Origin of the sequence: Yersinia rohdei ATCC 43380 (assembly GCF_000173775.1) — a bacterium.
GTDB lineage: Bacteria > Pseudomonadota > Gammaproteobacteria > Enterobacterales > Enterobacteriaceae > Yersinia > Yersinia rohdei.
Genome location: NZ_ACCD01000008.1, coordinates 1 through 57,671 on the forward strand (window position 1 = coordinate 1; position 57,671 = coordinate 57,671).

Below are 57,671 nucleotides of genomic sequence, written 5' to 3' on the forward strand. Positions count from 1 at the left end.
GGCAACAGGATATGGCAAATAGTACAGCCCGTTTTCAGGCGGCTGGCCCATGTTGGTTCGAGGCGAAATGCCCCGAAAGAGCCTCTGTTGGTTTAAAATAATGAGTGGCGTAAGCCGTCAGAGTACCGATCGGCCAATCAGCCCCGGCTGACTCGGCGTTGATAATGTCGGTTTATCATCACACTCAAATTGCACAATTAGCACTGAAAAATGTGTCAATCTATAGAAAAGTTAGTCATTAGAAGACGAAGTTTGAAGCCAACTAGCAATGAATCCTGCAATTTGTTCTGGCTGATTAATGTCTAATTGCTTTATTGCACTATTTATTGGTTTATCGCTTGCTAAAGCAATAACATATTCATCAATCAAGCCAGCGAAAGGTTTGCCCACAGCCTCTCTATAGAGCGCTATCTTATTGATTGGCTCATGTTTAAAACCCTCAACCAAGATTAAATCGATAGTGGAGGCATCTAACCTGCTAGCAAGATACTGGAGATCCAAAGGCTTTTGTTCTGGAGTCTCGGTCATTAGTGCCCAACGACAATCACTGGCAACCAGGGTTTGATATGCGCCAGCTTTGCGTAATTCATAACTGTCTTTGCCAGGTGTATCAATTTCCATATTGTGATGCGTATGTTTGATTAAACCTACCCGGATTTGGCGCTGTTGTAGCAATGGAATCAGGCTTTTTAGTAATGTTGTTTTTCCTGTGCCACTGTATGCAGCTATGCCTAATAATGGTGGTACTTTTTGGTTCATAACTCCCCCTTTTCAGTCTGTTCCCATAAATCGCAATCTGCTGGGGTATTGAGGTTGCTGAATTTGTCACTTTGCCCACTGAATACCACTGACTTCGCGTGGATACTTTCCATAAATATCATAAGTTTGCGATCGCCATTTTTCAGGTATTCAGCAAGTAGCGGTTTCAAACTAACATGCATTAGAGCTAATGTTGGATGCGCTCGCTCACCATCGTGAACATAAGCCGCCAACCCTTGTTGCTTACCTTGCCAAAGTTGAGAAACTAAATTGGCTGGTAGCATTGGAACATCGCAAGGAGCAAATACAACCCATTCTGTAGCTGAATAGCTTAATCCTGCATGCATACCCGCCAGCGGGCCTACAAAGCCGCTAATGATATCGTTAATGACAGCAATGCCACTTTCTTGATAGATATCCTGATTACGATTAGCATTAATAAGGATATCGCTAACCTGGGGTTTTAATTTATCAATTACATATTGAAACAACGGTTTATCATGAAGAAGAATAAGTCCTTTATCGTTTCCCCCCATTCGGGAAGAACGGCCTCCTGCAAGAATAACGCCTGTTATATTGGGCTGCATTTTTATCACTCTGTTGTATTCAACTAGCGGATCGATTGTATCTTTAAATAGGGGAATGGGTCAGGATTTACTTTTATTGACAATAGGCTCTCTTTCCCTGTGTGATTATCCCTGTTACTTTGTCTGCATATTTTCGAATAGGATACATTTGCTATGAAATGCCATCGTGTTAATGAACTGATTGAGCTGTTACACCCGGCCTGGCAGCAAGAGCCGGATTTAAATCTGGTGCAGTTTTTACAAAAGTTGTCTGCTGAAGCCGGCTTTGAAGGTGATTTTTCAGAGCTAACCGACGATATTCTTATTTATCATCTAAAAATGCGCGGTTCAGCATCGACAGAAGTGATTCCTGGTTTGAAAAAAGATTATGAAGAAGACTTCAAAACAGCCATATTGCGTGCCCGTGGCATCATTAAAGATTAGTCATATTCCTGTCTGCGTATGATAAGGGCTTTGATGATACTATTTCTTATTCTCAGCGCGCCGCTGTCACTTATATAGACTGAGTGTTGTTATGAACAGCTCTGCTTTTAATTTTCAGACGTTGTCTCCTGACCTGATTATGGATGTCCTTGAAGGCGTCGGGTTACGAGTGGATTCAGGGTTAACCGCGTTAAATAGTTATGAGAACCGCGTTTATCAGTTTATGGATGAAGATCGTAAGCGGTACGTGGTGAAGTTTTATCGCCCTGAGCGCTGGAGCAGCGAGCAAATCATTGAGGAACATCAGTTTTCTATTGATTTGGCAGAGTCGGAAATCCCGGTTATTGCCCCATTGGCGTTTAACGGACATACCTTACATACTCAAGGTGGTTTTTTCTTTACTATTTTTCCGAGTGTTGGCGGGCGTCAGTATGAGATAGATAACCTCGACCAATTAGAATGGGTTGGCCGTTTTCTGGGGCGAATCCATCAGGTCGGTCGTGATAGCCTTTTTGTTGCCCGTCCAACCATAGGGATTGAGGAATACCTGACCGAACCGCGTCAGTTACTGGCAAGCAGTGAATTAGTGCCAGCAAAACAGCGGGATAAGTTTCTGGCTGCCACTGACCTGCTCATAAGTGCGATAAAGCAGTATTGGCATACCGATTGGCAACCATTACGGTTACATGGTGATTGTCACCCAGGTAATATTCTGTGGCGTGATGGGCCGATGTTTGTTGATTTGGATGATGCCAGAAACGGCCCTGCGGTTCAGGATCTTTGGATGTTGTTACATGGGGATCGCCGTGAGCAATTAATCCAGTTAGATATCTTGCTTGAGGCCTATGGTGAGTTTGCTGATTTTGATCAGCGGGAACTGGCACTGATTGAACCTTTACGCGCGATGCGGATGGTTTATTACCTTGCATGGGTCGCCAGACGTTGGCAAGACCCGGCATTTCCGAAAAGTTTTCCGTGGATGGCGGAGTCTGATTTTTGGTTACAGCAGACTGCATCATTTACAGAGCAGGTTAAGCTGTTGCAGGCACCCCCTTTGCAGCTGATGCCAATGTACTAAAGCTAATATAATGGAGATTGTTATAGTATGAAAAATGTATGGTTAGCACTTGTTGGCATGGTGATGGCATTCAGTGCATCGGCTGCACAATTTACCGATGGTACCCAATATCAGACGTTAAACAAACCAGTAACTGGCGAGCCTCAGGTATTAGAGTTTTTCTCTTTCTATTGCCCGCACTGCTACCAGTTTGAAGAAATTTATCATGTTCCTCAGGCAGTAAAAAAAGCGCTGCCAGAAGGGGTCAAAATGACCCGTTACCATGTTGAATTCCTTGGCCCATTGGGCAAGCAATTGACTCAAGCATGGGCTGTGGCTATGGCGTTAGGGGTTGAGGAAAAAGTTACTCCACTGCTGTTTGAAGGTGTACAGAAAACACAAACAGTACAAACTCCTGATGATATCCGTAATGTATTTATCAAAGCCGGAATAAGTGGCGAAGATTATGATGCGGCATTAAATAGCTTTGTGGTTAAGTCATTGGTTGTGCAGCAACAAAAAGCAGCTGAAGATTTGCAATTACGTGGTGTGCCAGCCATGTTTGTTAATGGCAAATATATGATTAAAAACGACGGCATGGATACCAGTTCAATGGATAGCTATGTTAAAGAGTATGCGGACGTAGTTAAGTTCCTGCTAACTCAAAAGTAATAGTATAAAAGAGGGGCAGGATGTAGTTCGCCCCTCTTTTACTTATTCAATATCAGCATGGCTCCAACTCTATTTCTCTTCTTGCTATAAAATCATCATATTATCTAAGTCGTAGTCATATAGCTGAATACTTGATTTTTATTTATCACTCTGTTGTTTGTGATTTATTTATCTATTTCAGTGATGGGTAAGGGCACGATATTCATGATACAAAAAGAGGAGGTCAGGGGAGAATAAGTAATAAGAATTTGGGGGGTAAAAAATTTAGCATAAGTTAAGTTTACTGACCTTATGTCAGCAGCTGAATAAGTAATATCCACAATTTAGATAAATAAATCATGACAGAAAAATAGAAAATAAATAATTGTAACATGCTGATTAATATAACTTAAAATATTAACCATCTGTGAGACAGGCAACGAATATAAAAAACACACATTTTTACGCACAAACTTATCCACAGGTTAGATCTTGCGGATCCTAGACAAAAATGCTCTCTTTCGCACAAGAATTGACGCTAAGATTCGTCTCTTGCTGCCAGCTATGGCATTCTTAGTGTTAGACCTTGCTAAATAAAGATGAAGAAACTCTATGGCCCAGATTGCAGAAAACCCATTGATCCTCGTTGACGGTTCCTCTTACCTCTATCGTGCTTACCATGCCTTTCCGCCGCTAACCAATGGCAGCGGCGAACCAACCGGCGCGATGTATGGCGTGTTGAACATGTTGCGCAGTCTGTTGCTGCAATATCGTCCAAGCCATGTGGCCGTAGTTTTCGATGCTAAAGGCAAAACTTTTCGTGATGAAATTTTTGCCGAATATAAATCTCATCGTCCGCCAATGCCTGATGATTTACGTGCTCAAATTGAGCCACTTCACCAAATGGTTAAGGCGATGGGGCTGCCTTTATTAGCGGTTTCCGGGGTTGAGGCCGATGATGTTATTGGAACTCTGGCGCAAGAAGCTGAAAAAGCAGGTCATGCGGTATTAATCAGTACCGGCGATAAAGATATGGCGCAATTAGTTACGCCAAATATTACTCTTATTAATACAATGAATAACGCTATTTTAGGGCCACAGGAAGTTTGTGAAAAATATGGCGTTCCTCCTGAGTTAATTATCGATTTTCTGGCCTTAATGGGGGATTCCTCAGACAATATTCCGGGCGTACCGGGTGTGGGTGAGAAAACGGCTCAGGCTTTATTACAAGGATTGGGTGGGTTAGATGCGCTGTTCAATAATTTGGATAAAATAGCCACGCTGACATTCCGTGGTGCCAAAACTATGTCCGCCAAGTTAGAGCAGAATAAAGATGTTGCCTATCTCTCCTATAAATTAGCCACCATTAAAACTGATGTTGAATTGGATGTAACCTGTGATGAACTGACCGTCTCACCACCAGATGATGAGCAGCTGCATCAATTATTCAGCCGTTATGAATTTAAGCGCTGGCTTGCGGATGTTGAAGCCGGCAAATGGCTGGAAGGTAAAAAAGAGCGGCCAACAGCACAGGCTAATAACAAATATATTGTGGCGACAGAACCAGCCGCTGCGGCTGAAGTCACGGCTGTGCTATCACAAGACAATTATCAAACTATCCTCGATGAGCAGACTCTGGCTGATTGGATTGAGCGCCTTAAAAAAGCAGAAGTTTTTGCTTTTGATACTGAAACTGACGGGCTTGATACCCTCAGCAGTAATTTAATTGGCCTTTCCTTTGCTGTTGCGCCGGGTGAGGCAGCGTATTTACCCTTAGCTCATGATTATCTGGATGCGCCGGCACAACTTGATCGCCAATGGGTTCTCGATACACTGAAACCGCTGTTGGAAGACGAAAAAGCCCTTAAAGTGGGGCAGAACCTCAAGTTTGACCAAAGTATGTTAGCGCGTTATGGCATTGACCTGCGTGGTATTGCTTTCGATACCATGCTGGAATCTTATGTTTTAGACAGTGTCGCGGGCCGACATGACATGGACAGCTTGGCAGAGCGCTATCTCAACCATAAAACGATTACGTTTGAAGAGATAGCCGGTAAGGGTAAGAATCAACTGACCTTTAACCAAATTGCATTAGAGCAAGCCGGGCCTTATGCAGCAGAAGATGCTGATGTCACCTTGCAATTGCATTTGGTCTTGTGGCCGAAATTACAGCAGAGTGAAGGCCTGAAGCGGGTATTCCAGGACATTGAAATGCCACTGTTGCCGATTTTGTCTCGAATCGAGCGCACCGGTGTATTGATTGACCAAAACATCTTAGCGGCGCACTCGAAAGAGCTGGCTATTCGTCTTGATGAGCTGGAAAAACAAGCCCATGAATTAGCCGGAGAGCCGTTCAATCTTGCCTCGCCTAAGCAGTTACAGGTGATTTTGTATGAAAAGCAACAATTACCTATTCTGAAGAAAACTCCAGGTGGCGCGGCGTCTACCAATGAAGAAGTGCTGGCCGAGTTAGCGCTGGATTATCCTCTGCCGAAGGTCATTATTGAATATCGTGGTTTGGCGAAACTGAAAAGTACTTACACCGATAAGTTACCGCTGATGATTAATCCGGTTTCTGGCCGGGTACATACGTCTTATCATCAAGCCGTCACCGCGACTGGGCGCTTATCCTCTCGTGATCCTAACCTACAAAATATTCCAGTGAGAAATGAAGAAGGGCGGCGTATTCGTCAGGCTTTTATTGCGCCCAAAGGTTACCGCATCATGGCCGCCGACTACTCACAAATTGAGCTGCGCATCATGGCGCATCTATCGCAGGATAAAGGATTGCTGGCTGCATTTGCAGCTGGAAAAGATATTCACCGCGCGACAGCTGCTGAAGTTTTCGGTTTGCCACTGGAAGGGGTGACTACCGAACAACGCCGCAGCGCCAAGGCCATTAACTTTGGTTTGATTTATGGTATGAGTGCGTTTGGTTTGGCGCGCCAATTGAATATTCCCCGTGGGGAAGCGCAGCGCTATATGGATCTTTACTTTGAGCGCTATCCTGGTGTGTTGGAATATATGGAGCGCACGCGTAAGCAAGCGGCGGATCAAGGTTATGTCACCACGCTGGATGGGCGTCGTCTCTATCTACCGGATATCAATTCACGTAATGCCAATCGCCGTAAAGCTGCGGAACGTGAGGCTATCAATGCGCCAATGCAAGGGACTGCGGCCGATATTATTAAGCGCGCAATGATTGCTGTAGATGCTTGGTTACAGCAAGAATCAGCACCTTTGGTGCGGGTCATCATGCAGGTGCACGATGAATTGGTGTTTGAGGTGCATGAAACTGTGTTGGAAAGTGCTGAGCAGAAGATTCGTGAGTTGATGGAGCAAAGCATGCAACTGGCAGTGCCATTGAAGGTGGATGTCGGTGTTGGCGATAATTGGGAACAAGCCCACTAGTTGTGTGGGTAAGTGGTGGGAATTAAAGCATTTTATGTAATTAAGCTACATTTAGTGGCGATAATGCAGGAATGATGTGCGCTGAATCGTGACAATTTGTGTAACTATACAACAAAAAATTCTTTTGCCCCGCGAAAAAATGATGTAGAGTTACGCTCGTAGGGTACAGAGGTAAGATGTTCTATCTTTCAAACCTTTTACTTCACGTAATCGGATTTGGCTATATATTAGCCGCCCCAGTCATTTATTGACTGGGGCGTTTTTTATTGGGCTTTTGCTGGCAGGAAGGGCTTGATGTACCGAGATACAGCCCTTGCGGGCTGTTTTTAGTGGTTACTTATTCGCCTTCATCGTCATAATCATCAATCATGACTTCAGGTGGGATTTCGCTAAACCAGGTATCCAGTTTTTCCCGCAACTTATCGACACCAATCTTTTTCAATGATGAGAAAGCTTCTACCTGAATATCACCCATAAATGGAATGATAGCTTCCCGCACCATATTCAATTGAGCTTTGCGCGCGCCAGAAGCCAATTTATCGGCTTTAGTCAGTAATAAAAGCACTGGGGTGCCGACGGCAACAGCCCAAGTAATCATCTGCTGATCTAAATCTTTCAGTGGGTGGCGGATGTCCATCAACACAACTAATCCTTTCAGACAGTTACGTTTCTGCAAATATTCGCCCAGGGCGCGCTGCCACTTAAGTTTCATCTCTTCAGGGACTTCGGCATAACCATATCCTGGTAAGTCGACCAAGCGCACACCTTCAACCACTTCGAATAAGTTGATCAACTGAGTACGGCCCGGCGTTTTACTGGTTCTGGCCAGACCTTTCTGGTTGGTTAATGTATTAAGGGCACTCGATTTACCTGCATTTGAGCGGCCAGCAAATGCGACCTCAATACCTTCATCACGTGGCAGATGGCGAATATCCGGAGCACTGATGACGAAATGAGTCATGTGATAGTTATAGTTTCTGATAGTCAAAATTTGTCGTCTCCGTGAGAACTTACTTATATGGAGCGATTATAACTGCATCAGGGCGAAAAAAGGGGGTTTATCTTTTATCCTCTTTGGCAGGGATGGGTTTGTTGGCCGTTGTTGAGAGAATTAATGCAATCGCCCCGGCTGACACGAAACTGAAAATGTCGGTTGGTTATCAACCATCATTAATGGCTTATTATTTATGAACTGTTAAGAAAACCTTGATTAAAAATACGCTACTATTAGTAACGGTCAGTTTTCTTTATTTATTTTTCTAATAAAAACAAATAACTGATGGTGTTTTAACAGTGCGGGATGTGCTGGCAAGGAGCTTAATCACTCAGGAGGAGTGGAATATGCTTAAGGAATGTAATGGATATACTGTGAGCCAGGGATGAATAAGGACGAAGGTATAAAAGGATGTTGATGGAGTGCCGGGTGAGTCGCCTTTAGGATTGAAGGGATGGCAAGGATAGCGTGTTGCAGGAGGGAGAAACCAGGATGTTATGTAAGTGCAAGGATGCGCTGTAAGGATATCCTTCCGCAGAAGGTGCGAAAAAAGGCGACAGGTTAATCTGCCGCCTTTTTTCTTTCTCTGCTTTCTGCTAGATTCCGGCCCAATCCTATGCCCAATAGATTTCAAATTACAGTAAGGCGCAGTGAATGAATCCTTATTAGCTTACCTAAGTAAGTGATTTGGGTGATTGCACCTGGCTAACACTTCTGCAACTTGAAAGATGACGGGTATATACTCAATCCGATCCCATACTCATTTAAGAGCACAGGTTATGAAGCAACCAAATAAAGCACCACGCGCCAATACGGCAGGGCCGAAAGGCACCGCAACACCAAAGCGCCATAAAAAGACCCGTGTAGAGCTTGATATTGAAGCACGCGAGCGTAAACGTCAGAAGAGACACAGCGGCAATCGCTCAGGGGCGAGAACCAATGTAGAAGGCAGCAATAAAACCGGCCAGAGCCAAACCCAAGAGAAAGACCCACGTATTGGCAGTAAAGTGCCTGTGCCTCTGGTGGTGGAGAGCAAGGTAAAAGCTAAGCCAACCACTAAGCCGGTGGTAAAAGTCGAAGCCAAGCCACGTCTGACGCCGGAAGAAGAGCTGACTAAGCTGGAAAACGATGAGCGTCTGGATACATTACTGGATCGTTTAGATAACGACGAAGTATTGAGCAAAGAAGACCAAGCTTATGTTGATTTAACCTTAGACCGCATCGATGCCTTGATGGAGCAGTTGGGTATTGAATTGGGCGACGATGAAGACGACGCGGAAAAAGAAGAAAAGCAGGAAGATATTCTGCAATTACTGAAACGTACTGATTCAAAAGACACGTTTTAAACCATGAAGTGGGTGATCCCAATAATAGCCCTACTGTTAACATGTTATCTATTGTGGTTATTGGGTAAACTATGGCGGCTGTCGCAACGTAGGTCACGATTGCGCAGCGCTACTGCGGCCAGACAACGAAAACATCTGCCCCCTAACCGGCCCGGTAAGCGAAAATATCGGAAGGAATGAACATGTCTGAGCACGCTATAGTTTGGGATCTGTCCCTCATTCAAAAATATAATTATTCAGGGCCGCGCTATACCTCATACCCTACAGCCCTTGAATTTAGTGAAGATTATAATGAATCTGCTTTTCAGCAGGCGGTAAAACGTTACCCACAGCGCCCTTTGTCGCTGTATGTGCATATCCCGTTTTGCCATAAGCTTTGCTATTTCTGCGGCTGTAATAAGCTAGTGACGCGCCAGCAACATAAAGCTGATGAATATCTGGCGGTGTTGGAAAAAGAGATCCGTCAGCGCGCGGCCTTGTTTGCTGGGCGTCAGGTCAGTCAGATGCATTGGGGCGGCGGTACGCCAACCTATCTGAATAAAACGCAAATTACTCATCTGATGAATCTATTGCGTGAGAATTTCGATTTTCTGCCCGGTGCGGAGCAGTCAATTGAAGTTGACCCGCGGGAAATTGAACTGGATGTTATTGATCATCTGCGTGCGGAAGGCTTTAACCGCCTAAGCATGGGGGTGCAGGATTTCAATAAAGAAGTGCAGCGGCTGGTTAACCGTGAGCAAGATGAAGATTTTATCTTTGCACTCATTGCCCGTGCCAAGGCTCTTGGTTTTAATTCCACCAATATTGATTTGATTTATGGTTTGCCGAAACAGACCCCAGAAAGCTTTGCTTTCACCCTCAAGCGGGTTGCTGAACTCAACCCAGATCGCCTGAGTGTCTTCAATTACGCTCATTTACCCACTCTGTTTGCGGCACAGCGTAAAATTAAAGACGCTGATTTACCCAGTGCTGAACAGCGGCTGGATATTTTGCAGCACACCATCAGTTTCTTAACTGAATCCGGCTACCAGTTTATTGGTATGGATCATTTTGCCCGACCAGATGATGAGCTCGCGATTGCGCAGCGCGCAGGCAAATTACATCGTAATTTCCAAGGTTACACCACCCAAGGTGAGAGCGATTTACTCGGTTTGGGGGTTTCTGCCATCAGCATGTTAGGTGACAGCTATGCGCAGAACGAAAAAGATTTGAAGACGTATTATGCCGTGGTTGAACAACGTGGCAATGCACTGTGGCGTGGGCTGACCATGACCGAAGATGATTGTTTGCGTCGCGACGTGATTAAAACACTGATTTGTAATTTCCAAATCAGTTACCAGCCGATTGAACAGCATTATGGTATTCGTTTTGCAGATTACTTTGCCGAGGATTTTGAGCTGCTGGCGCCTTTTGAGCAAGATGGGCTGGTGGAGCGGGATGACCAAAGTATTCGTGTGACGCCACGCGGGCGTTTACTCATTCGTAATATCTGTATGTGTTTCGATATTTATTTACGTAAACAGGCGCGTCGGCAGCAATTTTCTCGTGTGATTTAATAAAAAACCCGGCTGGAATGAAAACCGTGGCCGGGTTTTTTGCTGTTTGCCGAGCAGGCGCTTATTCCATTCCTAACTCTTTCAACTTACGCGTTAGTGTATTACGGCCCCAGCCCAACAGACGTGCAGCTTCCTGTTTATGGCCTTGAGTGTGGCGTAATGCGGTGGTTAACAGCGTGCGTTCCATTTCGGGTTGTGCTTCTGACAACAAGTCCTGATGGCCAGAACGTAGGGCGCGATCAGCCCACTGCGCCAGCAATGTTGCCCAGCTATCAGGTGCCCGCTGGCCGGATGCATCCGGAATATTGGTTTCAAACAGCTCAGAAGGTAAATCCTGAATCAGCACTTCCTGCCCGGCGGCCATGACGGTCAGCCAGCGACAGGTGTTTTCCAGTTGGCGCACATTACCTTGCCAAGGCAGGCGAGTTAGCGCGACTTCCGTTTCAGGATGCAAATTCTTGGCTTCCACCCCCAACTCTTTAGCCGCCACTTGCAAGAAGTAGCGAGCTAAACGCGGAATATCTTCACGACGTTCGCGCAGCGGCGGTAAATGCACTCGAATCACATTCAGACGATGGAATAAATCCTCACGGAATTTGCCTTCCTGCACGCGCATTTCAAGATTCTGGTGGGTGGCGGCAATAATGCGCACGTCCACTTTTACCGGGGCATATCCGCCAACGCGATAAAACTGCCCATCAGCCAACACGCGTAGCAGACGGGTTTGCACATCCAGCGGCATATCACCGATTTCATCTAAAAACAGAGTGCCGCCATCCGCTTGTTCAAAGCGGCCCTGACGCACTTGATTGGCACCTGTAAAAGCCCCTTTTTCGTGGCCAAACAGCTCAGACTCAATTAAGTCTTTGGGAATGGCCGCCATATTCAGTGCGATAAAAGGCGCTTTGGCGCGAGGACTATGGCGATGCAGCGCATGGGCCACCAATTCCTTACCGGTGCCCGATTCCCCATTAATAAGCACACTGATTGAGGATCGCGACAATCGGCCAATAATGCGGAAAACATCCTGCATGGCTGGCGCTTCGCCGATGATATCTGCGACTGGGTCACTGGCCGGTTGGGTTCGAGCCGGTTGCTGTTGCTCCTGATAATGGCTGATAGCCCGCTCAACTAGCGCGACGGCTTCGTCAATATCAAAAGGTTTCGGCAGATAATCAAACGCCCCTTGCTGATAGGCGCTAACTGCCGCGTCTAAATCAGAATGCGCGGTCATTATGATGACCGGGAGCATGGGGTGGCGCTGTTTAATCTGTTTCAGCAGTGTTAATCCATCCATGCCAGGCATACGGATATCGGATAACAACACATCTGGAGTTTGCGTTGCCAATGCATCCAATACCTGATTGCCGCTGTCGAATGTGACACAGTTTAGGCCCGCTCCAGTCAGTGCGCGCTCAAGCACCCAGCGGATGGAGCTATCGTCATCGACGATCCAGACTATCCCTCGTTGCATAGAAACCTCACTGGCGAATAGGCAGGTAAACCGAGAATTCGGTATGTCCCGGCCAACTGTTAAATTCAATTTTACCCGAATGCTGGTCGATAAGGTTACGGGCAATAGATAAGCCCAGCCCAGTCCCCCCTTCGCGACCACTTACCATCGGGTAGAACACGGTATCTTGCAATTGCGTCGGCACGCCGGGGCCATCGTCTTCAATATCAATTCGAGCCGCCAGACGGTAGCGCATGCCATGCAGTGTTATCTGAAATGCTGTACGGGTACGCAGCGTAATGGTGCCGCCAGCTTCACCCAAAGCTTGTAATGCATTGCGGGTGATATTAAGCATCACTTGTTCAATTTGGTCAGGATCATGCGCCAGCTCGGGTAGGCTGGGATCATAGTCACGGATTAACGTCACATTATCCGGTTTTTCTAGCGAAACTAACTGGCAAACGCGTTCAGCAACCTGATGAATGCTTTGTGTAACATGTTGGCCGGGCCGCTGTGGGCCTAAAAGACGGTCAACCAAATTACGCAGACGGTCAGCTTGTTCGATAATTACTTTGGTATATTCCAGCAATGCTGGATCAGGCAGCGCTTTTGACAACAATTGTGCCGCGCCACGTAAACCGCCTAATGGGTTCTTAATTTCGTGTGCTAATCCCCGCACTAAATCACGGGCTGCAACTTGCTGTGCATGCTGTAATTGCTCTTGGCTTAACCGACGTTGATTATCCATCGGTGCCATTTCCAGCAAGATAAAACCGTCCGGCAATGATTGTGCGGTCAGCGATAAAATATGCGCCCGACCATCGACCACTAATGTAACTTCGTTATCGGTAAAACCTTGTCCAGACGCCAGGCTTTCTCTCATCAGAACAATATTTAGAGAAAAATAGCCTAATAAATCGGGCAGCGGTGTACCAAAAAGTTTACGAGAGCTTTGCGCCAGAAGTTGCTGAGCAGCGGGATTGGCGTAATGAATAGCCAGAGTGTCATCTAATAGCAAAATGCTATTAATGAGAGAGTTGAGGATCTGCCCAGCATCGGGCAGCGTGCCTGTTGCCATCATGCAGACTCCTGCACACTGTTGGTGCATTAATACCCTATCTAATTGAAATTACAGTGTATTGGTATCCTACCTGCAAATCCAGTGATGTTGGGTATATCCTAATGTGTTCAGCCGCAGCGAAATCAGAAGGAATTGTGGCAAAAATGAAAAGTGGAGAAAAAAGCCCATCGTGAGATGGGCCAAAAGTTTCCACGGCAACAAAAAAACGGCTAATTAAAATTAAACGCTGTAATACAGTTCAAACTCGACTGGGTGCGGAGTCATACGCACGCGGTCCATTTCTTCTTTACGCAGGTCGATGTAAGCATCGATAGCATCGTCAGTGAACACGCCACCACGGGTCAGGAACTCGCGGTCTTCGCTCAGAGCAACCAATGCTTCGTCCAGAGAACCTGCAACTTTTGGAATCTCTGCTTCTTCTTCCGGTGGCAAGTCATACAGGTTTTTGTCCATCGCATCACCTGGGTGAATCTTGTTGATAACGCCATCAAGGCCGGCCATCAGCAATGCTGCGAAGCACAGGTATGGGTTAGCCGCTGGATCCGGGAAGCGCGCTTCAATACGACGGGCTTTCGGGCTGGCAACTACTGGAATACGGATAGAAGCTGAACGGTTACGAGCAGAGTATGCCAGCATGACCGGTGCTTCGTAGCCTGGGACTAAACGCTTGTAGGAGTTAGTCGTTGGGTTTGCCAAGGCGTTAATCGCTTTTGCATGCTTGATGATGCCGCCAATGTAGAACAGCGCCATTTCAGACAGGCCAGCGTATTTGTCACCTGCGAACAGGTTAGTCCCGTTTTTGGACAAGGACATATGGCAGTGCATGCCAGAACCGTTATCACCAAACATAGGTTTTGGCATAAAGGTTGCGGTCTTACCGAAGGCGTGTGCCACGTTATGCACGACATATTTGTAAATCTGAATTTCGTCAGCTTTCTTGGTCATAGTATTGAAGCGGGTAGCCACTTCGTTCTGGCCTGCTGTTGCAACTTCATGGTGATGCGCTTCAACTACCAGGCCCATTTCTTCCATGGTCAAACACATGGTAGAACGCAGATCCTGTGAAGAGTCGACAGGAGGAACCGGGAAGTAACCGCCTTTTACTGCAGGGCGGTGGCCTTTGTTGCCGCCATCGTATTTGGTGCTGGAGTTCCAGGCGCCTTCGATATCATCGATAGAGACATGGGAGCCGCGGATGCTGCTACCAAAACGTACGTCGTCAAACAGGAAGAATTCTGGCTCAGGCCCGAACAGCACGGTATCTGCAATGCCAGAAGATCTCAGGAAGTCTTCAGCACGTTTAGAGATAGAACGTGGGTCGCGGTCATAACCTTGCATGGTGCCTGGCTCGAGGATGTCACAACGGATAATCAGTGTTGAGTCTTCGAAGAACGGATCCATAACAGCAGTGCTGGCGTCTGGCATCAGTACCATGTCGGATTCGTTAATGCCTTTCCAGCCACCAATCGAGGAGCCATCAAACATTTTGCCTTCTTCGAAGAAGTCAGCGTTGACCTGATGAGCAGGAATCGTGATGTGCTGTTCTTTTCCTTTAGTATCGGTGAAACGCAAATCAACGAATTTCACTTCGTGCTCATTCAGCATCGTCAAAACATGTTCAGCGGACATACTTATATCTCCCGGATTTGTCATAGTCGTCGTCGTGGAACGATTACCGTATATTACTGAGGTTTATGGTGTTCTGGCATTGTTGCCGGTAAAAATTTCTTATTTCAACAACCTGTGGCGTTAAAAACCTTTTTACCTGCAATAGTGCTCTACTCAAAACAGCAAACTTGTGACTTTTTATTTCGTACTGTTATTCGTGCTGGCGATTCATGCTAAAATACATTGCGAAATCTATGCCAACTTTCCAAACCCCCCATTTATGCCATATCATAGGGGTCTGCTGATATTCAGTATGCACCAGGATAGTTATATTGCACTATTTTGGTGCTTCATTTGCGCCGTTGAGCACTGTATTGGTGCAAAAAGGGGCCGAAAGGCTATTTTTGCACCGTGAATGGGATCACAAACTAGCCGCCGTTAGGTTGTTTATAAGAGAATTTTGTGATCTTGTTTAGTCCCTCGCTTATTACGTGTACAATAGCGCGCTATTTCTAAATGCCTGAGGCAAAAAAGCTGTGATCGAGAATCTGCGTAACATCGCCATTATTGCGCACGTTGACCATGGGAAAACTACCCTGGTTGATAAGTTGCTACAACAATCTGGTACTTTCGGTGAACGTACTGAAGCAACTGAACGTGTAATGGACTCCAACGATTTGGAGAAAGAGCGTGGGATAACCATCCTCGCGAAAAATACCGCCATTAATTGGAAAGACTACCGCATCAACATCGTGGATACCCCAGGACACGCCGATTTCGGCGGTGAGGTTGAGCGTGTAATGTCTATGGTTGACTCTGTGCTGCTGGTCGTCGACGCAATGGATGGCCCGATGCCGCAGACCCGTTTCGTGACCAAAAAAGCGTTTGCTCATGGTCTGAAACCAATCGTGGTTATCAACAAAGTTGACCGTCCTGGCGCACGCCCTGACTGGGTTGTTGATCAGGTATTCGACCTGTTCGTAAACCTGGATGCAACTGACGAACAACTGGACTTCCCTATCATTTATGCATCTGCATTGATGGGTATTGCCGGTGAAGACCACAATGATATGGCGGCAGACATGACCCCGCTGTATCAAGCAATTATTGACCATGTGCCTGCGCCAGACGTAGACAGCACTGGCCCGCTGCAGATGCAAATCTCCCAGCTGGATTACAACAACTATGTAGGTGTTATCGGTATCGGTCGCATCAAACGTGGTGTTGTTAAACCTAACCAGCAAGTGACTATCATCGACAGCGAAGGTAAGACCCGCAACGGTAAAGTCGGTAAAGTACTGGGCCATATGGGTCTGGAACGTATCGAAACTACACTGGCTGAAGCTGGCGACATCGTGGCTATCACTGGTCTGGGCGAGTTGAACATCTCTGACACTATCTGTGACGTAAATGCTGTTGAAGCATTGCCAGCACTGTCAGTTGATGAACCAACCGTTACCATGTATTTCTGCGTTAACACCTCTCCGTTCTGTGGTAAAGAAGGTAAGTATGTGACTTCACGTCAGATTCTTGACCGTCTGAACAAAGAACTGATTCATAACGTAGCACTGCGTGTTGAAGAAACTGAAGATGCTGATGCATTCCGCGTATCAGGCCGTGGTGAACTTCACCTGTCGGTTCTGATCGAAAACATGCGTCGCGAAGGTTTCGAACTGGCTGTATCTCGTCCTAAAGTTATCAACCGTATTATCGACGGTCGCAATCAAGAACCATTTGAAAGCGTAACTTTGGATATCGAAGAACAGCACCAGGGCGCAGTAATGCAAGCCATGGGTGAGCGTAAAGGCGACGTGAAGGACATGGTTCCAGACGGCAAAGGTCGTATTCGCCTGGATTATATGATCCCAAGCCGTGGTCTGATTGGCTTCCGTACAGAATTCATGACTATGACTTCTGGTACAGGCCTGCTGTACTCCACATTCAGTCACTATGATGATGTGCGTCCAGGTGAGATCGGCCAACGTCAAAATGGCGTATTGATCTCCAATGGTCAGGGTAAAGCTGTAGCGTTCGCCTTGTTCAAACTGCAAGACCGCGGCAAGTTGTTCATCGGTCATGGTACTGAAGTGTATGAAGGCCAGATTATCGGTATTCACTCACGTTCTAACGACCTGACTGTAAACTGCTTGACTGGTAAGCAATTGACCAACATGCGTGCATCAGGTACTGACGAAGCAACCACCCTGGTTCCTTTCCTGAAGAAAACTCTGGAACAGGCTCTGGAATTCATCGATGATGATGAATTGGTTGAAGTTACCCCGCAATCGATCCGTATCCGTAAACGTCATTTGACGGAAAACGATCGTAAGCGTGCAGGTCGTGGTCCTAAAGAAGGTTAATTCTTCTTTGTTCTGCTGATACTTAGGGCGCTCAAGGCGCCCTGAGTTCTTTATCCCCCCCAATCCTCTGCGTCCTTGAAGCTGCAACTGTGTTAGCTGCGCTCACTCACCCAAATCACTTACATGTGTAAGCTCATTGGGACTCATTCACTGGCTGCCTTGCTGCAACTCCAATGCCTTTGAGGATGATTTTTGCCAGATTGAAGCGGTTAAATTTCCCTCGGTAAAATTATTTTTTCTGACCAACCCCTCCTTTTGCTTCCTCTCGCTGTTCAGTTTTCTTTTTTCCCGTTACAGTAAAACTCACCATCTAATTGGGAGAGCGCTATGCTGTATATCTTTGATCTAGGGAATGTGATTGTTGATATCGACTTCAAACGAGTATTGGGTGTTTGGAGTAAATTAAGCAGTGTGCCTTTGGCAACATTGAGTGAGCGCTTTAGCATGGGAGAGGTCTTCCAGCAACATGAGCGCGGTGAAATCAGCGATGAAGACTTTGCGCATCAACTCAGTGATGAGATGGGGTTATCTTTGAGTTTTGAACAGTTTGCCGAAGGTTGGCAGGCGGTATTTGTTGCATTGCGCCCGGAAGTTATCACCATAATGAAACGGTTACGTGAGGAAGGCCATCGAGTCGTGGTACTCTCCAATACTAACCGGCTGCATTGTAATCACTGGCCACAACATTACCCAGAAGTTGCCGCTGCGGCTGACCATATGTATTTGTCCCAAGATTTGGGAATGCGCAAGCCGGAAGCCAGAATTTATCAACATGTACTGAGTGCGGAAAACATTCCGGCAGAACAGGCCGTGTTCTTTGATGACGTTGAAGCCAATATTGTTGCGGCCCGAATTGAGGGCATTACCGCCATTCATGTCACAGACCGAAAGGTTATTCCTGCTTATTTTTCCTGATTCTTTCTTGCTCAAATCATTAATGGGTTAGCCTTAGCGTTGCTAACCCTAATCACGCTGGCTTCGTGTTGACTGAGAGGCGAACATGGCGAGTTTTTTACGTTTTCATTTATCTCCACGGTTTAGGCCCTGTCTCACTTTTGGGCGCATGTTATATACCCGAATTGATAAAGACGGGTTAACAATGCTGGCTGGGCATTTAGCATATGTATCGTTGCTTTCTCTGGTGCCCTTGATAACTGTGATTTTTGCTCTGTTCGCGGCATTTCCAACCTTTTCTGATATCAGCATCAAATTAAAAGCCTTCATATTTGCCAATTTTATGCCAGCGACTGGCGATATTATCCAAAACTATCTCGAGCAGTTTGTCGAGAATTCCAATCGGATGACTGTGGTGGGCACCTGTGGTTTGATTGTCACCGCACTATTGCTGATTTACTCTGTGGACTCAGTTCTTAATATTATTTGGCGCAGTAAAACCCAGCGCTCACTGGTATTTTCATTTGCAGTCTATTGGATGGTGCTGACATTGGGGCCCATTCTGGTGGGAGCCAGCATGGTTATCAGCTCCTATCTGCTCTCATTACAGTGGCTGGCAAACGCCCAAGTAGACAGCATGATTGATGAATTATTACGGCTATTTCCATTGCTGATATCTTGGGTCTCGTTTTGGTTATTGTACATGGTGGTGCCCACGGCAAGAGTGCCGGCCAAAGATGCAGTTATCGGCGCACTGGTCGCCGCATTGTTTTTTGAGCTAGGTAAGAAAGGGTTCACGATGTATATCACCCTGTTTCCTTCTTATCAGTTGATCTACGGGGTGCTGGCTGTTATCCCCATTTTATTCCTTTGGGTCTACTGGAGTTGGTGCATTGTTTTGCTGGGGGCTGAGATTACGGTCACCTTGGGCGAATATCGTGCACAGCGCCATACACCCAGCGCTAAGGAAAGCCAGAGTCAGGAGATGTAAGGCATTATGATTGCGTTGATTCAACGGGCGCTGAGCGCCAATGTGGTAGTTGATGGGAATGTTGTTGGCGAGATTGGCCCTGGGTTGTTGATATTACTCGGTGTTGAACAAGAGGATACCGAGCAAAAAGCCCAACGTTTATGTGACAAAGTTCTGGGATACCGGATTTTTGGCGATGAAAACGACAAAATGAATCTCAATGTGCAACAGGTTGGGGGCAGTGTGCTGGTGGTTTCACAATTTACACTGGTTGCTGATACCCAAAAAGGCATGAGACCGAGTTTTTCCCGTGGGGCGGTACCCGCAGAAGCGGATCGGCTTTATCAGTATTTTGTTGCCCTGTGTCGTGAGCGTGGTGTAAAAACTGAAACGGGACTTTTTGCAGCAGAGATGAAAGTCAGTCTGGTAAACGATGGCCCGGTGACATTTTGGTTGCAGGTCTAGCTGAAGAATATTGCCTCAAATTGAGGGCTATGCCATAGATTTTATTGATGATTTTAAAGAGAGAATTCCCCTATGTATCACTTGCGTGTGCCCATAACAGAACAAGAACTCAAAGATTATTATCAGTTTCGTTGGGAAATGTTACGCAAGCCGTTGCACCAACCGGCGGGTTCAGAGAAAGATGCCTACGACGCGATGGCCCACCATCAAATGGTTGTAGATGAACAGGGTAAACCTGTTGCTATTGGTCGGCTGTATATTAATGCCGATAATGAGGCTGCTATTCGTTTTCTGGCGGTCGACCCCTCAGTTCGTGCAAAAGGGCTAGGGACGCTGGTGGCGATGACGCTCGAGTCGGTAGCACGCCAGGAAGGAGTGAAGCGGGTAGTATGTAGCGCGCGTGAAGATGCCGTCGATTTCTTCGCCAAGCTAGGTTTTGTCAGTCAGGGGGAGATAACAGCCCCGCAGACCACACCAGTGCGCCACTTCTTAATGATCAAACCGGTTGTGACGCTGGACGACATTCTGCACCGCCCTGACTGGTGCGGGCAACTGCAACAAGCTTGGTACGATCATATCCCGCTCAGTGAAAAAATGGGAGTGCGCATCAGCCAATATACGGGCCAACGTTTTGTCACAACCATGCCGGAAGCGGGTAATCAGAACCCACATCATACATTATTTGCAGGCAGCCTTTTTTCATTGGCGACTCTGACGGGGTGGGGGTTGATTTGGTTGTTACTACGTGAGCGCCAGCTTGGCGGTACCATTATTCTTGCTGATGCCCATATTCGCTACAGTGCGCCAGTGACCGGGCGACCAAGAGCGGTTGCTGAGCTGAGCTCTCTTAGTGGTGATCTGGATAGATTGGCGCGTGGCCGCCGTGCCAGAGTACAACTTGACGTGAATTTATTTGGTGATGAAGATGTTGGTGCCGTATTTTCTGGGACTTACATGGTCTTGCCTGTCGACGCAGGGAATGATGGCGTTAACTAATACATTATATTGACCCGTTTATCGATAACAGATAAGCGGGTATTTAGCCTATATCTGTCACTGGATTATTAAATTAATTTATGCCAGAACATTTTATTTAATATCAGAGCAATATTTTTCTATTAGATTAAATAAAAATACGAAATTTTTACGAAATAGTATTGTGCTATTTCTTATAAAATACAATATACAAGTATTATTACTTATCTAAATAATAGCCATCACAGCCTATGGTCACCCCCTCCGCCAGAGCAGAACTAAAAAACCTTATTTCTCAAACATTATTTTAATAACAATGCTACAGCTTTATCATCAATAGATTATTTTCAAATGTATATATTTAAAACGCCAATGCGAAAGTATCAGAATAAATAGAGTAAGTAATACACTAGACGATAGATATTGATAGTTATTTAATAACGTAACGCTCAACATCAATTGTAGCAGTATGCTAATTATTAAACCTAATGCATATTATATTTCTTTACTATTACAACATATAGGAGTAAATAAAATGAATAAAGATTGGCATAGACAAGAGATTTTGGCTGCGATTCGAAAGAAGAAAGGCTCTCTCTCTGCTTTATCAAGAGATAATGGACTATCCTCTGGCACATTATCTAATGCACTAACACGCCCATGGCCAAAAGGTGAAATGATTATAGCGGAAGCTATTGGTATATCTCCTCAAGAGATATGGCCCAGTAGATTCCTAGATTATAGCGGGTGTGCCATTACTAGAAAAATAAGGAAATTTTAAGTTAAGGAGATAAATATAATGGAAAAAACGGTATTAAATTCACTTGGAATGTTAATAAGGTTTTGGGAGAAAAGCTTAGAACCTTGGGGAGTCAAAGATAATCAATCCAGATTTGTATATTCCAATAATGAACATCGTAAACTATTAGCTTTACCTGATAAATATGATATGGAAGGGCGACTAGATGGCGAACTTCCTACGCCTATATCAGCGTTTCAGGCTGAGTTTCAGGCGCATGATCGCCAGGTTGAGTTATCACAGGATCGCATAACCTCTGCTGAAATACATAAGTGGTATAGACATTCTTATTTCCAACCAAAATTTTGTGATAAATACCCATTAATAGATGAGTATGGGGTGTCTCAAGGTACTATTTTCCATGTCAGGCCGGTGGAAGATATAATATTAACTCATTTAAATAAAATAAAAGTCCCCACCTCACTGATATTCACTCCCCCATCAGATTTATTTACCAAAAGAGAATGGGAAGTGCTGTTTTACATTTTACATGCCTTTTCAAGTAGTGAGATTGCGAAGAAGCTCCATTTATCATCCAGAACTATCAGTAATATTATCCAAAAAATCTATGGGAAAGCCGGAGTAACCAGCAAGCGGCAGATAATAGAGTATTGCTATGAAAAGAAGATCAATAATTACGTTCCACAAAGTTTCTTTGAATACTCAGGCTCATTCCCGCTAAATTAAGAGGATAAGAATATGAAGCAATCACTGCTAAGCTCACTGAGGATATTAATCCCATTTTGGGAGAACAGTTCAGAGGCTTGGGGCGTTAAGGATAATAAATCAACATTTATCTACGCAAATGATAGATTTGGTACATTATTAGGTTTGCCTGATAAATTTAATGTGGAAGGGCGATTAGATGGGGAGCTGCCCGCACCAACAGCAGAGTTTCAGTCGGAGTTTCAGGAGCATGATCGCCAAGCTCTATTATCTAAAGAGCGTGCTACAACTATTGAAATACATGCATTTGAAAAACGAACTTATTTCCAACCTTATTTTTGTGATAAATATCCATTAATAGATAAAAATGGTGTATCCCAAGGTCTTATTTTTCATGCCAGACAAGTAGAGGATATAATCTTAACTCAGCTAAATAAAATAAAAGTTCCCACCTCACTGATATTTACTCCGCCATCAGAATCATTTACTAAAAGAGAATGGGAGGTGTTATTTTATGTTTTACATGCTTTTTCAAGTAGTGAAATTGCGAAGAAGCTCCATTTATCATCCAGAACTGTCAGTAATATTATCCAAAAAATCTATGATAAAGCCGGAGTGACCAGCAAGCGGCAGATAATAGAATATTGCTATGAAAAGAAGATCAATAATTACGTTCCTCAGAGCTTCTTTGAATATTCTGGGTCTTTTCCACTTATGTAGGATAATTTTCTGCGCCGATTACGTTTACGATTTTACGTAATCGGCTGTGCTAGTTAAAAGTATTTTGCGATGCTTGAGAACAACGGGGGCTATGTAAGCTCCCTATTGCTCCGCTACAGTATGCAGTTCGCCATGCTGCATCAGTTGATTAAGTTGTTGCCCGTGGCTGTCAGTGGCTTTCAGGGAGCCGCTAATCGTCGGTTTTAATGGGGTATCTGCGGTTAGATTACCTTTTATCTGTAATTCCAGATTACCCAGCCCTTGCAGCGGCAATACTGGCCAACCCCAGTTTTGTAAGATATTGAGATCGACGGAGCGGCCGGTAAGTTTCAGAGATAAGGCTCGGTCAGGTGTTTGGTCAATACTGGCGGTGGCCTCCAGCAACCCTTCTTTAGTGAAAGCACTTAAATCACTAAATGTTATTTGCTGCTCATTAGCACTCAAGGCGAGTGATGGGCGTCGAACATCATTTTTATTAAATGTCGCATTACCGGCATTCAATATCAGAGAACCAGACCACACGCCCCACTGATGGTTTTTTGCCAGTAGCAAGTTAGTCCCCATCGCGTCCAGTGAGGTAATTTGGAATGGAAAATCTGGGTTAATATCAATCAATAAATTACGGTTAGCACTTAATTTCCCAACGTACACCTCTGACAACCAGTTGGGTAGTGTCTGCTGCCATTGCTGCTTCCAGTCTTCCGGGAGTGTATATACCAGCGCCACCAGTGTCAGTTCATCTAATTGCAATCGGTTATTATCTCGCGTCCAACTGCCTTTAGTTCTTAATAGACCATCCTGCCAGCGGGTCGAGAATTGATTAATTACAATGCCCGCCGGTGATAAGGCAAATGTCGCAATCGGGTCAATCAGATGAATATTACCTTTGATAATATCCCCCGCATTGAAGGACAGCTCTCCATCATTAGTCTGCCAATCGCCTTGCTTAAAAGTGATATTTTTAAGTGTTAGATCCAAATCATTAAATGCCCAGTTATTCCCTTCGACGCGGGCATCAATTAAATCAAAGCGTTTTAGTGTAATAGGTGGCAGTTGTAAAAATGTATTCCAAACATCGTCTAAAGTAGCTGGCGTTTGTAGTCGAATATTGCTCAAGCGCAGGCGGTCAATCTGCCAATTGCCGTCAGCTGATTGGCTGGCATTACCCGTTAGTTCCCCTTGGGCAATATCTGCACCGAAATTATTCAGCGTCAGCACATTTTTCTGTATTGAGCCTTGCAGATAAAGTTTCTGGGCAGTGATGCCATTAATGGTCAGTGAACCCGCGCTAAACTGAAATTGCGCATTTTCACCCAAACTATTGCCCGGCAGGGGTAACCAGGGAACCAACCCACCATTAATTTGCTGGCCAGCAACTTTCCATTCACCTGTAGCATTTTTTTGCGCGATAGAGGTATTCAGCGCCATATTGGTCAGTTGTAAAGTATCTGCCTGCAGCGGTAATGGTGCGGTATGGTTATTCAGGGTTAAGCTGCCATTTTGCAGATTAAGACTGCGAAAATGACGAGGGTCAGTCAGTTGTTGCCAGCTCAAACCAAAGAGGGCCTGCTGGGCGAGAAGAAAGGGGGGTTGGTTGGCGCGGCTAAGAGTGACATCGGTAAAACTGAGTTGTCCAGGTTGCGACCATGAATGGTCTATTTTCCCCAGAGAGAGGCGATATTCGCTGTTATCACTGACCCAGCGGCTTATCCAGCCTGCGGCCCAACTGGTCTGAAGCAATACGTAGCTCAAAACAATAAACAGAACCAGTAGCAATAATAACGTTAGTAGCACTTTCCCGAGAAATTTCATCCGGTTTTTCCACACCAATCAAAATACACATCCTTGTTTATGCCGCAAATTCTCCATTAGCTCAATAGATAATCAGTTAACTGAGCATAAAAAATGGCCGGTATTTTGTATGACCGACCATTTTCGTGACGTATTGGCGAAAAGATTATTTTTCTTGTGGGAAGAGCAAGTTAAGCACGATGGCAGTAATACCACCGGCGGCAATCCCGGAAGAAAGCAGGGTTTTAACCCAGTCAGGTGCAAATTGCAGAATTAATGGTTGCTGTGCCACTCCCATACCGACTGCCAATGATAGCGCCATAATCATAATCGCTCGGCGATTGAGGGTTTCACGTGACACTATGCGCACACCTGACGCGGCGATAGTACCGAACATCACCAGCGTTGCTCCGCCCAGCACCGGTTCAGGAATATGCTGTACAAAACCGGCAACTGCAGGGAACAGGCCCAGAACAATCAGCATCAGCGCGACAACAAAACCAACATAGCGACTGGCAACACCGGTCAGTTGGATAACCCCATTGTTCTGGCCGAAACAGGAGTTAGGGAAGGTGTTGAACACGGCTGATAGCATCGAGTTCAAACCATTCGCCAGCACACCGCCTTTTAGGCGTTTCATATACAGCGGGCCATTAACCGGTTGCTCGGATACATCTGAGGTCGCCGTGATATCCCCGATGGTCTCAAGTGAAGTCACCATAAAGATAAGCATCAGCGGCACCAACAGGTTCCAGTCAAAAGACAAACCATAGTACAGCGGTGTGGGGATAGTAATGAGGGCGGTGTCCACTACTGGACGGCTTTCCGGCAGCATGCCCAGCGCCCAAGCCAGCAGGTAACCTACTGCCATCGCGATAACTAAAGAGGCTACGCGCAGATACGGGTTGCGCTGGCGATTAAGTAAAATAATAACTAACAATACTGAGCCAGCTAATAACAGGTTTTTTGGTGCGCCGAAGGTGTGGTCGCTCATTGCGCCATAACCACCACCAATAGATGTCAACCCGACCTGAATCAACGATAGCCCAATGATCATCACCACTATACCGGATACCAGTGGCGTGATAATACGGCGCGCCAAATGCAGGAAACGGGAAAGTATGATTTCGGTGCAAGAGGCTATCATCAAGGTGCCGAACAGTGCAGCCATCATGGTTGGGATATCTGCCCCACCATTTTTCAGTGCCAGACCACCCATAATAAGTGGAGCAACAAAGTTAAAACTGGTGCCCTGAATGGATAACAGCCCGGAGCCAACAGGCCCCCAAGTTTTAATTTGTAATAACGAGGCCAGGCCGGATGCAAACAGCGACATACTAATAATTCTTTGGGTATCTTCCGCCGGCAATCCCAGTGCCTGACAAATCAGTAGGCCTGGAGTTATCACTGCAACAAACATGGCCAATAAATGTTGGCACGCTGCGAACAGTGTTTGGGCAAGAGGAGGGCGGTCTTCTAATCGATAAATTAATTCGCTAGGGCGAGTTGTTGTTGGTTGCGGTGTATCAAGCTCTGCAGATTGCGTAGACATGGAGTGGCATTTCCGGATCGGCAAAGAGGGCATTTTAATGATCCGCCTCACAAAAGCAATCGGTTGCGCTGTATTTTTTTAATATACTGAACTGATACCGATATCTATTATTTAATGACTAAACTTGTAATTAGTTGAGAAATTTTTTCTAATCCCCCCTATTACTGTTTTGGCGTTTATTGAGGGATTGTCTAACGTCATATTTTTATTATATATTTCAATTACATGGAGTACCAAGATGTTTCATCTCGATACCTATGGCACGCTCGTCGCGGCCTGTTTGGTTTTACTGTTAGGCCGAAAACTCGTACAAACCGTTCCCTTTCTAAAAAAATACACTATCCCGGAACCGGTTGCTGGTGGTTTGCTGGTGGCTTTTATGTTGTTACTGATGCAAAAGACTCTGGGTTGGGAAATCAGTTTTGATATGTCGCTGAAAGACCCCTTGATGCTGGCATTTTTTGCAACCATTGGTCTGAATGCCAACTTGGCCAGTTTACGCGCAGGTGGTAAGACCCTCAGTATATTTGTTTTTGCCGTCGTCGGTTTGCTACTGATGCAAAACGCAATTGGTATTGCACTCGCGAAATTGATGGGGTTAGACCCATTGATGGGATTATTGGCCGGTTCAATTACACTATCAGGTGGGCATGGTACAGGTGCCGCGTGGAGTAAAGTGTTTGTTGAACGCTATGGCTTTGAAAACGCAACTGAAGTTGCTATGGCCTGCGCAACCTTTGGTTTAGTGCTGGGCGGGTTGATTGGTGGCCCGGTTGCCCGCTATTTGGTCAAACATTCTTCTACGCCGAACGGCACCCCTGATGATAGCGAAGTGCCTACGGCCTTCGAAAAACCCTCTGCTGGCCGTATGATTACTTCATTGGTATTGGTTGAAACCATTGCCATGATTGCTATTTGCCTGATGGCGGGCCAAGTCATAGCCAATGCGTTACAAAGCACGATGTTTGAATTACCCACCTTTGTTTGTGTGTTATTCGTCGGGGTTATCCTCAGTAACACGGTATCGGCAATAGGTTTCTATAAAGTCTTTGATCGCGCGGTATCGGTATTGGGCAACGTCAGTTTGTCACTGTTCCTGGCAATGGCATTGATGAGCTTGAAACTGTGGGAACTGGCATCACTGGCATTACCAATGTTGGTTATCCTGTCGGTGCAGGCATTGGCGATGGCGCTGTATGCTATCTTCGTTACTTATCGGTTGATGGGCAAAAACTATGATGCGGCAGTGCTGGCAGCAGGGCATTGTGGTTTTGGTTTAGGCGCAACACCAACCGCGATTGCTAATATGCAGGCTATTACTGACCGTTTTGGCCCATCACACTTAGCCTTTTTGGTGGTGCCGATGGTTGGCGCGTTCTTCATTGATATCGTCAATGTGATTGTCATTAAGCTTTATCTGCTACTGCCAATCTTCCCGGCAGTTGCGGGATAAAAGGATATTGGGGTGGGGGTATATAACCCACCCCAATGATTTATATTTTAAGATACAAAAAAGCGGATACCGGAAGAGCTTATATCAGTCAGTTATCCGGGTAAGTGATAATTGCCAATATATCTGTAATCTGAAAAATAACAGATTCTTAAGCATTGGTATAACGCGTTCTCTCCGGTAACCAGCGCTCTATCAAGGCCCGGGCATGTTCAGGATATTGCTGGTGTAGGTGGCGAGCCACCCGCTGAACTTCTGGGATCATTGCTTGGTCGCGTAGCAAATCAGCGACTTTAAACTCGGTACTGCCGGTCTGTCGTGTACCTAATAATTCGCCGGGGCCACGAATTTCCAAATCTCGCTGGGCAATAACAAAGCCATCATTGCTATCACGCAATACTTGTAAACGCATTTGGGCTGTTTTACTCAGCGGCGTTTTATAAAGCAAGACACAATGTGAGGCTACAGCCCCACGACCCACTCGGCCACGTAATTGGTGTAATTGGGCTAATCCCAGACGCTCTGGGTTATCAATAATCATCAGACTGGCATTAGGCACATCAACCCCGACCTCAATCACTGTGGTCGCAACCAATAATTGTAACTCACCTTGTTTAAAGGCCAACATAACCGCCTGTTTTTCCGGCCCTTTCATGCGGCCATGCACTAAGCCGACTTTAATTTCTGGCAGGGCAATTCTCAATTCTTCACAGGTGACTTCGGCGGCTTGAGCTTCCAACAGCTCGGACTCTTCAATTAGGGTGCAAACCCAATAGGCTTGTCGGCCCTCTTCCAAACACGCATTTTTGACCCGCTGAATAACATCGCTGCGGCGGGTATCAGGAATGGCCACCGTCGTGACCGGTGTTCGGCCAGGAGGGAGTTCGTCAATAACTGAGGTATCAAGATCAGCATACGCAGTCATGGCTAAGGTTCGTGGGATGGGGGTCGCGGTCATAATTAACTGATGCGGATGGAAACCTTGTTCCTCACCCTTTTCCCATAACGCCAGCCGCTGGTGAACGCCAAAACGATGCTGCTCATCAATAATAACCAGCGCCAATCCAGAAAACTTTACTTGCTCCTGAAACATGGCGTGGGTGCCGACAACCATTGCAACCTGACCGCTGGCGACAGCTTCTTGCTGCGCCAGACGTGCTTTCCCTTTTTGTTTGCCAGCCAACCAGCCAACTTCTAACCCTAAGGGTTCGAGCCATTGGCGGAAAGTATTCGCATGCTGCTCAGCTAATAATTCGGTAGGGGCCATCAATGCCACCTGTTTACCTTGGGCGATAGCACGTAGTGCCGCCAGTGCGGCCACCAATGTTTTTCCTGATCCCACATCCCCCTGAATCAGTCGCATCATGGGGTAATTATGGGTCATATCTTGCTCGATTTCTGCCACCACTCGCTGTTGGGCTCCGGTCGGCGTGAAAGGCAGAGCGGCCAGAAAACGTTGCTTAAGATTATCTTCAGCCAGCAGAGGCAGCGCCCGATAGCTTTGTGCTCCCGCTCTGACGGCCAACATACTGAGATTATGGGCCAGTAATTCTTCCATAATCAGCCGCCGCTGTGCGGGGTGCTTGCCCTGCTCTAAATCGGTCAGTTGAATGTTTGCTGGTGGGCGATGCAAAGTATGAATAGCTTCAGGGAGACTAATTAGGGAGCGGCTCAGCTCAATTGGAAGTAACTCAGCAATAACGCTGGTATCCAGCATTGCTAGCGCCTGATCGATAAGTTTGCGCAATGTTGCCTGGCGGATCCCTTCTGTCGTGGGATAAACCGGCGTAAGTGACTCTTGCAATTCAACGCCGATATTCTCTCCATGCACCCGATATTCAGGGTGAATGATTTCCGGGCCGGTATTCCCCCGCTTAGCTTCACCATAGGCAATAACATGCTTACCCGGAGATAGGCTGTTTTTCATCGCAGCGTTGAAGTTAAAAAAGCGCAGAGTAAGAACACCGCTGCCGTCGGTTATTTGGCAGGTCATCATCCGTCGGCGACCAAAACTGATATCAGAGCGGAGAACTTCACCCTCTACCGTCACGCAAAGGCCGGGTAATAAGTCACCAATACGGTACAGTTGGGTACGGTCTTCATAACGCAGTGGCAGGTGGAGTAACAAGTCTTGAATGGTTTCCAAACCCAGTTTAGCCAGTTTCCCAGCTTGACTTGCGCCAACACCGGAAAGTGTACTGAGGGGGACGGCATCCAGTAGGCGGCCTTTCATTTAAGACTCCGTGGATTGCATGGCGGCCCACCATTGCTCATCGGCAATGACCTGGCCTTGCTCATCAATATGAGGCTGGGGGAGCCCTTTACGTTTGGCAACCTGTGCTAAAACCGGGTAACCGCCTTCAAACAGTAGCCGCTGTTGTTCATCTTTTGGTAAAGCGCTCTGTGCTCGCTGATACATACCTGCATTTTGCCGCTGGCGTTGCGCTTCATATAAAATTAATGCAGAGGCGACAGAGACGTTCAGTGATTGCACCATTCCGATCATCGGAATAATGATGTCTTTATCTGCCAATGCTAGCGCTTCTTCAGATATGCCGGTTTTCTCCTGACCCATTAAAATGCAGGTTGGGAGGGTATAGTCGATTTCACGGAAATCTACAGCTTTATCAGATAGATGAGTTGCAAGTATTTGCATGCCCTGTGATTTTAGATAGGTAATTGCATCAGTAATATGGGCGTGTGTTTTGACCTGTACCCAGCTGTTACTGCCCGCAGCAGAAGAAAGCCGCGTATACATTTCAGTGGTTGGCCAAATTGCATGTACTTGATGAATGCCAACGGCATCAGCAGTACGAATAATTGCGGATACATTATGGGGTTTATGTACTTGCTCCAGACAGACCGTCAGATCCGGCTGTCTGGTTGCAAGCATTCCACAAATCCGCGCATAGCGTTGAGGATTCATCGGCGTTAATTTCGGTTGCGGCTGACTTTAACCACATCTGGCATGATACGAATTTTACGCATAATGTTAGCCAGATGGACTCGGTCACGAGTAGTCAGGCGAATAAAGGCGCTGTATACCCGGCCATCTTTCTCTTCAGTATTCAGGCTCTGAATATTGGACTCAGCTGCATTAATTGCGGCTGTCAGATTAGCCAGAGCACCCTGTTGGTTGAACATATCGACTTTAATTTCAGCAATATATTCTTGCTCAGTCTCTTGATCCCACTCAACCGCCATAAATTTCTCAGGTTCTTTTTGGTAACCACGGATATTACGACAGGATTCATGATGGATAACCAAACCTTTGCCTGGGCTGATATGGGCGATAATAGGGTCACCCGCAATCGGACGGCAGCACTTGGCAAAGGTAATGAGGACGCCATCGGCACCTTTAATTGCCAGATTACGGGTACCAGAGGACGCCAGTGTAGATTGGTCACCCAAGAGGTTTTTAGCCACCACCACACTCATTGCATTGCCTAAGCCAATTTCTGCCAGCAAATCATCCAGCGTAGCCAGCTTCATACGGTCCAGTTCATGCTTGATATTTTCTTCAGGAATATCAGACAGTTTTCGGCCATTCCCTAACGCATGGTTTAGCAATCGACGGCCAAGGCTTACCGATTCATCACGTTTAAGGTTTTTAAGCAATTGGCGAATTTTAGCGCGAGCTTTTGAACTGACGACAAAATTAAGCCATGCGGCATTAGGTCGTGCACCTGGAGCTGTAATGATTTCAACAGTTTGACCACTGCTCAGCGGCTGAGAAAGCGGATATGGCTGGCGGTCAACGCGAGCACCGACACAAGCATGACCAATATCGGTATGCACAGCATAAGCAAAATCGACAGGTGTGGCTCCGGCAGGTAATTCAACAATGCGTCCTTCCGGGGTGAAAACGTAAATCTCATCCGGGAATAAATCAGATTTTACACTTTCAATAAATTCAAATGAGCTGCCCGCACTTTGTTGGAGTTCCAACAAGCTTTGCATCCAGCGCTGAGCACGGATTTGCGCAGTGGTGCCGGACTCACCTTGTTCCTTATAAGCCCAGTGGGCAGCCACCCCCATTTCAGCCATCTGATCCATATCTTCAGTACGGATTTGTACCTCTACCGGAACCCCATGAGGGCCGATTAATGAGGTATGTAACGATTGATAGCCGTTAGCTTTAGGGATAGCAATATAGTCTTTTACACGGCCAGGGCGAGGTTTATACAGGCTGTGAGCCTGACCTAATACCCGATAACAAGTATCAACTTCTTTAACGATAACCCGAAAAGCATAGATATCCATGATGGAGTGAAAACGCTGCTCCTTCAGGTTCATCTTGCAATAGATTGAATAGAGATGCTTTTCGCGACCACTGACCCGACAAGGGATGCCAGCTTCTGTCAGCCGCCCTTCAATCTCCGCCAAGATTTTCTGAATCATCTCTTTGCGGTTACCGCGAGCAGCTTTCACCACTTCTTTAATGACGCGGTAGCGATTGGGATAGAGAGCTTCAAAACCTAGCTCTTCCAGCTCGATTTTTAAATGATGAATACCCAGCCGGTGAGCAAGTGGGCTATATATCTCAAGGGTTTCACGGGCAATACGACGGCGTTTATCTGGGCGCAAAGAACCCAGTGTTCGCATGTTGTGCGTGCGGTCAGCCAACTTGATCAAGATGACGCGGATATCCTGCACCATCGCCATGATCATTTTACGGAAGTTTTCTGCCTGAGCTTCTTTCTTGTCGCGGAAATTAAGTTTGTCGAGCTTAGAGACACCCTCGACCAGCTCGGCTACACTTTTTCCAAACAACTGCTCCATATCTTGATATGTAGCGGGTGTATCTTCAATGACGTCATGTAACAGCGCCGCCATTAAGGTTTCGTAATCGAGCCGCATCTCAGCGAGAATACAAGCCACGGCTACCGGGTGAGTGATATAAGGCTCACCACTGGAGCGTGTCTGTCCCTCGTGAGCATCACGTGCGACAAGATATGCCTGTTTGAGGCGCTTAATCTGCTCCTCTGGCAGGTATCGTTGAATCAGCAGATTCAGGCTTTCAAACAGGTACAAAGTAGACTCGCTGTCTAATTAACGACGACCTTCAGCAATTGCGGTTACCGCTTGGATCTCTGCGGCTTCCTGCTCTTGCTGTTCTTGGCGCTCACGGACATCAAGAATCTGATTAGTAATCAGGCCTTCTTCGATTTCACGTAGCGCAATCACAGTAACTTTATCGTTTTCTTCTGGAACCAGTGCGTCTTTACCGCCGGACTGGATTTGACGTGCCCGACGAGCAGCGACCAACACCAGGTCAAAACGGTTACCAATTTTCTCTACAGCGTCTTGAACAGTTACGCGTGCCATAATTCTGCTACTCCACAGGTGACGAAATGACTGGGCATGATACTGAAACTCTGTTCAGTCTGCCAATAATTTGCTGATTAAAGCGTCATGCCGCTGTTTTTGGCGGCCTAAACGCAGTCGTTCTGCACGAATAATGGTTTTCAGATCAGACAATGCCAGATTGAAATCATCATTCACGATTAAATAATCATACTCTGCGTAATGGGTCATCTCAGCGACAGCTTGCGCCATCCGCTTAGCAATGACCTCTTCGCTATCTTGCCCACGGCCACGTAAACGGCGATCCAATTCTTCTTTGGATGGAGGCAAAATAAAAATACTGCGTGCGGTTGGCATTTTTGCGCGAATTTGCTGCGCGCCTTGCCAATCGATGTCTAAAAATACATCAACACCGGTTGCGAGAACCTGCTCAATTGCCAGACGTGAGGTGCCATAGTAATTTTCAAATACTTTGGCATGCTCAAGAAAAGCATCGTCATCAATCATCTGGCAAAACTCATCCTTAGAAACAAAGAAGTAATGTTCGCCGTGATTCTCCCCTGGACGTTTATCACGTGTGGTATGAGAAATAGAAACCTGCGTGTCGTACAAAGGTTGTGTTTTTAACAAAGCCTGAATCAGGCTTGATTTCCCTGCCCCACTGGGCGCGGAAACTATGTATAGCGTGCCTTGAACCATGATGACGTTTCAGTTGATTAGGTTGATATACCCTTATTACTTGAAGTTACAGCGGAGCTAACGAGGTCTCTAACCAGAGTTACTGATGTTATCAGGAACCTGGAATTTGCTCGTTTGCAGCCTATCTGCAACGCCAATTACGTTGGGTGTATATAGAAAGCAGAAGTGTGAATCTCCGCACAGTATACACGGCTGTTACACGTCATGCAGCGTTACAACGCATTTCACCCGAATGTTTTGTCTATAAACAGCACGATTTTATGCTTTTGCGGGGAGTATTGCGTAATTTCAGCTTGTTGCAGCAAGCATAAAAGTATTTTTCGGTAGCGTGCGCATTTAAATCTTTTTGCCTTCGACGGACAAGACATTTCAGGTTTTACTCCGGTTACCAAAAAAGGAGGCGCTGATGAGAGTGCAAAATATAAAAATACTAGCCTTACTGATAGTTGGGTTTATAACTTGGGAGGTCAGAGCCAAACCGGTCTGCCCTGAATGGTCAGAAAAAAGAGCCTCTGATGAAATAAATATTTTGGTTAAGCAGCTTAACCAGTTGGATGTGGCTTATCACCAGCAAGGGATTAGCCTGTTGGATGATGATATTTACGACCAGTTGCAGGATAAATTGCATGGGTGGCGAGAGTGTCTAGGGCTACCCGATAAAGCGAATAATACTTTAATACCTGGTGATGGGAAGTTACTTCATCCTGTGGCCCATACTGGATTAAAAAAACTTAAAGATGAAAATGCACTGGCTGACTGGATGTCGGGACGAGAAGATCTCTGGGTACAACCAAAAGTAGACGGTGTTGCGGTTACGCTGGTGTATCAAGCCGGAGAATTGATACAGCTTCTTAGCCGAGGTAATGGACTGAAAGGCCTAAACTGGACTGATAAAGCGCCATTTATTTCAGCTATTCCGCAACATATTTCAATGGCACCTCCATGGTTAACTCTGCAAGGCGAGCTATTCCTGCAAATGGACGGACATCAACAGGTGCAGTCAGGAGGAGTCAATGCCAGGGCCTCTGTTGCTGGCGCTCTAATGCGTAAGACGATGTCGCCATTGCTGGCTAATCTTGGCGTTTTTATTTGGGCATGGCCGGATGGCCCGAAAAATCTGGTGGAGAAAACCACATTGCTGCAAGAGATGGGCTTCCCTTTGGCGGCTAAATACAGCAAACCTGTGACCTCAAGTCAGGATGTGATGCAGTGGCGGGATTTCTGGTATCAAACTCCGCTGCCTTTTGTAACTGATGGTGTTGTCATTCGCCAAGAGGAAGAACCTGCCGGCCGCTATTGGCGGGCAGCATCCGGTAACTGGTCTGTGGCGTGGAAATATCCACCATTGCAGAAAACGACCGAAATCCAAGACATTCATTTTACTATTGGTCGGACAGGCAAAATTACTGTGGTTTTACAGGTTGCACCCGTAAAAATTGATGATAAACAGATTCGACGGGTGAATATTGGATCCTTAGCACTTTGGCGACAATGGAATATTGCAGTGGGAGATCAAGTCACTATCACATTGGCGGGGCAGGGTATTCCAAGGCTGGAAAACGTTGTCTGGCGAGTAAGCCAGCGTGAATATCTTATCCCGCCAGAGAAGGATAAATTTCATCCATTGAGTTGTTTTCGTCTATTGCCTCTTGAGTGTGAACCACAGTTTCTTTCCCGCTTGGCATGGCTCAGTGGCCCTAAGGGTTTAGATATGCGTAATGTAGGCCGTGGGTTTTGGCGTGAGATTGTTCGTCATGGACTTATCAATGATATGGTTGGGTGGCTATCATTAACTGCAGAGCAAATTGCGACGGTCCCCGGTATTGGGCGAGTACGGGCAGAAAAGATTTATCAACAATTTCAAAACACAAGACTGAAGCCCTTTTCCCAATGGCTGCCTGCTTTGGGATTTCCTCTGGGGGGAGTCGTTGATTCTCACTGGCATCCTCTACAACAACGAAGTATCGCTGAGTGGCGCTTAATCTCTGGTATTGGAGCCGTGCGGGCAAAACAAATTAATCATTTTTTGTCTCACCCTGAAGTACAAGAGATGGCGGATTTTTTATCTCAACAGGGTATTGCCGGATTCCGACCTGAAGAGTAATCCCCTCCCATTTTATTTAATGTTCAGAATGCTCATATTTAAATACGGGCAGACCAAGTCGGAATCTCAATGCTATTAATCTTGCACTTAGCCCAGTGACTAGCGTAATGACAATAACCCAGTTATGAGATAGTGGGGTGTGTTGCAGGGCAATATAGATCCAGGCTGCGGCAAATGAGATACCTGCATAGATTTCTTTCTGAAATACCAATGGGATACAGTTACAGAGCATGTCGCGAAGCACACCACCAAAGACTCCAGTAATCACTGCTGCAATAGCTGCAATAATTGTACTGTGGCCCATGTCGAGGGCAATTTGTGCACCAATAATGGAAAAAACAATAAGCCCAATAGCATCCAGCACTAAAAATAAATGGCGTAGATGCTTCATTAGTGGTGCCATCCAGGTTGTGACAATTGCTGCAATGGCAACAATCACAATATATTCAGGATGTTTAACCCAACCCAGTGGATAGTGGCCTAGCAGCATGTCTCTGACTGAGCCGCCACCGATGGCAGTTGCAGAGGCGATGATAATGACGCCAAACATATCCATTTGACGGCGGCCCGCGGCCAGAGCACCTGTCATGGCTTCAGCTGTGATACCAATAATGTAAAGAACACTAAGTAACATAATGAGTTAAATTTCTTAAGGGCTGCAAAGGTCGCAGAGTAATCACTAAGTTAGGGGCGTGCGACTGATATTTTCTAAACTATGCATTTTAGATTAGTTAATCTAATCTAAATATTAATTAATTAATTGATATATATAAATAAAAAAAGAATTAACCAAATATCATATATCAATGATTCTATGGTGAAAGTGAGTTTTTCCGCACTAACCAGGTATTGCTGTGTTTCTTTATGATTACTCTAGCGAATCACATCGCAATGCATCAGGAGGCAGTTTTTATCCCTATTACGGTTTTGTAACTGCTTGAAATTTGCATGGGTGTTGCCGACAGTTCAGTGGCTACCTTTGTGTGCATTTTGTCTTGCGAGATATCACTAATAATTCCTTTATAGGCAATAAAACTCTCTTTTGGCCCCAAAATAATATGTTGAAGGCATTAAACGACGAGGGTTTAGCTATCTTATAAATCTTGGATAACAATGTGCCGACTATTCGTATAAGAGGTGAAATAACCAGCATATTGTAAATGCCCATCAGTGCTGAAATTCAATTCTCATGAATACATATATTCTCTTCATTCTCTATTTGTGCACTAAGCAGGCCGTTTTTTAAATTTTTAATGTGTTACTGCTCATTTATCCATTGGGTGACTCACTATTTATCTGCCAGCTTAAGTTGCCGTCATTAAGGCAAATGCAGCTTTTCCTCAAGAAGGATATGGCGATAGCACTATCTGTGTTCAACTAACTCATTGGATGGAATATGAATATGATTAATTTCCCTAGCTGCCGCTCTTTTACTGAAGCCGGTCATTTATCTCAAATATCGGCTTATTATGAAGAAGGGCGTAATACCATGTGGATGCTACTACGCGCTCATCCGCGCCCTTGCTTTAACCTCGAGTTAATTGAAAATATTATGACATTAGTGCAAGCGGCTAAAGAGTCAAAATTACCCATTGATTTTTGGGTTACGGGCTCGGTAGTACCTAATATGTTTAACGTAGGAGGAGATTTAAGCTTTTTTGCGCAAATGATCCAAAAGCGTAAACGTGAAGCTCTTCTGGCATATGCCCGAGCTTGTGTAGATTGTGTTCATGCAGCGGCTCGTGGGTTTGATACAGGTGCGATATCTATTGCCATGATTGAAGGGAGCGCGTTAGGTGGTGGATTTGAAGCGGCATTAGCCCATCATTTTGTGCTGGCACAGACGACAGCCAGAATGGGGTTTCCTGAAATAGCATTTAATTTATTTCCGGGCATGGGGGGATATTCATTGGTTGCCAGAAAGGCGGGTATGAGGGTGGCGGAACAATTAATTTGGACTGGGGAATCTCATGCTGCTGAATGGTATGAAAGCCGTGGGTTAGTGGATAAGTTATTTCAACCAGGTGATGCATATATTGCAACTCGAACTTTTATTGATACGATCAGACCTAAGCTAAATGGTGTAAGAGCTATGATCCGAGTTCGGCAACGTGTTTTGCAATTAACGCGTTCTGAGTTGATGGATATTACTGAAGACTGGGTAGATTCTGCCTTTTCTATCGAGCCGAAAGATATTGCTTATATCGAGAGGCTCGTTATGTTGCAAGACCGGCATACCTCGGCATTACCAAAAGCAATATAGTGTTATGCATCTAATCCAGTAAAAGGTGAGGGTGTTGTATTACCAGCCAATGCTCCAGTTCACTCGCGGGCATTGGTTTGGCATAAAGAAAACCCTGTTTTTCATCAATGCCAATAGAATCCAGGAATTCCTCTTCCTCTTTAGTCTCTACTCCTTCGGCAATCACTCGCATGTGAAGTGCCTCGGCAACAACGATAATGGCTCGAACCAGAGATTGTGAAATAAGATTGTTATGAATATGGCGAACAAAACTTTGATCTAGTTTAATTGCATCAATAGGAATGCGTGCTAATTGGGAAAGTGAAGAATAGCCAGTACCAAAATCATCCAAATGAACCTGCGCACCTAAGTGCCGCAGTTGTTTCATGATGTTGATGGCAGCATCTTCATCATCAATTAGACAACTTTCGGTTAATTCAACATCAACTAAGCTATATTCCAGCGCACTGGCCTCGAGGGATTCAATAAAGCTGGTGACGATAGCCTCGTCGATTAATTGGCGGGCAGAAACATTAACCGCAATACGCAGGTTAATACCGCGTTTTTTCCAATCTACAGCCTGCTGCATTGATGTCTGCAATACCCATTTTCCCAAGGGCCTAATCAACCCTGACTCTTCTGCATATGAGATAAACTCCGAAGGGGCAATTAAGCCTCTTTCAGGCGATTGCCACCGGACTAATGCTTCTACACTATGCACTTTTCCCGTTTTGGTGGATATTTTAGGTTGGTAAAAAACTTTTAACTGATGCTGTTCTAACGCTTTGCGCAAATTGGTATCGAGCCAAACGTATTCTGATACTTTCTTGTTCATCTGTTGTGAGAAAATGGAGTAGGTTTGTTTTCCATTTTCTTTTGCAGTGTACATAGCGGTATCCGCACTGCGAATAATATTTTCGAGAGTATCGCCATGTTCTGGGCATAGCGCTATGCCAATTGAGCAGCCGGTATATACCTCGATCAGTCCCACACGGAATGGCAATTTCATGCGGTTAAGAATCCGCTGTGCTGTGGTCTCAAGCATCTGCATGGTGGCATTTTCGACCAGCACAATAAACTCATCGCCACCTAGTCGGGCAAGCATTTCGTTATCAACCAGACAGCTTAAAATAGCTAGCGAAACATCCTTCAGTAACCGATCACCAAACATATGACCATAATGGTCATTCACTTTTTTGAAGTTATCGAGATCGAGATAAATAATACCTACGGAGGTATCACCGCGAGTTTGAATGGCGCTATTAATACGTTCATGAATTGCATGGCGGTTGGGCAAACCAGTAATCATATCGGTATTTGCCAATACTCTTAGTCGTTCTTGAGCACGTCTCTCTTTGGTAATATCAGTTCCGGAACAGATAAGATAACGTTCATTTTTTCCGCTGCCACTATGAACAAATTTGTTGCGAAATAAAAAGAGACGCTTCCCTTTGACAGTATTAATCCAACGTTCAACTTCATAAGATGCACCTCGCTGAAAAAAGCCTTCAATATTTTTACGCGATGATGCTCCTTCCTTGGCCGTCATAAATAAGTCGTAGACATTTTTTCCTATAACATCTTGCTCTTTTTTACCGGTATATTCCTCGCTAAGGTGGTTAAAACGTTGGACGTGGCCGTTTTTATCGAGGATGACAATAACTGAGTTGGCTTCAGAAACCACTTGTTCTGCAAAGGAAAGGCCCATGACTAAATCACGGGCTACAGATTCAGTGTCTGCATAGGCAGATGCTGTTCCTCCCCATTCTTTGCCATTAATTTTACGGCCTACCAGATGCAAATGAAGAGGATTGCCATAAATTTCAATTTCAATGTCTAAACTGGCCGTAATACCGGTTAAGCTCCGGATTTTCATTGTTTGAACTGAATTCAGGGGAATGGCAATGTTAGTCGTCTCTTTAATCGCAGACAACTCTAAAGCCTGACTATCAAAAGCTAGCCGCCAAAATGGGCTAGGGGTACCAAAATAAGTATTAAGGATCGATGTGTCTTGGTCTTCGAACATTTTCGATCCTCTAAAAGTGTATATGTATCTGTTAGTTATTTTTGCCAGAAATTTAGGTTCCTCTATTCCTGGCTTCCCCAGTCATTATAGTTATTCTGGCCTCTAGAGCATGACCTTATCGACAGTATCCAATGCATAAAGTATATGTGTAATTTCTTCATACCTGATCGTAGATAGTAGCGGTAATCATATTAAATGCTCTTTCTGTTTTCAGACTGTGATGAAAGTTAAGCACGAAAAAATAAAAAACACTATTTTTTATGTTGTTACGTTCATATCGGTGGAATCTTAAAATGAGTAAAGGAAAGATGATGAACGCTTTACTAACGAGCATAAGCAGAGAAATGTGGGGTGATTAGCGGGTTAATGGCAAGAATATGTAAAAGGTAAGTAATCTGGGAATTTTATTTTGAATATGATAACTATCATCTCAAGCCAATATGGGAACTAATGTCGCCATCAATGGCATCGACACTGAGTAAAAATTTCCTTTTATTTAAATATTAAATTATCGGCAAGAAGTATGTATTAGGTTTAAATCGTTACGATATATTTATCCTGACTAATAGCAAAAAGGGCGAGCAATGGGATGTTTTTCGTGTTTTCCAGCACCGTTTTGTTTTGAAATTAGTTCAGTGCCAGAAGAATCCTTTGGTAAAGGTTTTCACCTAGAACCAGGCTATTTTACAGGGTGACTGGATTGAAAAAGCCCGTAAAACGGGCTTTAAAGATATCTTGTAATATTACCTTGCGGAAGCTTTATTCGATATTCTGAATCTGTTCGCGCATTTGCTCGATAAGCACTTTCAGCTCAATGGCTGAATTGGTGACTTCAGCATTAATAGATTTTGATGCCAGGGTGTTCGACTCGCGGTTGAATTCCTGCATCATAAAATCAAGGCGGCGGCCAACGGCTTCTTTCTTCTTCAGAATATTGTGTGTTTCTTTGACATGCGCTTCCAGACGATCCAGCTCTTCAGCGACATCAACACGCTGTGCCATCAGCACCAATTCCTGTTCCAGACGCGTATTTTCCAGTTGAACCTGAGCTTCTTCCAACTTACTTAACAGCCGCTCACGTTGCCATTGCAAGATGTTTGGCATGTGTGCACGAACCTTAACTACTTCTGCGCTAACGCCATCAAGGCGCTGCTCAATCAGTGTTTTTAGTGCCGCACCTTCAGTTTCGCGGGAAACGATAAAGTCATCCAGCACGATATCCAGTGCCTGCATCAGTTCAGTACTGATGACATCCAAATCTTGTTCTTCTGCGGCCATAACGCCTGGCCAGCGCAGAATATCGACCGGATTGATTTCGCCTTCGTCACTTTGCATTTTGACCCAGTTACCGGCTTCAACTAGTTGTTTTGCCAGTTTTTCATTGAGGATCAAAGAGCTTTGTGCGCTGGCATCCAGTTCAAACCGCAGGTGGCATTCAATCTTGCCGCGAGTTAAGCGGCCACGGATGCGTTCGCGAATTACCGGCTCCAGGCTGCGGAACTGTTCTGGTAAGCGAATATAAGTTTCTAAGTAGCGTTGGTTAACGGAACGCAGCTCCCAGGCTGCGCTACCCCATTCACCCTTAATGTCACGCCGGGCGTAGGCGGTCATGCTGCGGATCATTGTGCGTACCCGTTTTAAAGAAAAGATGCAGGGATTATAGCCTCGCAGGCGCAGGCAGGATAGGCATTACATCACTAAGGCCGTATAATGCGCGACCAATATCGATTTAAAGCCGGAGAAAGCCCATGCGTCCAGCAGACCGAGCAGCACAACAAGTCCGCCCATTGACCCTGACCCGTAATTACACGAAACACGCTGAAGGTTCAGTGTTGGTTGAATTTGGCGATACCAAAGTATTGTGCACCGCCACGGTTGAAGAGGGGGTTCCGCGCTTTCTGAAAGGCCAGGGGCAAGGCTGGATAACAGCTGAATATGGCATGTTGCCACGTGCTACCCACAGCCGAAATGCCCGCGAAGCCGCAAAAGGCAAACAAGGCGGCCGTACTTTAGAAATCCAACGCCTGATTGCGCGCTCTTTACGCGCAGCTGTGGATTTAAAAAAACTTGGTGAGTTCACCATTACCTTAGACTGCGATGTATTGCAGGCTGATGGTGGCACCCGCACCGCCTCAATCAGTGGCGCTTGTGTTGCGTTGGCTGATGCACTGAATAAACTGGTTGCGAGTGGCAAATTGAAAGCTAACCCGATGAAAGGGCTAGTTGCTGCGGTTTCTGTTGGTATTGTTAAAGGTGAAGCCCTTTGCGATCTGGAGTATGTAGAGGACTCAGCGGCAGAAACTGACATGAATGTGGTCATGATGGAAGATGGCCGGATGATTGAGGTGCAAGGCACCGCTGAGGGCGAACCCTTCAGCCACGAAGAGTTACTGGCGTTGCTAGATTTGGCCCGGGGAGGGATAGAGACTATCTTCCTGGCGCAGAAGGCGGCGTTGGAACAATAATTGATTTAGGCGACTTGATAGTCGCCTTTTTTTTGCCTGCTAACCAAAGATTCATTGTGTTCACGTATAGATAGCTGCGGTGAATCAGGTTTGCGGTGTACCAAATTACTAAACAAAGTGATTAACGAAAGCAGTCACAATCTGTGAGAGGAGAAGTACCAATGAAAGCCTATCAGCGCGATTTTATCGAGTTTGCGCTTAACAAACAGGTGTTGAAGTTCGGCGAATTTACCCTGAAGTCTGGGCGTGTTAGTCCTTATTTCTTTAATGCAGGGTTGTTCAATACTGGGCTTGATCTGGCAAAACTCGGGCGCTTTTATGCTGCGGCATTAATGGATTGTGGTGTCGAATTCGACCTCTTGTTCGGGCCAGCCTATAAAGGCATTCCTATTGCAACCACTACTGCTGTTGCTCTGGCGGAGCATCATGGCCGCGATCTGCCTTATTGTTTTAACCGCAAAGAAGCGAAAGATCACGGCGAAGGTGGCAGTTTGGTGGGGAGCCCGCTACAAGGTCGAGTCATGCTCGTTGATGATGTGATAACCGCTGGCACTGCTATTCGCGAATCAATGGAGATTATCAATGCTCAGGGTGCCACATTGGCCGGAGTAATGATTTCATTGGATCGTCAGGAACGTGGCCGTGGTGAAATCTCTGCAATTCAGGAAGTTGAGCGCGATTACCACTGCAAAGTAATTTCTATTGTGACGCTGAATGATGTCATTAGTTATTTGGAAGAAAAACCAGAAATGACCAACCATTTGGCAGCCGTACGCAATTATCGTGAGCAATACGGCGTTTAGGTCAGGCTAATGAATTAATGCAAAAAGGGTTTAAAAGCCCTTTTTGCATTTAGACTGCTGACAAAGTTGATTGGAGGCGGAATGTGCCGAATAGGTTGTAGCCACGTAAGCGGCCGCCGCGCCCTTAGGTACAGTTGCCCCGACAGACACGAAACTGAAAATATCGGTTTGTCATCAACCTCATTTCTAGCGAATTATTGTAGTTGCGCCACAATTAGCGGCCAGCGAGCATCAAATTCTTGTGTTGGTCGATAGCGAAACTCTGACCGAACAAAACGTGAGAGCATCCCTTCGCAAAAGGCCAGCAATTGTGTCGCCAGCAGGGCTTCATCATGGATAAAACCTTGCCCATCGCGTAGTTTTTTCTCGCGCAGAACCTGGCGTAACTGCACTTCAATACGTTCAAATAGCTGGTTAATTCGCCCTTGCAAGCGGTCTTGTTCAAACATCAGTGCATGCCCGGTCATGATGCGGGTTAATCCTGGATTTCGTTCTGCAAACCCTAATACCAGCAGTAAGATCAGCCGCAGGCGATTAAATGTCTCTTTTTCATCTTGCAGAATCAAATTGATGCGGGACATCAGACTGTCTTCAATAAACTCGATCAGGCTATCAAACATTCGCGTTTTGCTGGGGAAATGCCGATAAAGCGCTGCTTCAGAAACCCCTACATTAGCGGCGAGTTTGGCGGTAGTAATGCGTTGGCTGCCATCGCTGGATTCCAGCATTTGTGCTAAAGCCTGCAAGATTTCCTCGCGCCTGTTCCTTTTGGTATTTTCTTTTTCTGCCATGTCCGAGTAGACCCTTGCTAAAAATGACTTAATAACAAAAACCAAAATACCGGCCGCACTAAGGCTAAGCCCCGGCGGCTTATGTGATAGCTTTTTTACGGTATTAAGGTCTAGGGTTGGTTATTGGCGCCCAGAATGACCAAAACCACCGGTACCACGTTCGCTTTGGTCAAAATCTTCAACCAGATTGAATTCTGCCTGCACAACAGGGACAAACACCATCTGTGCGATACGTTCGCCAGGTTCAATAGTGAAAGGTTGTTGACCGCGGTTCCAAACGGATACCATCAACTGACCTTGATAATCAGAGTCAATAAGCCCGACCAGATTACCTAATACCACCCCGTGTTTATGCCCCAGCCCTGAACGTGGCAAAATAACTGCCGCCAGCGCGCTATCGCCGATATGTATCGCCAGGCCAGTTGGCAACAAGGTTGTTTGCCCTGGTTGTAAATCAACGGCTTCACTCAAGCAAGCTCGTAAATCCAAGCCAGCAGAGCCTTCAGTGGCATAAGTTGGTAAAGGAAATTCATTGCCAACACGTGGGTCTAGAATTTTAATGTCGATTTTTTTCATCATAACGGCTGACAATCTCGTCTATTAAATACTGGCTGAGGAGGTGTTTATCGCTAAGCGGTAAGCGTTTCTCTCCCGTCGGCCAAAAAAGGTGCAAGGCATTAGTATCACTGTTAAAACCATGCTCTGCGAGCGATACATCATTAGCGCAAATAAGATCCAGTTTCTTTCGCGCTAATTTTTGTCGCGCGTATTCTTCCACATTCTGGGTTTCGGCAGCAAATCCAACAACAAATGGACGATTTTTAGCCATCGAAGCGACTCCCGCGACAATATCTGGGTTTTTCACCAATTTAAGGGTAATTTCATCGCCCTGTTTTTTTATTTTCTCGTCAGCAACTTGCTCGGCGCGGTAATCCGCAACCGCAGCACAAGAAATAAAAATATTCTGCTGGGCCGCTAAGCTTTGGACTGTTTGCTGCATCTCAAGCGCACTGACAACATCGATGCGCTTAACACCCGCCGGTGTTGGGAGAGTCACCGGCCCGGCAACCAGAGTCACATTTGCACCTCGGGCTGCGGCCGCTTGAGCAATCGCGAATCCCATCTTGCCCGAACTTTGATTACTGATAAAGCGTACCGGATCAAGTGCTTCCCGTGTTGGCCCGGCGGTAATCATGACACTCAAATGTTGCAGGTCTTGTTTGGTAGCAAAATAATCTTCCGCCAGCGCGACAATTTCCAGCGGGTCTAGCATTCTACCTGGGCCAATATCGCCACAAGCCTGACTGCCACTTCCCGGCCCCCACAATAACATTCCGCGCTTGGCCAGCGTCTGCAGGTTTGCTTGTGTCGCCACCGCGCGGTACATCTGTTGATTCATGGCGGGCACCGCTGCCACCGGGGCCGCAGTTGCCAGACAAACGGTGGTCAGCAGGTCGTTTGCCATGCCGGCAGCGACTCTGGCCAGTAAATCCGCTGTAGCCGGAGCCATAATAACTAAATCAGCCCATTTACCCAGCTCAATATGGCCCATAGCGGCTTCTGCTGCGGGATCGAGTAAATCATCAGAGACGGGATAGCCCGAGACCGCCTGCAACGTGAGCGGCGTAATAAACGCTTTGGCCGCGCTGGTCATAACCACGCGCACATCTGCGCCTCTGTCGCGCAAGCGGCGTACCAGCTCAGGAGATTTATACGCGGCAATGCCCCCGCTAATCCCGAGCACAATATGTTTGCCGGAAAGTCCCGTCATCATGATTGTCCGAATGAAAGCCGTAAGAGGCGATATTTTAGCATAACCGCAGAGCAGATTAGCTATCGGGGCATATCCGGATGCTACCAATATCAAATTTTGCGAGACGCTGCGCATGCTATTAACCCTGTGGTCGTCAGCCTCAAAGCCTTCAGGCATGCTGCCCGTGCTGTTTTGGGATAACAGGAGCCAAGGGATGGATGAATGGTATGGGCAGGTGGCCCCAAGGGAGAAATTACTGAAATATGGCGCAGCCGTGCTGACAGACTCCGAGTTGCTCGCTATTTTTCTGCGCACGGGTATTCCCGGCATGCATGTCATGAAAATGGCCGAATATTTGATTAAAGAGTTTGGTTCGCTTCAGGGGTTGGTCTCTGCAGATTATTCGGCATTATGTACAAAAAAAGGGATTGGCGTTTCGAAATACAGCCAGATTCAGGCTATTGCAGAATTAGCGAGTCGCTGCTTTTCATCTCGGCTGATGAGAGAAAGTGTCATGCTAAATCCCGATATAACCCAAAAATTTCTGCAAAATATTCTTTCTCAACGCGAAAGAGAGGTTTTTTTAGTTATGTTTTTGGATAACCAGCATCGTGTTATTCGCCATGAGGAGATGTTTACTGGTACCATCAGCAGTGTAGAAGTCCATCCGAGGGAAATTGTGCGTGAAGCGCTGAAGGTTAATGCCGCTGCGCTGATTCTGGCGCATAATCACCCTTCGGGTAAGGCTGAACCGAGCCAAGCCGACCGTTTGATGACCACACAGGTTGTAAAAGCCTGTTCATTATTAGATATTCGGGTGCTCGACCATTTGGTTGTTGGACGGGGTGAATGTGTCTCATTTGCCGAACGCGGATGGCTTTAGCTAAATAATAATTGATCCTTTCGGGATCTTTAGCTGTTCGGGACTTGAGCACTTACGCTTCAGAGCGTATACTACGCCACCTTTGAGAATCTTGGGTTTGGCGTGAAGAGCCTATCTCAGCAGGTTTATAGCCTGGTGACAGGGGTTTCTGACCTGATGACAGTGAGTCTTCTCAGTGAATTTGCTGAGATGGGCTCTAAAGCCTGACGAGGCGGCCAAATCCTATACGAAGCTCGAGCTGATTTGATTTTTGGAGAATAGACATGTCCCGAGTCTGCCAAGTTACTGGCAAGCGCCCGGTGAGCGGTAACAACCGTTCCCACGCAATGAACGCGACCAAACGCCGTTTTCTGCCGAACCTTCACTCTCACCGTTTTTGGGTTGAGGGCGAGAAGCGCTTTGTAACTTTGCGTGTATCTGCTAAAGGTATGCGTGTTATTGATAAGAAGGGTATCGAAACGGTCTTGGCCGAACTTCGTGCCCGCGGTGAGAAGTATTAAGGAACTGAATCATGGCTAAAGGTGTTCGCGAGAAGATCAAGCTAGTTTCTTCTGCTGGTACTGGTCACTTCTATACCACTACGAAGAACAAGCGTACTAAGCCGGAAAAATTGGAATTGAAGAAATTCGATCCAGTTGTCCGTCAACACGTGATCTATAAAGAAGCTAAAATCAAATAATTTTGATTTTAGTGGATTAATAAAACCCGGCTTCGGCCGGGTTTTTTATTATATAAAGCCCAGTGAGATACATTTAGGGAGGTTAAATGCCTGAATTACCAGAAGTTGAAACCAGCCGACGTGGAATCGAACCTTATCTTGTCGGCCAAACCATTCTCTATGCGGTGGTCAGAAATGCTCGTTTACGCTGGCCAGTGTCTGAAGAAATTCTCTCGCTGAGTGACCAACCCGTATTAAGTGTCCAGCGTCGGGCGAAGTACTTGCTGATAGAGCTTAAAACCGGCTGGATTATTGTGCATCTGGGGATGTCAGGCAGTTTGCGCATTTTATCTTCAGAAACTGAAGCAGAAAAACATGATCACGTCGATTTGGTGATAAGTAATGGCAAGATACTGCGCTATACCGACCCACGCCGCTTTGGTGCCTGGTTATGGGCGAAAGACCTTGAAACCAGTAATGTACTCGCACACTTAGGGCCAGAGCCATTAAGTGATGACTTTACGGCTGAATATTTGTTTGAAAAGTCGCGCAACAAACGCACTGTCATTAAACAGTGGTTGATGGATAACAAAGTCGTGGTGGGTGTTGGCAATATTTACGCCAGTGAATCTTTGTTTACCGCAAGGATTTTGCCTGATCGTGCTGCCGGTTCGTTGACAGAATCTGAAATTACACGATTGGTAGCGACGATAAAAGCGGTGTTATTACATTCTATTGAGCAGGGCGGCACGACATTACGCGACTTTTTACAGTCAGATGGCAAGCCGGGTTACTTTGCTCAAGAGTTGCAGGTTTATGGGCGAGCGGGGGAACCTTGTCGTCAGTGTGGGCATTTGGTCGAAATTGCAAAACATGGGCAGCGCAGCACATTCTTTTGCCGCCACTGCCAGCATTAATCTTATCTGCCCAGTTTAGCCATGAGTGCTTTGGTGACGGGAGCTGGAAGAAATGGCGAGATGTCCCCGCCGTGGCGCGCCACTTCTTTCACCAGTGAGGATGAGATAAACGACCACTTTTCTGATGGCATCAGGAAGACACTTTCCAGTTTTGGCATTAGGTGACGGTTCATATTTGCCAGTTGCCATTCATACTCGAAATCAGAGACTGACCGCAAACCGCGCACTAAAATATTCGCATCCTGCTTTTTAGCAAATTCTGCCATCAGTTCGCTGAATCCCAAGACCTCAACATTCTTCAGTGGCGCAGTCACTGTTTGCGCTAATGCTACCCGCTCGGCCAGAGTAAACATGGGTTTTTTACTGGAGCTATCCGCGATAGCCAAAATTACGTGGCTAAACATTTCTGAGGCGCGGGTGACCAAATCCAAATGCCCATTAGTAATAGGATCAAATGTCCCGGGATAGATGGCTTTAGTGGTCATGAGGCCTCGCTTTTCTGATATTGATGGCTCAGTGCCCACAGAGCCGCATATTTATTGAAGGTATATTGCGCGTTTACGACCGCCAACAATAGCCCTTGTTTACCATCGAGGAAGCCGGCACGGAATAGCCATGTCTTACAAAATGCCCCGAGAGTATGGCTGAGAATAGAAAAATAGCTGCAGCTTTTGCCTTGTTGATGGCGCTGTTCCGCCCATGCTTGGGCATAGTTGAGTTGTTTACGTTGGAAAACAAAGAAGTCACGGCAAGTCAGGTGCAGTAAATCACCCGTTAACGGAATAACTTTAGCTGAGCCACACTCGAGCGATTCATGAACTAAATCGTCGTTGTAGCGGTATTGGTGGTGTGGATACAACCGAGTGACTCTATCGGGATACCAGCCACTGTGGCGCATAAATCGGCCTAAAAACAGATTGCGTCGCGCACAGCTATAAACCGCGCCTTCTACTGGCGCTAACAAGACAGCTTCAATCGCCGTTTTAAGCTCTGGCGTGACCCGCTCATCAGCATCTAGCATCAAGATATATTCGCCGGTGGCATATTGCTGAGCTAATTGCCGCTGTTTACCATAACCGGGCCACTGAGTATTGCTGTACACTTTCGCGCCATATTGTTGAGCTAGTGCGATGGTTTCATCTTCACTACCTGAATCCAATACCACTATTTCATCAGCCCAAGCTACTGATGCTAAACAATCTGCCAGTAGCGAAGCTTCATTTTTGGCAATCATCACCACTGACAGGCGTTTTCTGGCACTCATTTAGTGGCTCCGTTGCGGCAGGTAAGGCTCCAGCAGGTGTAATAACCGTTGTAACGCGCCCTGATTTTCATGCAATACATCAACGGCATGGCGGCCATAATAGAGGCGGCAATCTTCGTCCGTCAGCAATTGGGTGATTTCTTTCACCAGTGTCTGGGTATCGGTTACGGTAATTAACCCTTCAGCCTGTTCCAGCTTGGCACAGATGTCTTTAAAGTTAAACGTATGTGGCCCCATCAGCACAGGGATAGCGTGGGCTGCGGCTTCCAGTGGGTTATGACCCCCTCGTTCAACCAGGCTCCCACCAACAAAAGCTAAATCGGCAATGCCGTAGAGCAGCATCAGTTCGCCCATAGTATCGCCAATCACCACTTGTGTGGTGGTAGACGGGATTTCTCCTTTGCTACGCAGCGTGTAACTTAGCCCTGCTTTCTGTGTTAATTCAACCGCTTTCGGGAAGCGTTCGGGGTGACGAGGTACCAGTATCAGCAACAGTGTCGGGAAGCTTTGCAATAATTGCCGATGGGCTTCAAGCAAAATGGTTTCTTCGCCGTCATGCGTGCTGGTGGCAATCCAGACGGGGCGATGCGGTGCCCATTGCCGACGTAATGTAATGGCTCTGGCGGCTAATTCAGGAGTTACGGATATATCGAATTTCAGACTGCCGGTGACGGTCAGTTGCGAGCGCTTGAGGCCTAACTCGATAAAACGATCGCCATCTTCTTGATTTTGCGCGGCAATCAGTGTTATCCGCTGCAACATATTGCGCATGAACGTCCCGATTTTTTTATAACCGGCAGCCGAGCGAGCAGAAAGACGCGCATTGGCAATCACTAAGGGTATTTTGCGGCGATACAGTGCATTGATAAGGTTTGGCCACAGTTCTGTTTCCATGATGATGACCAGCTTGGGATTGACCTGATCAAGAAAACGATTAACTGAACCTGGAAGGTCGTAAGGAAGATAAACGTGGTGAACATCTTTACCAAAAGCCGACTGGACTCGCTCAGAACCGGTTGGGGTCATGGTGGTCACAGTAATGGGTAATGATGGATAGCGGTGACGCAATGCTCTAACTAATGGGATAGCAGCCAGTGTTTCACCTACTGAAACTGAATGCAGCATGATGCCGCCAGCAACCACTTTACCGGCACAAAAACCATAGCGTTCTCCCCAGCGCTTGCGATAAGCGGGAGCTTTACGGCTACGCAACAGCAACCGCAGCCAAATCAGAGGTTGAATAAGGTACAGTAATACCTGATATAAACGCAGCAACATTCTATCAATTTCACTTATATAGATTATTAAGAATAATACCATAGTTGAACAAGAAAGGCTCTTTTCGGCTGGGGCCGCCCTATAACCAGCAGAGGGGCAGTCCATCCCCAAAAAAGCATATAAACTTTCAACAAATTAGAGGTCAAAAAATTGAATTTTCTCGTTTTGGAATAAGGTTAATTACCATCAATTCTTAGTGTAATTAACGCTACAACCATAGATACCATCAGATTACTTATTTGAAACATATTTAACTGATAATTTCATATTTTTTAGCGTTTTATCATCGGCTCATCAAGGTTAAATTTGATTGGAATTGTATTGAGTAATTATTGGGTTCTGGTGCCAAACAACAAATTGTTATTAGACAAATGCTAATTAACTGAACCTGTTAATAACTTAAATAATTCATTAGCGATACTTAACAATGACAAGCAGACAGCAATAGGCTCTGATAATTAGCAGAGCCTATTGTTATGACACCCTAAATAGGGCTTACAGATTTTCTAATCGCACATAACGTCACTGGGAATAAAGGCGTTTTATGAAATCAGTTTTTCCAATCGCGCCATGATAGCTTCAGCTGTAATACTGCTCATGCTTTTTTGCTCAGAAATAACGGCAATCTGGTTTTTCCCATAGCCGCCAATCAAACCCGGATCAGTGGGGCCGTACAGGGTAATGTTGGGGCGATCCAGTGCTGCGGTCAGATGGCTCAGGCCAGTATCGACAGAAACGACCGCTTTTGCCCCTGCCAGAACTTCGGCTACTTGTTGAAGACTGAGTTTAGGCAAAACTTCAACATGAGGAAAATCAGCAGCTAACCGCAAAGCGCGTTGATATTCATGTTCCGCACCCCAGGGTAATTTTATTTTTAAACCTGTGGGGGCGACCAGCTCAATCAATTTTAGCCAGTGGCTTTCAGGCCAATGCTTGCTATCACGCGTGGTTGCATGCAGGAAAACCAGATACTGACCGGCATCGGCGGGTAGCTGGTTTAAAAAACGTGCTGCAATAGCATATTCGCCCTGGTTTTCAGGTTTGCTATAACCGAGGCTCATGGCAAACAGTTGGCGTATGCGTTCAACGGCGTGCAGTTTGGTGTCAATCTCATGGCGGCAGTTATAAAACCAACTGGCAAAGGGCTCGCGGGCGCTTTTGCAATCAGGGCCATGTTTGACCCCTTTGGCGATGCGGGTAATCAGCGCGGCGCTTTTAATTAGCCCCTGGGCATCAATCACCACATCATAACTGCGTTGCTGTACGACACGTTTAAAATCACAGCGTTCTTGGCGAGTATCACTACCAAACCAATTTTTACGCCAGCGGCGGATTGCCACCGGGAGCACGTTGTCCACCGCCGGATGCCAACTAGGGATTTGGCTGAATCCTTCTTCCACCACCCAATCAAAACGAATGCCGGGAATGGCATGCATTGCATCTGTCAGCGCGGGCAGCGTATGCAAAACGTCGCCCATTGAAGAGGTTTTAACGATCAATACATGCATTAATCGGCCTCACTGACAGCACTGTTCAATGCGGCAACATTTTTAGCTACGGATAACTGTGTTTCCAGGGCCGCCATCACTTGTTCAGGTTGGATATCAATCAAACTCTGGTGATAACCCTGTGCGCTGTCGCCTTTACGCACTTTGTGATAGCCGGTAATCAGGCGAATGACGGTGGCTTTATCAGACAGCGGTGGCGTAAAGTCCGGGCTACTTGGGCCATATAAGGCCACTAATGGTTTATTTAATGCCGCCGCGACATGCATCAAGCCAGAGTCATTACTTACCACGGCATTACAGGCGGCTATCATTACCACGGCTTGATCCAACGAAGTCTGACCTGCCAAATTGAGGCAATATTCGCGCTCGTTTTCGTCGAGTGCCTGGCGGATTTCTTCCCCGGCTTCATTATCTTTGGCAGAACCCAATAAGATGACGCGATAGCCAGCAGCAATCAGTTTCTGGGCCAATGTAGCATAGTGATAATGTGGCCAGCGTTTTGCTGGGCCAAACTCTGCACCTGGGCAGAATCCAATAATAGGGCGGCTGTCGGACAGATTAAATGAGGCGGTCACCTCTGCAATCTCTTCATCCTGAACCTGCAATTGTGGCCAGAGCAAAGGTTGCGGTAAATCTTCGGCTGAATGGATACGCTCTTTATCATAAGCCAGTGCAACATAGCGCTGAACCATCATTGGGAAGGCGTGTTTATCCAATATGCGCATGTCATTGAGCAAGAAGTAGCGCATTTCGCCACGCCAGCCAGTCCGCTGCTTAATACCTGAAAAATAAGGGATTAGGGCGGATTTAAATGAGTTTGGTAACACGTAAGCGCGATCATAACCGGCCTCACGTAATGCCAGACCCAAGCGGCGACGCTCCTCAAAAGCAAAAACCCCGTGGCCTAATGGCATCGGGACGGCATGGCGCACCTCGGGCATTCTGGCCAAAAGTGGACGGCACCACGCGGGCGCCATCACATCAATATCTGCTGCCGGATATTCGGCCTTCAGGGTGCGGTAAAGACTTTGCGACATCATCATATCGCCAACCCAAGAAGGGCCGATGACCAGTATTTTCATACCGTTTATCAATTCCTTGCAGCAAGTGATTTAGACTGAGCGATTAAGCCAGGTCAGATATTCTTTGACGCCTTCAGCGACAGTTTTGAATGGCTTGTCATAACCGGCAGCACGCAAATTAGTCAGGTCAGCTTGCGTATATGCCTGATAGCGGCCTTTCAGTTTTTCTGGGAATTCAATGTATTCCACAGGCCCGCTGTGGTGGAAATCCACCACGGCATCGGCAACAGCCTGGAAGGATTCTGCACGGCCGGTACCGCAGTTGAAAATGCCAGATACGCTGTTTTGCCAGAACCACAGATTAACGTCAGCCACATCACCCACATAGATGAAATCGCGTTTGAAATTTTCACTGCCAGAGAACAATTTAGGGTTTTCACCCGCATTGATCTGGTTATTCAGGTGGAAGGCAACGCTGGCCATGCTGCCTTTGTGGCCTTCACGTGGGCCATAAACGTTGAAGTAACGGAATCCACAAATCTGTGATTCAGCTTGCGGCAGGATTTCACGCACATACTGATCAAACAGGAATTTAGAATAACCGTAAACGTTAAGTGGCTGTTCGTATTGACGATCTTCAATGAAGTTATCAGTACGGCCGCCATAGGTGGCAGCAGATGAGGCATATAGGAACGGAATGCTGCGATCCAGACAGAAGTGCAGGATATCTTTTGAGTACTGATAGTTGTTATCCATCATATACTTGCCATCCCACTCGGTGGTGGAAGAACAAGCACCTTCGTGGAAAATCGCGTCGATATCACCCATATCATCACCGGCGACAATGCTGGCGACAAAATCTTCTTTATCCATGTAATCAGCGATATCCAGATCAACCAGATTGACGAATTTGGTGCCGTCTTTCAGATTGTCTACAACCAAAATATCTTTATAACCGATATTATTCAGTGCCTTAACGATATTGCTGCCAATAAAACCGGCGCCGCCAGTGACGATAATCATCAGGTTCACCCTTGCTAATCTTCTTGGTCGGGCACAATGCCCCACACTAATTTGTCGTTATCATAACATTTCATAGGATAGCGCACAGCCGAAAGGGATTAATCTCAACGTTTCGATGCAGGTTTAGGATTGTTCACCGTGATATGTGCTGCATTTTTTATAATATCAGACAAGGTTTCTCGTCAGTTCAGCCATCAAGCAGTAAAATGTAGGGCGAAACTGCCAATCTTGGAGATAACCGAATGTCCCTGCCTTCTTTTGATGGAAACCCGTTTTATCAGCAATTAGAACAACAACTCAAAACTACTCGTGCTGAAGGGCTGTATAAAAACGAACGGATTATTACCTCCGCCCAACAAGCGGATATTGCAGTGGCTGATGGTCGCCATGTAATTAATTTCTGCGCCAATAACTACTTGGGTCTGGCAAACCATCCGCGACTGATTGCAGCGGCCAAAAAAGGCATGGATACCCATGGCTTTGGCATGGCTTCAGTGCGTTTTATTTGTGGTACCCAAGATACCCATAAAGAGCTGGAACAGAAGCTGGCCAGCTTCCTCGGCATGGAAGATGCCATTCTTTATTCCTCTTGTTTTGATGCGAATGGCGGTCTGTTTGAAACCCTGCTGGGGCCAGAAGACGCGATTATTTCCGATGCGCTGAATCATGCTTCTATCATCGATGGCGTGCGGTTATGTAAAGCCAAGCGTTATCGTTATGCGAACAATGACATGAACGAGCTGAGAGAGCAGCTAGAACAAGCCAAAGCCGACGGCGCGCGCCATATTATGGTAGCCACGGACGGTGTGTTCTCAATGGATGGGGTCATTGCCAACCTAAAAGGTGTTTGTGATTTGGCCGATGAGTATCAGGCATTGGTGATGGTCGATGACTCCCATGCAGTAGGTTTTGTGGGTGCCAATGGCCGTGGGACTCATGAATACTGCGAAGTTATGGATCGCGTAGATATTATCACCGGTACCTTAGGCAAGGCGCTCGGCGGTGCATCGGGCGGTTATACCGCCGCGCGTAAAGAAGTGGTTGAGTGGCTGCGCCAGCGCTCACGGCCCTATTTATTCTCAAACTCATTAGCTCCAGCAATTGTTGCCGCTTCAATTGAAGTGTTATCGCTATTGGAAGACGGTGCCGAGCTGCGCGATCGTTTATGGGCGAATGCGCGTTTATTCCGCGAAAAAATGAGTGCGGCGGGTTTCACCTTAGCCGGTGCAGATCACGCCATTATCCCTGTCATGCTGGGCGACGCGACATTAGCGCAAGAGTTTGCCAATGCATTACTAAAAGAAGGTATTTACGTCACTGGTTTCTTCTATCCAGTGGTGCCGAAAGGTCAGGCGCGAATTCGCACCCAGATGTCGGCAGATCACACGCCAGAACAGGTCGAGCGGGCTGTTGAAGCCTTCGTGCGTATTGGTAAACAGCTTAACGTTATTAAGTAAGGGATTTCATGAAAGCACTGTCCAAACTGAAAGCAGAAGAAGGTATTTGGATGACCGATGTGCCGCAGCCAGAGCTGGGCCACAACGACATCATGATCAAAATTCGCAAAACGGCTATTTGCGGCACTGATGTGCATATCTATAACTGGGATGAATGGTCACAAAAAACTATTCCTGTCCCAATGGTGGTCGGTCACGAATATGTGGGCGAAGTTGTCGCCATTGGTCAGGAAGTTAAAGGCTTTAATATTGGTGACCGGGTGTCAGGCGAAGGCCATATTACTTGCGGGCATTGCCGTAATTGCCGCGGTGGCCGTACCCATCTTTGCCGCAACACCGTCGGTGTGGGTGTGAACCGTCCAGGGTCTTTTGCCGAGTATCTGGTTATTCCTGCATTTAATGCTTTCAAAATTCCCGACAATATCTCTGACGAGCTAGCCGCTATTTTTGACCCCTTCGGCAATGCGGTACACACCGCATTATCCTTTGATTTAGTTGGGGAAGATGTATTGGTATCCGGTGCTGGCCCGATTGGCATCATGGCGGCAGCAGTGTGTAAGCATGTTGGTGCTCGCCATGTGGTTATCACTGACGTGAATGAATATCGGCTGGATCTGGCTCGCAAAATGGGTGTGACCCGGGCGGTTAATGTCAGTAAAGAAAACCTGAATGATGTTATGGCGGAACTGGGCATGACAGAAGGTTTTGATGTGGGGCTAGAAATGTCTGGTGCGCCGCCAGCTTTCCGCACATTACTTAACTCAATGAATCACGGTGGTCGTATTGCAATGCTGGGAATACCGCCATCTGATATGTCTATCGACTGGAATCAGGTGATTTTCAAAGGGCTGTTTATCAAAGGGATTTATGGCCGTGAGATGTTTGAAACCTGGTACAAAATGGCGGCGCTGATTCAATCTGGCTTGGATCTAACCCCCATTATCACCCACCGATTCTCTATCGATGACTTCCAAAAAGGCTTTGATGAGATGCGCTCGGGTCGCTCTGGTAAAGTGGTGTTAAGCTGGGATTAATCTCCCTTTCGTACTTGAAGCTACAGGGATTAGCGGTGAATCCGAACCACTAACCGGTAGTTGCAGGATTAAAAACGGGGCGGCCAGATGATGGCGGCCCCGCTTTATTGCGTCAGTTATGGTCTTGCCGTTTTTAGCTTATTGGTGTCTTGGCTACTCGGTTGCAGTTTCTCAGCAGGAGCTACTGGTGCTGTTGGCGGGAAGTATTGCTGCCAATGTTGCTGCACAAATATCACTGCCGGATTTTGCATCAGGCTCTCACCTAAGACAGTAAACATCTTATCGGCGTAGATTTTCTCAGCCACATAACTGGCTTTAGGTTTGCATTGCTTGATAACTTTCAAGCGCTGACCTTTGGCTGGATCACGCGGTTTTGATGTGGCTGGTGGGGTGATGCCGCTGCCACTATTGTTGTGTACCGGTTCGTTTAGCAGCGCGCTAGGTTTAACCAATACGATATCAGACGGCAACTGGGGCAACATCTGTTGCAGCACTTTTATTGTGGACGGATGCGGATGCCCGATTGCAATCGCCGAGCCATTACGGCGCGCCAGTTCTACCGCGCGGGTAAATTGCTGGCGGATGGCGGCTTCGTTTTGCGAGTCATCCAAAAACACTTTTCGCTTAATCACTTTAACACCAGTACCTTGTGCCGCGTTGCTGGCCTGGCTATTCCCGATGGTGACGCTATCGAGAAAATAGAGCTGATAATGCTCCAGCACCTGCATCACTTTCTGCATCCCCGGCAAACTGGAGGTCATTGCGCTGCCCATATGATTATTCATCCCAGTAGCATAAGGGACGTTATTCACCGCCTGGCGAATAATGCGCTGAATCTCTTCGCTGCTCATTGATGGCTGCAAGGTATC

The 57,671-nt window shown here is 46.3% G+C and carries 51 protein-coding genes and 1 pseudogene (1 of these 52 running past the window's edge); 26 read left to right on the top strand and 26 right to left on the bottom strand.

Annotated features, from left to right (window positions below):
- Window positions 1-231: 231 nt before the first annotated feature.
- Entirely contained in the window at window positions 232-759 is a 528-nt protein-coding gene (gene mobB / locus YROHD0001_RS10515; RefSeq protein WP_032816672.1) for a molybdopterin-guanine dinucleotide biosynthesis protein MobB, read from the bottom strand.
- The gene (mobA, locus tag YROHD0001_RS10510) at window positions 756-1,346 is read right to left on the bottom strand and encodes a molybdenum cofactor guanylyltransferase MobA (RefSeq protein WP_032816674.1); all 591 of its coding nucleotides are present in this window, start codon (window positions 1,344-1,346) and stop codon (window positions 756-758) included. Before mobA ends, mobB begins: the two co-directional genes overlap by 4 nt.
- Before the next feature lie 153 nt (window positions 1,347-1,499).
- Between mobA and YROHD0001_RS10505 the strand changes: the two genes are divergently transcribed.
- From YROHD0001_RS10505 to spfP, 5 genes and pseudogenes are all read left to right on the top strand, one after another.
- On the top strand, window positions 1,500-1,769 hold the full coding sequence (locus tag YROHD0001_RS10505; RefSeq protein ID WP_004714342.1) for a YihD family protein: 270 nt from the start codon (window positions 1,500-1,502) through the stop codon (window positions 1,767-1,769).
- A gap of 91 nt (window positions 1,770-1,860) precedes the next feature.
- On the top strand, window positions 1,861-2,847 hold the full coding sequence (locus tag YROHD0001_RS10500) for a serine/threonine protein kinase (RefSeq protein ID WP_004714343.1): 987 nt from the start codon (window positions 1,861-1,863) through the stop codon (window positions 2,845-2,847).
- Between the two features lie 27 nt (window positions 2,848-2,874).
- Window positions 2,875-3,498 (top strand): thiol:disulfide interchange protein DsbA, encoded by a 624-nt coding sequence (gene dsbA, locus YROHD0001_RS10495; protein ID WP_032816676.1) that lies wholly within the window; start codon window positions 2,875-2,877, stop codon window positions 3,496-3,498.
- 591 nt (window positions 3,499-4,089) lie between these two features.
- Window positions 4,090-6,888, top strand: a complete 2,799-nt coding sequence (polA, locus tag YROHD0001_RS10490; protein ID WP_004714346.1) for a DNA polymerase I — start codon at window positions 4,090-4,092, stop codon at window positions 6,886-6,888.
- A 176-nt stretch (window positions 6,889-7,064) separates the two neighbouring features.
- Window positions 7,065-7,109 (top strand): annotated as a pseudogene (gene spfP, locus YROHD0001_RS21035) (small protein SpfP); the annotation flags it as partial.
- A 116-nt stretch (window positions 7,110-7,225) separates the two neighbouring features.
- Here spfP and yihA read toward each other — a convergent pair.
- The gene (gene yihA, locus YROHD0001_RS10485; RefSeq protein WP_032816678.1) at window positions 7,226-7,876 is read right to left on the bottom strand and encodes a ribosome biogenesis GTP-binding protein YihA/YsxC; all 651 of its coding nucleotides are present in this window, start codon (window positions 7,874-7,876) and stop codon (window positions 7,226-7,228) included.
- Window positions 7,877-8,661: 785 nt separating this feature from the next.
- Here yihA and yihI point away from each other — a divergent pair.
- Window positions 8,662-9,228, top strand: coding sequence for a Der GTPase-activating protein YihI (gene yihI, locus YROHD0001_RS10480; RefSeq protein ID WP_004714349.1), 567 nt, complete (start codon window positions 8,662-8,664; stop codon window positions 9,226-9,228).
- A gap of 182 nt (window positions 9,229-9,410) precedes the next feature.
- Window positions 9,411-10,784 (top strand): oxygen-independent coproporphyrinogen III oxidase, encoded by a 1,374-nt coding sequence (gene hemN / locus YROHD0001_RS10475; RefSeq protein ID WP_032816680.1) that lies wholly within the window; start codon window positions 9,411-9,413, stop codon window positions 10,782-10,784.
- Window positions 10,785-10,845: 61 nt separating this feature from the next.
- Here the strand turns inward: hemN and glnG are convergent, their stop codons facing one another.
- The 3 genes from glnG to glnA all read right to left on the bottom strand — a co-directional run bounded on the left by glnG (window position 10,846) and on the right by glnA (window position 14,947).
- The gene (glnG, locus tag YROHD0001_RS10470) at window positions 10,846-12,258 is read right to left on the bottom strand and encodes a nitrogen regulation protein NR(I) (RefSeq protein ID WP_004714351.1); all 1,413 of its coding nucleotides are present in this window, start codon (window positions 12,256-12,258) and stop codon (window positions 10,846-10,848) included.
- 7 nt (window positions 12,259-12,265) lie between these two features.
- Window positions 12,266-13,315, bottom strand: a complete 1,050-nt coding sequence (gene glnL / locus YROHD0001_RS10465; protein ID WP_032816730.1) for a nitrogen regulation protein NR(II) — start codon at window positions 13,313-13,315, stop codon at window positions 12,266-12,268.
- A gap of 222 nt (window positions 13,316-13,537) precedes the next feature.
- Entirely contained in the window at window positions 13,538-14,947 is a 1,410-nt protein-coding gene (gene glnA / locus YROHD0001_RS10460) for a glutamate--ammonia ligase (protein ID WP_004714353.1), read from the bottom strand.
- A gap of 515 nt (window positions 14,948-15,462) precedes the next feature.
- On the opposite strand from glnA, the gene typA reads away from it, so the two are divergent.
- From typA to YROHD0001_RS10425, 8 genes are all read left to right on the top strand, one after another.
- Window positions 15,463-17,286 carry a ribosome-dependent GTPase TypA gene (gene typA / locus YROHD0001_RS10455; RefSeq protein WP_004714354.1) on the top strand — a complete coding sequence of 608 codons (1,824 nt, stop codon included), beginning with the start codon at window positions 15,463-15,465 and terminating at the stop codon, window positions 17,284-17,286.
- Window positions 17,287-17,613: 327 nt separating this feature from the next.
- On the top strand, window positions 17,614-18,201 hold the full coding sequence (gene yihX / locus YROHD0001_RS10450) for a glucose-1-phosphatase (protein WP_004714355.1): 588 nt from the start codon (window positions 17,614-17,616) through the stop codon (window positions 18,199-18,201).
- An 85-nt stretch (window positions 18,202-18,286) separates the two neighbouring features.
- Entirely contained in the window at window positions 18,287-19,171 is an 885-nt protein-coding gene (locus YROHD0001_RS10445; RefSeq protein WP_032816681.1) for a virulence factor BrkB family protein, read from the top strand.
- 6 nt (window positions 19,172-19,177) lie between these two features.
- On the top strand, window positions 19,178-19,615 hold the full coding sequence (gene dtd, locus YROHD0001_RS10440) for a D-aminoacyl-tRNA deacylase (protein WP_004714357.1): 438 nt from the start codon (window positions 19,178-19,180) through the stop codon (window positions 19,613-19,615).
- 72 nt (window positions 19,616-19,687) lie between these two features.
- Entirely contained in the window at window positions 19,688-20,611 is a 924-nt protein-coding gene (fabY, locus tag YROHD0001_RS10435; protein WP_004714358.1) for a fatty acid biosynthesis protein FabY, read from the top strand.
- A gap of 514 nt (window positions 20,612-21,125) precedes the next feature.
- Window positions 21,126-21,371, top strand: coding sequence for a helix-turn-helix domain-containing protein (locus tag YROHD0001_RS0117740; RefSeq protein ID WP_032816682.1), 246 nt, complete (start codon window positions 21,126-21,128; stop codon window positions 21,369-21,371).
- Between the two features lie 18 nt (window positions 21,372-21,389).
- Window positions 21,390-22,076 carry a helix-turn-helix transcriptional regulator gene (locus tag YROHD0001_RS10430; RefSeq protein WP_004714359.1) on the top strand — a complete coding sequence of 229 codons (687 nt, stop codon included), beginning with the start codon at window positions 21,390-21,392 and terminating at the stop codon, window positions 22,074-22,076.
- Between the two features lie 12 nt (window positions 22,077-22,088).
- Entirely contained in the window at window positions 22,089-22,775 is a 687-nt protein-coding gene (locus tag YROHD0001_RS10425) for a helix-turn-helix transcriptional regulator (protein ID WP_004714360.1), read from the top strand.
- A gap of 102 nt (window positions 22,776-22,877) precedes the next feature.
- On the opposite strand, the gene YROHD0001_RS10420 is transcribed toward YROHD0001_RS10425, so the two are convergent.
- Both YROHD0001_RS10420 and YROHD0001_RS10415 read right to left on the bottom strand, forming a co-directional pair.
- A complete protein-coding gene (locus YROHD0001_RS10420) occupies window positions 22,878-24,587 on the bottom strand; it encodes an AsmA family protein (RefSeq protein WP_032816684.1) in 1,710 nt (569 codons plus the stop codon).
- A 145-nt stretch (window positions 24,588-24,732) separates the two neighbouring features.
- A complete protein-coding gene (locus YROHD0001_RS10415; protein ID WP_004714362.1) occupies window positions 24,733-26,118 on the bottom strand; it encodes a uracil-xanthine permease family protein in 1,386 nt (461 codons plus the stop codon).
- A gap of 238 nt (window positions 26,119-26,356) precedes the next feature.
- On the opposite strand from YROHD0001_RS10415, the gene gltS reads away from it, so the two are divergent.
- On the top strand, window positions 26,357-27,571 hold the full coding sequence (gene gltS, locus YROHD0001_RS10410) for a sodium/glutamate symporter (RefSeq protein WP_004714363.1): 1,215 nt from the start codon (window positions 26,357-26,359) through the stop codon (window positions 27,569-27,571).
- Window positions 27,572-27,719: 148 nt separating this feature from the next.
- On the opposite strand, the gene recG is transcribed toward gltS, so the two are convergent.
- Genes recG through gmk form a run of 5 tightly spaced genes read right to left on the bottom strand, consistent with a single transcriptional unit; the run spans window position 27,720 to window position 33,574 of the window.
- Window positions 27,720-29,801, bottom strand: a complete 2,082-nt coding sequence (recG, locus tag YROHD0001_RS10405) for an ATP-dependent DNA helicase RecG (RefSeq protein ID WP_004714364.1) — start codon at window positions 29,799-29,801, stop codon at window positions 27,720-27,722.
- The gene (trmH, locus tag YROHD0001_RS10400; RefSeq protein ID WP_004714365.1) at window positions 29,802-30,494 is read right to left on the bottom strand and encodes a tRNA (guanosine(18)-2'-O)-methyltransferase TrmH; all 693 of its coding nucleotides are present in this window, start codon (window positions 30,492-30,494) and stop codon (window positions 29,802-29,804) included.
- 5 nt (window positions 30,495-30,499) lie between these two features.
- On the bottom strand, window positions 30,500-32,602 hold the full coding sequence (gene spoT, locus YROHD0001_RS10395) for a bifunctional GTP diphosphokinase/guanosine-3',5'-bis pyrophosphate 3'-pyrophosphohydrolase (RefSeq protein ID WP_004714366.1): 2,103 nt from the start codon (window positions 32,600-32,602) through the stop codon (window positions 30,500-30,502).
- An 18-nt stretch (window positions 32,603-32,620) separates the two neighbouring features.
- The gene (gene rpoZ, locus YROHD0001_RS10390) at window positions 32,621-32,896 is read right to left on the bottom strand and encodes a DNA-directed RNA polymerase subunit omega (protein ID WP_004392061.1); all 276 of its coding nucleotides are present in this window, start codon (window positions 32,894-32,896) and stop codon (window positions 32,621-32,623) included.
- A 54-nt stretch (window positions 32,897-32,950) separates the two neighbouring features.
- A complete protein-coding gene (gmk, locus tag YROHD0001_RS10385) occupies window positions 32,951-33,574 on the bottom strand; it encodes a guanylate kinase (RefSeq protein WP_004714367.1) in 624 nt (207 codons plus the stop codon).
- A gap of 406 nt (window positions 33,575-33,980) precedes the next feature.
- Between gmk and ligB the strand changes: the two genes are divergently transcribed.
- Window positions 33,981-35,678, top strand: a complete 1,698-nt coding sequence (gene ligB / locus YROHD0001_RS10380) for an NAD-dependent DNA ligase LigB (RefSeq protein ID WP_032816686.1) — start codon at window positions 33,981-33,983, stop codon at window positions 35,676-35,678.
- Between the two features lie 16 nt (window positions 35,679-35,694).
- Here the strand turns inward: ligB and YROHD0001_RS10375 are convergent, their stop codons facing one another.
- Window positions 35,695-36,312, bottom strand: a complete 618-nt coding sequence (locus YROHD0001_RS10375; protein ID WP_004714369.1) for a trimeric intracellular cation channel family protein — start codon at window positions 36,310-36,312, stop codon at window positions 35,695-35,697.
- Between the two features lie 762 nt (window positions 36,313-37,074).
- Between YROHD0001_RS10375 and YROHD0001_RS10370 the strand changes: the two genes are divergently transcribed.
- Complete coding sequence (locus tag YROHD0001_RS10370; protein ID WP_004714371.1) at window positions 37,075-37,941, top strand: crotonase/enoyl-CoA hydratase family protein; 867 nt, start codon at window positions 37,075-37,077, stop codon at window positions 37,939-37,941.
- Between the two features lie 10 nt (window positions 37,942-37,951).
- Here YROHD0001_RS10370 and pdeR read toward each other — a convergent pair whose 3' ends face one another.
- Window positions 37,952-39,946, bottom strand: a complete 1,995-nt coding sequence (pdeR, locus tag YROHD0001_RS10365) for a cyclic di-GMP phosphodiesterase (RefSeq protein WP_004714372.1) — start codon at window positions 39,944-39,946, stop codon at window positions 37,952-37,954.
- Window positions 39,947-40,705: 759 nt separating this feature from the next.
- Window positions 40,706-41,569, bottom strand: coding sequence for a YicC/YloC family endoribonuclease (locus tag YROHD0001_RS10360; RefSeq protein WP_004714373.1), 864 nt, complete (start codon window positions 41,567-41,569; stop codon window positions 40,706-40,708).
- Between the two features lie 125 nt (window positions 41,570-41,694).
- Here YROHD0001_RS10360 and rph point away from each other — a divergent pair, with 125 nt between their 5' ends.
- Both rph and pyrE read left to right on the top strand, forming a co-directional pair.
- On the top strand, window positions 41,695-42,411 hold the full coding sequence (gene rph, locus YROHD0001_RS10355) for a ribonuclease PH (protein ID WP_004714374.1): 717 nt from the start codon (window positions 41,695-41,697) through the stop codon (window positions 42,409-42,411).
- A gap of 161 nt (window positions 42,412-42,572) precedes the next feature.
- Entirely contained in the window at window positions 42,573-43,214 is a 642-nt protein-coding gene (gene pyrE / locus YROHD0001_RS10350) for an orotate phosphoribosyltransferase (RefSeq protein ID WP_004714375.1), read from the top strand.
- Between the two features lie 194 nt (window positions 43,215-43,408).
- Here pyrE and slmA read toward each other — a convergent pair whose 3' ends face one another.
- From slmA to coaBC, 3 genes are all read right to left on the bottom strand, one after another.
- Window positions 43,409-44,005: a nucleoid occlusion factor SlmA gene (slmA, locus tag YROHD0001_RS10345; RefSeq protein WP_004714376.1), complete on the bottom strand. Its 597-nt coding sequence runs from the start codon at window positions 44,003-44,005 to the stop codon at window positions 43,409-43,411.
- 120 nt (window positions 44,006-44,125) lie between these two features.
- Window positions 44,126-44,584 carry a dUTP diphosphatase gene (dut, locus tag YROHD0001_RS10340; RefSeq protein ID WP_032816689.1) on the bottom strand — a complete coding sequence of 153 codons (459 nt, stop codon included), beginning with the start codon at window positions 44,582-44,584 and terminating at the stop codon, window positions 44,126-44,128.
- Complete coding sequence (gene coaBC, locus YROHD0001_RS10335; RefSeq protein ID WP_004714378.1) at window positions 44,562-45,779, bottom strand: bifunctional phosphopantothenoylcysteine decarboxylase/phosphopantothenate--cysteine ligase CoaBC; 1,218 nt, start codon at window positions 45,777-45,779, stop codon at window positions 44,562-44,564. The genes dut and coaBC overlap by 23 nt, the downstream gene beginning before the upstream one ends.
- A 193-nt stretch (window positions 45,780-45,972) precedes the next feature.
- On the opposite strand from coaBC, the gene radC reads away from it, so the two are divergent.
- From radC to mutM, 4 genes are all read left to right on the top strand, one after another.
- Window positions 45,973-46,641: a RadC family protein gene (gene radC / locus YROHD0001_RS10330; protein WP_032816690.1), complete on the top strand. Its 669-nt coding sequence runs from the start codon at window positions 45,973-45,975 to the stop codon at window positions 46,639-46,641.
- Between the two features lie 263 nt (window positions 46,642-46,904).
- Window positions 46,905-47,141: a 50S ribosomal protein L28 gene (gene rpmB / locus YROHD0001_RS0117745; RefSeq protein ID WP_032816691.1), complete on the top strand. Its 237-nt coding sequence runs from the start codon at window positions 46,905-46,907 to the stop codon at window positions 47,139-47,141.
- Window positions 47,142-47,152: 11 nt separating this feature from the next.
- Window positions 47,153-47,320, top strand: coding sequence for a 50S ribosomal protein L33 (gene rpmG, locus YROHD0001_RS0117750; RefSeq protein ID WP_004392084.1), 168 nt, complete (start codon window positions 47,153-47,155; stop codon window positions 47,318-47,320).
- A gap of 86 nt (window positions 47,321-47,406) precedes the next feature.
- A complete protein-coding gene (gene mutM / locus YROHD0001_RS10325) occupies window positions 47,407-48,216 on the top strand; it encodes a bifunctional DNA-formamidopyrimidine glycosylase/DNA-(apurinic or apyrimidinic site) lyase (protein WP_004714380.1) in 810 nt (269 codons plus the stop codon).
- 2 nt (window positions 48,217-48,218) lie between these two features.
- On the opposite strand, the gene coaD is transcribed toward mutM, so the two are convergent.
- From coaD to rfaD, 6 genes are all read right to left on the bottom strand, one after another.
- Complete coding sequence (gene coaD / locus YROHD0001_RS10320) at window positions 48,219-48,701, bottom strand: pantetheine-phosphate adenylyltransferase (RefSeq protein WP_032816693.1); 483 nt, start codon at window positions 48,699-48,701, stop codon at window positions 48,219-48,221.
- The gene (locus tag YROHD0001_RS10315) at window positions 48,698-49,480 is read right to left on the bottom strand and encodes a glycosyltransferase family 2 protein (protein WP_004714382.1); all 783 of its coding nucleotides are present in this window, start codon (window positions 49,478-49,480) and stop codon (window positions 48,698-48,700) included. The genes coaD and YROHD0001_RS10315 overlap by 4 nt, the downstream gene beginning before the upstream one ends.
- Entirely contained in the window at window positions 49,481-50,758 is a 1,278-nt protein-coding gene (gene waaA / locus YROHD0001_RS10310; RefSeq protein ID WP_004714383.1) for a lipid IV(A) 3-deoxy-D-manno-octulosonic acid transferase, read from the bottom strand.
- Between the two features lie 542 nt (window positions 50,759-51,300).
- Window positions 51,301-52,266 carry a lipopolysaccharide heptosyltransferase RfaC gene (gene rfaC / locus YROHD0001_RS0117755; RefSeq protein ID WP_032816696.1) on the bottom strand — a complete coding sequence of 322 codons (966 nt, stop codon included), beginning with the start codon at window positions 52,264-52,266 and terminating at the stop codon, window positions 51,301-51,303.
- A complete protein-coding gene (gene rfaF, locus YROHD0001_RS10305; RefSeq protein WP_004714384.1) occupies window positions 52,266-53,348 on the bottom strand; it encodes an ADP-heptose--LPS heptosyltransferase RfaF in 1,083 nt (360 codons plus the stop codon). The genes rfaC and rfaF overlap by 1 nt, the downstream gene beginning before the upstream one ends.
- A gap of 30 nt (window positions 53,349-53,378) precedes the next feature.
- Window positions 53,379-54,311 (bottom strand): ADP-glyceromanno-heptose 6-epimerase, encoded by a 933-nt coding sequence (gene rfaD / locus YROHD0001_RS10300; protein WP_032816697.1) that lies wholly within the window; start codon window positions 54,309-54,311, stop codon window positions 53,379-53,381.
- A 242-nt stretch (window positions 54,312-54,553) separates the two neighbouring features.
- On the opposite strand from rfaD, the gene kbl reads away from it, so the two are divergent.
- A complete protein-coding gene (gene kbl, locus YROHD0001_RS10295; protein WP_004714386.1) occupies window positions 54,554-55,768 on the top strand; it encodes a glycine C-acetyltransferase in 1,215 nt (404 codons plus the stop codon).
- Between the two features lie 8 nt (window positions 55,769-55,776).
- Window positions 55,777-56,802: an L-threonine 3-dehydrogenase gene (tdh, locus tag YROHD0001_RS10290; protein WP_004714387.1), complete on the top strand. Its 1,026-nt coding sequence runs from the start codon at window positions 55,777-55,779 to the stop codon at window positions 56,800-56,802.
- Window positions 56,803-56,918: 116 nt separating this feature from the next.
- Here the strand turns inward: tdh and YROHD0001_RS10285 are convergent, their stop codons facing one another.
- Window positions 56,919-57,671 carry the 3' portion of a divergent polysaccharide deacetylase family protein gene (locus YROHD0001_RS10285; RefSeq protein ID WP_004714388.1) on the bottom strand. It continues 273 nt past the right edge of the window, so the window shows 753 of its 1,026 coding nt (coding positions 274-1,026); its start codon lies off the right edge, out of view; its stop codon occupies window positions 56,919-56,921.

Excerpts from the sequence above, each read along its gene's own strand:
- rph (WP_004714374.1), top strand. The coding sequence starts at position 41,695 with ATGCGTCCAGCAGACCGAGCAGCACAACAAGTCCGCCCATTGACCCTG.
- trmH (WP_004714365.1), bottom strand. The coding sequence starts at position 30,494 with ATGAATCCTCAACGCTATGCGCGGATTTGTGGAATGCTTGCAACCAGA.
- fabY (WP_004714358.1), top strand. The coding sequence starts at position 19,688 with ATGTATCACTTGCGTGTGCCCATAACAGAACAAGAACTCAAAGATTAT.
- yihX (WP_004714355.1), top strand. The coding sequence starts at position 17,614 with ATGCTGTATATCTTTGATCTAGGGAATGTGATTGTTGATATCGACTTC.
- yihI (WP_004714349.1), top strand. The coding sequence starts at position 8,662 with ATGAAGCAACCAAATAAAGCACCACGCGCCAATACGGCAGGGCCGAAA.
- mutM (WP_004714380.1), top strand. The coding sequence starts at position 47,407 with ATGCCTGAATTACCAGAAGTTGAAACCAGCCGACGTGGAATCGAACCT.
- glnA (WP_004714353.1), bottom strand. The coding sequence starts at position 14,947 with ATGTCCGCTGAACATGTTTTGACGATGCTGAATGAGCACGAAGTGAAA.
- YROHD0001_RS0117740 (WP_032816682.1), top strand. The coding sequence starts at position 21,126 with ATGAATAAAGATTGGCATAGACAAGAGATTTTGGCTGCGATTCGAAAG.
- recG (WP_004714364.1), bottom strand. The coding sequence starts at position 29,801 with ATGAAAGGCCGCCTACTGGATGCCGTCCCCCTCAGTACACTTTCCGGT.
- mobA (WP_032816674.1), bottom strand. The coding sequence starts at position 1,346 with ATGCAGCCCAATATAACAGGCGTTATTCTTGCAGGAGGCCGTTCTTCC.
- pyrE (WP_004714375.1), top strand. The coding sequence starts at position 42,573 with ATGAAAGCCTATCAGCGCGATTTTATCGAGTTTGCGCTTAACAAACAG.
- glnL (WP_032816730.1), bottom strand. The coding sequence starts at position 13,315 with ATGGCAACAGGCACGCTGCCCGATGCTGGGCAGATCCTCAACTCTCTC.
- ligB (WP_032816686.1), top strand. The coding sequence starts at position 33,981 with ATGAGAGTGCAAAATATAAAAATACTAGCCTTACTGATAGTTGGGTTT.
- YROHD0001_RS10425 (WP_004714360.1), top strand. The coding sequence starts at position 22,089 with ATGAAGCAATCACTGCTAAGCTCACTGAGGATATTAATCCCATTTTGG.
- rfaD (WP_032816697.1), bottom strand. The coding sequence starts at position 54,311 with ATGATTATCGTCACTGGCGGCGCCGGTTTTATTGGCAGCAATATCGTT.
- coaD (WP_032816693.1), bottom strand. The coding sequence starts at position 48,701 with ATGACCACTAAAGCCATCTATCCCGGGACATTTGATCCTATTACTAAT.
- rpoZ (WP_004392061.1), bottom strand. The coding sequence starts at position 32,896 with ATGGCACGCGTAACTGTTCAAGACGCTGTAGAGAAAATTGGTAACCGT.
- YROHD0001_RS10360 (WP_004714373.1), bottom strand. The coding sequence starts at position 41,569 with ATGATCCGCAGCATGACCGCCTACGCCCGGCGTGACATTAAGGGTGAA.
- rpmB (WP_032816691.1), top strand. The coding sequence starts at position 46,905 with ATGTCCCGAGTCTGCCAAGTTACTGGCAAGCGCCCGGTGAGCGGTAAC.
- rfaC (WP_032816696.1), bottom strand. The coding sequence starts at position 52,266 with ATGCATGTATTGATCGTTAAAACCTCTTCAATGGGCGACGTTTTGCAT.
- YROHD0001_RS10415 (WP_004714362.1), bottom strand. The coding sequence starts at position 26,118 with ATGTCTACGCAATCTGCAGAGCTTGATACACCGCAACCAACAACAACT.
- YROHD0001_RS10375 (WP_004714369.1), bottom strand. The coding sequence starts at position 36,312 with ATGTTACTTAGTGTTCTTTACATTATTGGTATCACAGCTGAAGCCATG.
- YROHD0001_RS10445 (WP_032816681.1), top strand. The coding sequence starts at position 18,287 with ATGGCGAGTTTTTTACGTTTTCATTTATCTCCACGGTTTAGGCCCTGT.
- dtd (WP_004714357.1), top strand. The coding sequence starts at position 19,178 with ATGATTGCGTTGATTCAACGGGCGCTGAGCGCCAATGTGGTAGTTGAT.
- dsbA (WP_032816676.1), top strand. The coding sequence starts at position 2,875 with ATGAAAAATGTATGGTTAGCACTTGTTGGCATGGTGATGGCATTCAGT.
- tdh (WP_004714387.1), top strand. The coding sequence starts at position 55,777 with ATGAAAGCACTGTCCAAACTGAAAGCAGAAGAAGGTATTTGGATGACC.
- pdeR (WP_004714372.1), bottom strand. The coding sequence starts at position 39,946 with ATGTTCGAAGACCAAGACACATCGATCCTTAATACTTATTTTGGTACC.
- YROHD0001_RS10505 (WP_004714342.1), top strand. The coding sequence starts at position 1,500 with ATGAAATGCCATCGTGTTAATGAACTGATTGAGCTGTTACACCCGGCC.
- YROHD0001_RS10370 (WP_004714371.1), top strand. The coding sequence starts at position 37,075 with ATGAATATGATTAATTTCCCTAGCTGCCGCTCTTTTACTGAAGCCGGT.
- coaBC (WP_004714378.1), bottom strand. The coding sequence starts at position 45,779 with ATGATGACGGGACTTTCCGGCAAACATATTGTGCTCGGGATTAGCGGG.
- rpmG (WP_004392084.1), top strand. The coding sequence starts at position 47,153 with ATGGCTAAAGGTGTTCGCGAGAAGATCAAGCTAGTTTCTTCTGCTGGT.
- rfaF (WP_004714384.1), bottom strand. The coding sequence starts at position 53,348 with ATGAAAATACTGGTCATCGGCCCTTCTTGGGTTGGCGATATGATGATG.
- dut (WP_032816689.1), bottom strand. The coding sequence starts at position 44,584 with ATGATGAAAAAAATCGACATTAAAATTCTAGACCCACGTGTTGGCAAT.
- polA (WP_004714346.1), top strand. The coding sequence starts at position 4,090 with ATGGCCCAGATTGCAGAAAACCCATTGATCCTCGTTGACGGTTCCTCT.
- waaA (WP_004714383.1), bottom strand. The coding sequence starts at position 50,758 with ATGTTGCTGCGTTTATATCAGGTATTACTGTACCTTATTCAACCTCTG.
- radC (WP_032816690.1), top strand. The coding sequence starts at position 45,973 with ATGGATGAATGGTATGGGCAGGTGGCCCCAAGGGAGAAATTACTGAAA.
- YROHD0001_RS10420 (WP_032816684.1), bottom strand. The coding sequence starts at position 24,587 with ATGAAATTTCTCGGGAAAGTGCTACTAACGTTATTATTGCTACTGGTT.
- YROHD0001_RS10430 (WP_004714359.1), top strand. The coding sequence starts at position 21,390 with ATGGAAAAAACGGTATTAAATTCACTTGGAATGTTAATAAGGTTTTGG.
- glnG (WP_004714351.1), bottom strand. The coding sequence starts at position 12,258 with ATGCAACGAGGGATAGTCTGGATCGTCGATGACGATAGCTCCATCCGC.
- YROHD0001_RS10500 (WP_004714343.1), top strand. The coding sequence starts at position 1,861 with ATGAACAGCTCTGCTTTTAATTTTCAGACGTTGTCTCCTGACCTGATT.
- gmk (WP_004714367.1), bottom strand. The coding sequence starts at position 33,574 with ATGGTTCAAGGCACGCTATACATAGTTTCCGCGCCCAGTGGGGCAGGG.
- slmA (WP_004714376.1), bottom strand. The coding sequence starts at position 44,005 with ATGGCAGAAAAAGAAAATACCAAAAGGAACAGGCGCGAGGAAATCTTG.
- gltS (WP_004714363.1), top strand. The coding sequence starts at position 26,357 with ATGTTTCATCTCGATACCTATGGCACGCTCGTCGCGGCCTGTTTGGTT.
- mobB (WP_032816672.1), bottom strand. The coding sequence starts at position 759 with ATGAACCAAAAAGTACCACCATTATTAGGCATAGCTGCATACAGTGGC.
- kbl (WP_004714386.1), top strand. The coding sequence starts at position 54,554 with ATGTCCCTGCCTTCTTTTGATGGAAACCCGTTTTATCAGCAATTAGAA.
- YROHD0001_RS10315 (WP_004714382.1), bottom strand. The coding sequence starts at position 49,480 with ATGAGTGCCAGAAAACGCCTGTCAGTGGTGATGATTGCCAAAAATGAA.
- hemN (WP_032816680.1), top strand. The coding sequence starts at position 9,411 with ATGTCTGAGCACGCTATAGTTTGGGATCTGTCCCTCATTCAAAAATAT.